Source organism: Sinorhizobium alkalisoli, from assembly GCF_008932245.1.
Classification (GTDB): Bacteria; Pseudomonadota; Alphaproteobacteria; order Rhizobiales; family Rhizobiaceae; genus Sinorhizobium; species Sinorhizobium alkalisoli.
In genome coordinates, this window is record NZ_CP034909.1 from 2,896,534 (window position 1) to 2,954,204 (window position 57,671).

The window sequence follows — 57,671 nt, forward strand, 5'->3', positions numbered from 1 at the left end:
GAGGATGTCGATCGCACCCGTCCGCGCCGCAAACTCGCTGATCGCTTCGCCACTCAACACGTCGAGCCGCGCCACGTCGATACCCTGAGCCGCGACTTCGCCTAGCTTCTCCTCGTTGATGTCCGTCGCGACGACCGACGCACCTTCCCGGCTGAAAGCCTCGGCCGTCGCACGGCCGATACCCTGTGCCGCGGCCGTGATCACCGCACGCTTGCCTGCCAGACTTCCGCTCATTTTCCGCCTCGCCCTATCCGGATGCACGTCGCGCCAGCAGACATCGGCACCTGCCAGCTGTCAAGCGGCTAATTGTATTTTTATAGACAAAAGACATATTCCCTCAGCCGTCATCGTCGCGAAAGAAAATTGCGCAGCCGACTGGCTGTGTATCGGCCCGCCGAACGGTCTGAGCGGTTTGCCGGTACGAATCTGTCTTTCTTCGCGCCGGAGGCGGGCACCTCGTCGAAAGTCCTTCATCTCACCCCGAACTCGTGGCAGTCTGTCATCATAACCCTTTGGGAGAACGAGGGTTGTTGGCGGTTTGGCAGTGCGGGCACGGAGGACCGCCCACAAACCGTTGCCGTCATCCGCGCCGCAAGATCCACGAGAATCGGCTCCAGCGAGTGGCTGACGCGCGATGCGCAATCCGGAAAGGAGGCCGGAACCCGCATGGATGAATTCAGCCGATTGAGCCTGCATGTCCCCGAGCCGGCGGTTCGGCCGGGCGACGAACCCGATTTTTCCACTGTGAGGATACCGAAAGCGGGCACGGTCCCGCGACCCGAGGTCGATGTCGACCCGGAGACGATCCGCGATCTGGCCTTCTCCATCATCCGCGTTCTCAACCGCGAAGGGGAAGCGGTCGGGCCTTGGGCCGGTCTCCTGTCAGACGAGGAACTGCTGACCGGCCTCCGGCACATGATGATGCTGCGAGCCTTCGACGCGCGAATGGTGATGGCGCAGCGCCAGGGCAAAACGTCCTTCTACATGCAGCATCTCGGCGAGGAGGCGGTAAGCTGCGCCTTCCGCAAGGCGCTGCGCAAGGGCGACATGAACTTTCCCACTTATCGACAGGCGGGGCTCCTGATCGCCGACGACTACCCCATGGTCGAGATGATGAACCAGATATTCTCGAACGAGAGCGATCCCTGCCATGGCCGGCAGCTGCCGGTTCTCTACACTTCGAAAGAGCATGGCTTCTTCACCATATCCGGGAACCTTGCCACGCAGTTCGTCCAGGCTGTCGGCTGGGCGATGGCGTCCGCCATCAAGCGCGACACCCGCATCGCGGCGGGCTGGATCGGCGACGGCTCGACGGCCGAATCGGACTTCCATTCCGCTCTTGTGTTCGCCTCGACTTACAAGGCACCCGTCATCCTTAACATCGTCAACAACCAGTGGGCGATCTCGACCTTCCAGGGAATTGCGCGGGGCGGATCCGGCACTTTCGCCGCCCGGGGTCTGGGCTTCGGCATTCCGGCGCTGCGCGTCGACGGCAACGACTATCTTGCCGTCTATGCGGTGGCGCGCTGGGCAGCGGAACGCGCCCGGAGAAATCTCGGGCCGACGCTGATCGAATATGTGACCTACCGCGTCGGCGCCCATTCGACGTCGGATGACCCGAGCGCCTATCGGCCGAAGACCGAGTCGGAAGCCTGGCCCCTTGGCGATCCGGTTCTGCGGTTGAAGAAGCACCTGATCGTTCGCGGAGTCTGGTCGGAAGAGCGACACCTACAGGCGGAAGCCGAGATCATGGACGAAGTGATCCAGGCGCAGAAGCAGGCGGAAAGCCATGGCACGCTCCATGCCGGCGGCAGGCCCTCGGTGCGCGACATCTTCGAAGGCGTCTACGCGGTGATGCCGCCGCACATCCGCCGACAGCGGCAGAAGGCGGGGTACTGACATGGCCAGAATGACGATGATTGAAGCGGTGCGCAGTGCCATGGACGTGTCGATGGGACGCGACGAGGACGTCGTCGTCTTCGGCGAGGATGTCGGTTATTTCGGCGGCGTGTTTCGCTGCACTCAGGGGCTTCAGGCGAAATACGGCAACACTCGCTGTTTCGATGCACCGATCAGCGAATCCGGCATCGTCGGCAGCGCCATCGGCATGGCGGCTTACGGCCTGAAGCCCTGCGTCGAGATCCAGTTCGCCGACTACATGTACCCCGCCTACGATCAACTGACGCAGGAAGCAGCCCGCATCCGCTATCGTTCGAACGGCGACTTCACCTGCCCGATCGTCGTGCGAATGCCGACCGGCGGCGGCATCTTCGGCGGTCAGACGCACAGCCAGAGCCCGGAGGCACTCTTCACCCACGTCTGCGGCCTCAAGGTCATCGTGCCGTCAAATCCTTATGACGCCAAAGGCCTGCTGATCTCGGCCATCGAGGATCCGGATCCGATCATCTTCCTGGAGCCGAAGCGGCTCTATAACGGCCCCTTCGACGGCCATCACGAGCGCCCGGTAACCCCTTGGTCAAAGCACGAACTTGGCGAAGTGCCGGAAGGGCACTACACGATCCCCATCGGCAAGGCGGAAATTCGCCGCAATGGCTCGGCGGTAACCGTGCTCGCCTACGGCACCATGGTGCATGTGGCGCTTGCGGCAGCCGAGGAGACCGGCATCGACGCAGAAGTGATCGACCTGCGCAGTCTGTTGCCGCTCGATCTCGAGACGATCGTCGATTCCGTCACCCGGACTGGGCGCTGCGTCGTCGTGCACGAGGCGACGCTGACCTCGGGCTTCGGCGGCGAGCTGGTCGCCCTCGTCCAGGAGCATTGCTTCTACCAGCTCGAAGCGCCGGTCGTACGGGTGACCGGCTGGGACACCCCTTATCCACATGCCCAGGAATGGGACTATTTCCCCGGGCCGGCGCGCGTCGGCCGTGCGCTTGCTGAAGCGATGGAGGCGTGAGGCTATGGGAGAATTCGTTCTGAAAATGCCGGACGTCGGTGAAGGCGTCGCCGAGGCGGAACTTGTCGAATGGCATGTGAAGCCTGGCGATCCGGTGCGCGAAGACATGGTGCTGGCCGCCGTCATGACCGACAAGGCGACGGTCGAAATCCCCTCACCAGTATCCGGCAAGGTAATTTGGCTCGGAGCTCATGTGGGCGACACGGTTCCGGTCAAGGCGCCGCTCGTCAGGATCGAAACGGCCGGCGAAACCGGCGAGCCCCCGCCGGACAGCATTCCCGAGGCGCTTGCCGAAGCCGTGTTGGAGGAGCCGGTGGCGGCGGCCCCCACGCCGATCAAGGAGAATGCGCGCCCGGAACCGGGCAGGAGCGCGAGCGGGGAAGCGCCAAGGCCGCGCCAGGCGCCGGATGTTTCAGCCAAACCGCTTGCCTCCCCGGCCGTGCGCCTGCGCGCCAAGGAAAGCGGTATCGATCTCAGGCAGGTCGCCGGCACGGGACCTGCCGGCCGGATCACCCACGAGGATCTCGATCTCTTCATCAGCCGCGGGCCGGGCCCGCTGCCAGCGCAGATCGGGCTCGTCCGGAAGACGGCAGTCGAGGAGGTCAAGATCGCCGGTCTGCGGCGGCGGATTGCTGAGAAGATGTCGCTCTCCACCTCACGGATCCCCCACATCACCTATGTGGAAGAGGTGGACATGACGGCACTGGAGGATCTGCGGACGACGATGAACCGCGACCGCAAACCCGACCAGCCGAAGCTGACAATCCTGCCCTTCCTGATGCGGGCGCTGGTCAAGGCAGTGTCCGAGCAGCCCGGCATCAACGCCACTTTCGACGACCATGCCGGCGTCATCCATCGCCACGCGGCCGTCCATATCGGCATTGCCACGCAGACCCCCGCCGGCCTGACGGTGCCGGTCGTGCGCCACGCGGAGGCGCGCGGCATCTGGGACTGCGCGGCGGAACTCAATCGGCTGGCGGAAGCCGCCCGCACCGGCACCGCGACGCGCGATGAACTGACCGGCTCGACGATCACGATTTCCTCGCTCGGCGCGCTTGGCGGCATCGTCTCGACGCCGGTGATCAACCATCCGGAGGCGGCGATCGTCGGCGTCAACAAGATGGCGACCCGCCCGGTCTGGGACGGGGCGCAATTCGTGCCGCGCAAGATGATGAATCTTTCGTCGAGCTTCGACCACCGCGTAATCGATGGATGGGACGCCGCCACCTTCGTCCAGCGACTGAAGACGCTGCTCGAAACCCCGGCGCTGATTTTCGTGGAGGGATGATCTCGCAATGAAGGAAATCTCCTGCAAGCTCCTGGTGCTCGGCGCCGGTCCCGGCGGCTATGTCTGCGCCATCCGCGCCGGGCAGCTCGGCGTCGACACGGTGATTGTCGAAAGGGCGAAGGCGGGCGGCACTTGTCTCAATGTCGGGTGCATTCCGTCGAAGGCGCTGATCCACGCCGCCGAGGAGTATCACAAGCTTCATGCCGCCGCCTCCGGGAGAAGTCCGCTCGGGCTATCCTTGAGCGCACCGGCGATTAACCTCAAGCAAACCGTCGCCTGGAAGGACGGCATCGTCGGGCGCCTGAACAGCGGGGTTACCGGGCTCCTGAAGAAGGCGGGCGTGAAGGCTGTATTTGGAGAAGCACGCTTCGTCGACGGCAAGACGGTCGATGTCGAGACGGAAACGGGCCAGCAGCGCATCCGCGCCGAAGCGGTCGTCATCGCCACCGGCTCGGCGCCGGTGGAGCTTCCGGACCTGCCCTTCGGCGGCAGCGTCATCTCTTCCACCGAGGCTTTGGCTCTGGTTGAATTGCCCGAGACGCTCGCGGTCATCGGCGGCGGCTATATCGGCCTCGAACTCGGGACCGCTTTTGCCAAACTTGGCTCGAAAGTGACCGTGCTCGAAGCGATGGACCGCATCCTGCCGCAGTACGACGCCGAACTTTCAAGGCCGGTAATGAAGCGGCTCGGCGAACTCGGCATGGAGGTTTTCACCCGCACCACCGCGAAGCGCCTCTCGGCCGACAAGCGCGGTCTTCTGGCCGAGGAAAACGGGCGGGCCTTCGAAGTTCCGGCAAAAAAGGTATTGGTCACCGTCGGTCGCGGGCCGGTGACGGAGGGCTGGGGGATCCAGGAGATCGATCTCGACCGCTCCGGCCGCTTCATCCGCATCGACGACCAGTGCCGCACGTCCATGCGCGGCATCTATGCGATCGGCGACGTGACCGGCGAGCCGATGCTCGCGCACCGTGCCATGGCGCAGGGGGAAATGGTTGCCGAGATCGTCGCCGGGCAGAAGCGAAGCTGGGACAAGCGGTGCATCCCCGCCGTCTGCTTCACCGACCCGGAAATCGTCAGCGCCGGTCTCTCACTGGAGGAGGCACGCGCGGCCGGCATCGAGGTCAGGATCGGCCAATTCCCCTTCCAGGCGAACGGCCGCGCCATGACGACCCTCGCCGAGGACGGATTCGTGCGCGTCGTCGCCCGCGCCGACAACCACCTCGTCCTCGGTATCCACGCCGTCGGCCATGCCGTCTCGGAACTCTCCGCTGCCTTCGCGCTGGCAATCGAGATGGGCGCGCGATTGGAAGACGTCGCCGGCACCATCCATGCCCACCCGACCCAATCGGAGGCCTTCCAGGAGGCGGCCTTCAAAGCCTTGGGGCACGCGCTGCATATTTGAGATGTGGTGCAGGTTGTCCCTCATCCCGATGCCCGTCCTCCGCAGCAACTGCGGAGGGTGGACCGCGACCTTTTCCCCCGCAGGCGGGGAGAAGGGGCGATGCCGCGCCCGCACATTTCCCAATACCGCTTCTTCCAAAGCCCCAGTTGCAGGGTCGAGGCACGACGAGCGCTACTGCACCAACTCCAGCCCGACCGCCGTCGCTTCGCCGCCGCCGATGCAGAGGGAGGCGATGCCGCGCTTCACGCCGTTTTTTCGCATTGCATGGAGAAGCGTCACGACGATGCGCGCACCGGAGGCGCCTATCGGGTGGCCGAGGGCGCAGGCGCCGCCATGGATGTTGACGATGTCGTCGGAGAGACCGAGGTCGCGGATCGCCGCCATGGCGACGACGGCAAAGGCTTCGTTGATTTCGTAGAGCCCGACGCTCCCCTTCTCCCAGCCGAGCTGGTCGAAGAGCTTGTCGATGGCGCCGATCGGCGCCGTGGTGAACCAGGCGGGCTCCTGTGCATGGCCCGCATGGCCAGCGACGATCGCAAGCGGCGTCAGCCCGCGCTTCTCCGCCTCGCTCGCACGCATCAGGATCAGCGCAGCCGCACCATCGGAGATCGAGGAGGAATTGGCCGCCGTGACGCTGCCGCGGTCGCGGAAGGCTGGCTTCAGCTTCGGTATCTTCGCCGGATCGGCCTTCACCGGCTGCTCGTCGCGATCGAGATTGGCGCTCTTGCGCTTGCCGCCATCGACGATCGTCACGATTTCGTCGGCAAAGGATTTGTCTTCCGCCGCCTTCAGCGCCCGCTCGAGCGAGCGGAGTGCGAAAGCGTCCTGGTCTGCCCGCGAGAATTGGTAATGCTGGGCCGTATCCTCGGCGTAGGTGCCCATCAGTCGTCCGGAATAGGCGTCCTCCAGCCCGTCCAAAAACATGTGGTCCTTGATCTCGCCGTGGCCAAGCCGAAAACCGCCGCGGGCCTTCGGCAGGAGATAAGGCGCGTTCGTCATCGACTCCATTCCGCCAACGGCAAGGACCGTGGCGCTGCCGGAGACAAGCGCGTCATTGCCGAGCATCAGGGCCTTCATGCCCGAGCCGCAGACCTTGGAAACGGTTGTCGAGGGTGTCTCCTGTCCGAGGCCGGCGCCGAGTGCCGCCTGCCGGGCAGGATTCTGTCCGACGCCGGCGGGCAGGACATTACCCATCAGCACTTCGTCGACCTTATCGAGGCTGGCGCGATCCAGCGCCGCCTTCAACGCTGCCGACCCGAGCTCCGGCGCTGTCAGATCCTTGAGCCCTCCTTGGAACGCGCCCATCGGCGTGCGCGCCGCCGACACGATAACCACCGGATCGCGATTGCTCATCATATCCTCCCATTTCGCCGAATATCGGTCGGCCTTGGCCCCGGAGTGCGACCGTCGAGGCTGCGGAATGAGCGCCCCTCATCCGCCTGCCGCCACCTTCTCCCCGCAGGCGGGGAGAAGGGACATGTGGCACCGGCTCGTCCCCCAGCAGCACGGATCGTCAGGTGAAAACGAAGCGGAGGGCGCCGACTCGTCCCCTCTCCCCGCACGCAGGGAGAGGCTTAGGGTGAGGGGCAAATACCCGCATCTCATCGTCAACACTCTCGACCGACTATAACCGCCGAATGCAGTAAGGCAACGCCATCCGCGCCCTTGTGGGCCGCCGGCGGGATAGCCGCAGATTAGCCCATCCGTTCCGACGCGTAGGAGCCCGGGCTCGGCGGGAAGACGACGACGCGGTTGCCGTTGATGAGGGTGCGGCGATGAATATGGGCGTGTATGGCGCGGGCCAGCACCTGGCTCTCGACGTCGCGGCCGATCGAGACATAGTCCTCGGCCGACTGCGCATGGGTGATGCGGGCGATGTCCTGCTCGATGATCGGGCCCTCGTCGAGATCGGCGGTGACGTAGTGCGCCGTCGCGCCGATCAGCTTGACGCCGCGCTCATAGGCCTGCTTGTAGGGGTTGGCGCCCTTGAACGACGGCAGGAAGGAGTGATGGATGTTGATGATCCTGCCCGACATTTTCTTGCACAGCGCATCCGACAGCACCTGCATGTAGCGGGCGAGCACGATCAGCTCGGCGCCGGTCTGCTCGACGATCTCCATCAGCTGTGCTTCGGCCCTCGGCTTGTTCTCCTTCGTTACCTTGATGCAGTGGAAGGGGATGTCGTGGTTGGCGATGACCTTCTGGTAATCGAAGTGGTTGGAGACGACGCCGACGATGTCGATCGGCAGCGCGCCGATCTTCCAGCGATAGAGCAGGTCGTTCAGGCAATGGCCGAACCGCGAGACCATCAAGAGCACCTTCATCCGCTCTTCCGAATCGCGGATCTCCATTGTCATGCCGAACCGCTCGACCGCCGGAGCGAAGGCTTCGCGCAGCTCTTCGAGCTTAGCGCCAGCCTGGCTGATGAAAGAGACGCGCAGGAAGAAAAGCCCGGTTTCAAGGTCGTTGAATTGTGAGCTGTCGCTGATGTAACAGCCTTTTTCCGCGAGACCGCCGGTAACGGCGGCAACGATGCCGCGGGTAGATTTGCAGGTGACGGTCAGCACGTAGCTTTTCATCGGTGGTCTCTCATTCTGATGCGGTATCCGGCCCCTCGGGCCGTTCATGCGAAACTACCCTGGCGCTTCGAGACCCGCCGATCCATTCGCGACATCGGCTGGACGGAACGGGCCACGCTCTCTCCGGCTCTCAGAAGTGAGACATTCAGGGCTTTTACCCGGTCGGGATGCGTTTTGGCGAAGGCCTCGATCTCTGCGCAACGGGCATCGATGGCGACGATCCGCCGGCAACCGTAGAAAACGACGTCCTACAGCGCCTATAGCTCGCGGACGAGCGCCAGTAGTCGTAGAGACCGGTCTCCTGGATCCGGGTCGCCTCCCGTCTCGCTATCAGCGCTCGTACTTCTCCACCTTCTGCTCGATGGCGCCGAAGATCGAATGGCCGCTCGCGTCTTTCATCTCGATCCTGACGACGTCGCCGAACTTCAGGAAATGCGTCTTCGGTGCGCCGCTCTCGATCGTTTCGATCATGCGCAGCTCCGCGAGGCAGGAATAACCGACGCCCCCCTCCGACACCGGTCTGCCCGGCCCGCCGTCGAGTTTGTTGGACACGGTCCCCGAGCCGATGATCGTGCCGGACGTGAGCGGGCGGGTGCGGGCCGCATGGGCGATCAGTTGCGGGAAATCGAAGGTCATATCGATGCCGGCATTGGCTCGACCGAAGGGCCTGCCGTTGAGATCGACGCGAAGCGGCAAATGCAGCTTGCCGCCGTCCCACGCCTCGCGCAATTCGTCCGGCGTCACGGCGACCGGCGAGAAGGCGGAAGACGGCTTCGATTGGTAGAAGCCGAATCCCTTGGCGAGCTCGGCCGGAATGAGTCCGCGCAGCGAAACGTCGTTGACGAGCATGACAAGACGGATCGCCTCGCGCGCCTCCTCAACCGTCGCGCCCATCGGCACATCGTCGACGATCACCGCGACCTCGCCCTCCATATCGATGCCCCAGGCCTCATCCGCCATGAGGATCGGGTCGCGCGGCCCGAGGAAGCCGTCGGATCCGCCCTGATAGATCAGCGGATCGTTCCAGAAGCTTGCCGGCATCTCCGCGTTGCGCGCCTTCCTGACCAGTTCGACGTGGTTGACATAGGCGGAGCCGTCGGCCCAGTGGAACGCCCGCGGCAAGGGCGAGGCGGCATCGTGCTCGTGGAAACGCATGGTCGGCTGGGAGCCGGTCTCTATACCGTCGGCGACACGCGCCAGCCGCGGCCCAGCATGCGCCCAGTCGTCGAGGGCCGCCTGCAGCGTGCGGGCGATATGCCCGACTTCCGAGCAACGGGTGAGGTCTTTCGAGACCACGACGAGCCTGCCGTCGCGGGTGGAATCTTTCAGCGTCGCGAGTTTCATGGTGTTTCCCGAGATGTTCTGTTGATCCGCTCCGACCGGCGCGAACCATTGCAGCATGTCATGGTTCGTTGCGGAAAGTCACTTGTTTCCGGGTGTGCCGTCGAATTTTCAGGCAACGGCCGTGGGAAAGTCGCCCGCGGCCGGATGAACCTATCCCCGCACGCGCTCCGGGATCGGCAGCCCCTCGAAGCTCTTCAAAGTCTCGAGCACGATCGAGGTCTTGACGTGCTGGACGCTGTCATGCGGCAAGAGCACATCGTTGACGAAGCGCGACAACCCGGCAAGGTCGGGTGTTACGACGCGCAGGTGATAATCCATCTCGCCAGTCAGCGCATAGGCCTCCAGCACCTCCGGCAGCCCGGAAATCAGCTTGGCGAACCGCTTGGCATTGTCGCGATTGTGGGTGGCGAGCGTCACCGAGATCACCACCATCAGGTCGAGCCCCAGCTTCTGCCGGTCGATCTGCGCCTGATAGCCGGTGATATAGCCTTCCGCCTCCAGCCGCGAGCGCCGCCGCGAACATTGCGACGGTGATAGCGCGATCCGCTCGGACAACTCGTTATTGGTCAGATGCCCGTCCCGCTGCAACGCGCTAAGTATCTTGAGATCAAAGCCGTCGAGTTGCTCCATTGCATGCGTCCTCATGCCCATGCACGCACAATTCGTGCACAGTTTCGCCAAAACCCTGCAAGAATACAAGCATCATGCATCGCATCTGCGGCATACTCCGGCAAAAGTTCTCGAGGATTGAGAGGAGACTTTCGATGGGCCCGTTTCCGCATGACGCCCCGCCCGCAACGATCTCGGCGGACAACCCCGCCGGAACGGACGGCTTCGAGTTCGTCGAATTCGCCCATCCGGAGCCGGAAAAACTCGTGGAGCTTTTCGCGCGCATGGGCTACACCCCCGTCGCACGGCACCGGGCGAAGAACATCACCGTGTGGCGGCAGGGCGACATCAATTACATCCTGAATGCCGAGCCCGGTTCGCATGCGATGCGCTTCGTCGACAAGCACGGCCCCTGTGCACCGTCCATGGCGTGGCGCGTCGTCGACGCCAAGCAGGCTTTCGAACATGCGGTGTCGAACGGTGCCGAAGCCTATGAGGGCAGCGACAAGACCCTCGATGTCCCGGCAATCGTCGGCATCGGCGGCTCACTTCTCTATTTCATCGACAGCTATGGCGCGAAAGGCTCGGCCTATGATGCCGAGTTCGAATGGGTCGGTGAACGCGATCCGAGGCCGGAGGGCGTCGGCTTCTACTATCTCGACCACCTGACCCATAACGTCTATCGCGGCAACATGGACAAGTGGTGGGCCTTCTACCGAGAGCTCTTCAACTTCAAGCAGATCCACTTCTTCGACATCGACGGCCGCATTACCGGCTTGCTCAGTCGGGCGATCACTTCACCTTGTGGCAAGATCCGCATTCCGCTGAACGAGTCGAAGGACGAAACCAGCCAGATCGAGGAATACTTGAAGAAATACAAAGGCGAAGGCATCCAGCACATCGCCGTCGGTACCGAGGCGATCTACGACGCAACGGACAAGCTCGCGGCAAACGGCCTCAAATTCATGCCCGGGCCGCCGGACACCTACTATGAGATGTCGCACGAGCGTGTGCACGGCCATGAGGAACCGATCGAGCGGATGAAGAAGCACGGTATCCTGATCGATGGCGAGGGCGTGATCGACGGCGGCATGACGAAGATCCTGCTGCAGATCTTCTCGCGCACGGTCATCGGCCCGATCTTCTTCGAATTTATCCAGCGTAAAGGCGACGAGGGTTTTGGCGAGGGAAACTTCCGGGCGTTGTTTGAATCGATCGAAGCCGATCAGATCCGCCGCGGCGCCCTGCAGCGGCGTGCGTAGACGCGCTACAACCCGCGCGTCATTTCAGGAGCACAAAGATCGGCGTAACTCTTTGAATTTGCTGCATGCCACTCGCTCAATTGCAAAGACGCCGCGTGTCCGACCAGATGCGCGGCGTCCATGCAGCCATCGAGACCGTCAGTTGCGCCAGCGGGGCGGGCCCGCATCGCCGTCATGCCTGAAGTAGCGGGACGCCGCTTCTGTCCGGTTTCGCACGTTCATCTTCTTGTAGATGTTACGGACATGAACCTTGACGGTGTTCTCCGACAGGCCGAGTCGGTCGGCAATGATCTTGTTCTGCGTGCCCATGCAGATCAGATCGAGGATCTGGACCTCCCGGCTTGTCAGCAGACCTCTGCCGACATCGCTCCTCTGTGCCGGGGGCATGGCCTCGGCGCATGCCTCGCGCTGGGCAGGCGTGGCACTGCCTGTCTCCGACCGCGGCGCCAGCCGACGCAGCAGGGCGGCCGGAAAATGCTCGCCGCCCTTCATCAGCAAATCGATGGCGGTCAGGCAGACGTCCAGATGGAGGTTCAAGGGCAGGACGCCATGGATCAGCCCCTCGTCGACAAAGCCGGCGATCGATGAATCGACCTCGTCCGCATTCTCGACGACGAGCCCGATCGAGGCCCGCGGATGGAACTCGTGGATCGTCCTGATGACCGATGGAAACGTGCTCGCCGGTAGGCGGTAGAGCATAATCAGCGCCACATCGTCGAGATTGCCATCGAGCAGGCTGTCGGCCTCCGAAAGGCTCACAACTTCATTCCCCTGGAACCGGGTGCTGATCGCCTGCGTCAGACATTCGGCGAGCAGATCCGCCCTGGCGAGCATTACGATCTTCGCTTTCTTCGCTAAAACCCTGTTGTTGTCCTCAAATTCGCTCAAACTGGAGCCGGTACGATACATTATCCCCTCCTTGGGCATTCCCCCTATCTTCTTAAGGGTATTGGAGCGCCCTGTCTGAAAATGTTTTCGATCAAAAATGCGAAGTCACTAACCACGAAAAAACTTCATGATGGCTAATGTATCGTAAATATGGGGGATAAGAAACAGCCCAAAAGGGTTAGATTCGGCCCCATTCCCGTCCAAATAGTCCCGATTTGCACCAATTCTGGGTGAGTCGAGCTGATGTCAAGTCTGCGCGGCCGTGGGCGTGTCCGTCCTTTTCGCGCCAAGCGGGGACCCGGGCATTCTAGAGGGTATGTCAGGTTGCGCTTATCGCAACCCTGTACCTCGGAATGAGGAGCACAGGCCGCCGTCTCCCCTTCGACCTGAACCACTTTATACTCCAAAGGGGCTAGCGGCGGCGCATCACGGCCTCGGCAGGCATGTATGCTTCCGGTCTTCCGGCGGGCGGATGTCGAGACCCGACGACCCATCATCGAAAAATCCCGCTTAGGTTGAGACTCGACAGGTAATTCCATCTTACGGGCATGCAGCCTCGGATTCACAATGTTAACATCGCCTTAATGGCCGGACAGTCCGAAGGGGTAAGGACGACTCGCTTCGCTGGACAAGACGACCGCTTCCTCGGAAGCAATATCCGGCTGTGCTGCCCCCATCCCGGATGCCCTCATCCGCCAAGTGACGGCTGGGACTAACCATAATTGGTATCTTCCACTTCTCCCCATTCCGGATCACACTGTACCGGTCGCATGGAGTTGTATGCGTCTCCGGACAAGGTTCAGCGTAGGTTTGGAAACTATTTATATTGCGTTCGTATGACAAAGTGTATGACTATCAATTATCAACACCTAATGCATTAGCGGAATATCCCTAACCGTGAAATTTATATTGAACAAAATACAGAGAGTATCGAAACACCCGCAGATGAATATCGATAGTTCATCTGAGTGAGAGCCAGCGCCAAAAAAACCTATGAAGATGAAGGGGTTTCGGTGCTGGCTCCTTCCTCCGTTTCTCCACAGTGTAAGAAAAGCCTCTCCTCAACGGGGAAATGAATATCGCTCGACGATAGCCCAGATTTCCTTGTTGATCCTCATGATCTGCTCGATCGCCTCGTTGATCCTGGCGATCTCCGAATCGTCAATCTGTTCGATCTTGCCGTATTTGATCGTGTCCTTGCTGTCGAAAATGCTCATCAGCTGAGTGCTCGCCTGGTCTCCGGTTTCGTCGAAGGAATAGATGCAGTGGCTGTACTTGTTCCTGAGTTTGCCCTGCCGGCCAAGCTGCTGTGTCACTGCGAGAATCTCCTGCCGCCGAGCAAGCGGCGTCTTTTCCAATTTGGCGAGCCGTTCGACGAGCTCGAGACGGGCGCGCGTCGTATTCAGCGTCAAAAAGATGACGATGGCGGTTTCCTTGTCCACCTTCGCAAGGCCCGCAATCAGGTAGATGAGCAGACTTTCCGTGTTGGTCCACGTGTAGTTCAGCTGTCCGATTAAAAGGAGTATCTCGTGGAATTTCTTCATGAGCAGCATCCCTTTACAGCCACAATAGCGCATTCCGGTCTTCGGATAAATTTACAGCGAACGAAACGCATCGGCCGCAGAATACCTCCGAGGCGGTAGCCTCTGACCCCCGAAAGTCTTTCCGGGATAGGTCGCACACGCAACAACCTCTTACGGGTGATCAATCTTTGCCGCTCATCGCCTAGGGGGGTTAGCCCGAACTGACAGCTTACAATTCCAGCCTGTTAGCAACACACTTTTCACGCACAACAGAGGGCAGGTATGCCCAGGTTTGCGTTGATCCAGTACTGCGTTTAGGGCGGAATGCCCCCTCGAAAGCCTGGCTGCCGTTCCCGACGAGCAAGGGAGGTGAATGCCAGGCAAGTAGCGCCAATCCCGGCCGCGCATTTCCGTGCGCCCGGAGATCCTTTCCACTGAAAAACTTCATTTCAACTTCAGACCGCGCACGGCCAAGATCCGCGTGAGAGATGAAAGCGGTTCGGTCGTAGCGGCCTCAACTTTGAGGACGTAGCTATGAGCAATAACAAAAACTTCTTGTGGCCATGGGATAATCAGTCGCAAAGCCAGGACCAGTTGCAGGGCCAGGCCCAAGCCGAGCTTCAGGCCCAGCTCGAGCTCCAGGAACAGGAGCAAGAACAGGAGCAGGAGCAGGAGCAGGAGCAAGATCAGGACCAAGATCAGGATCAGGACCAGGACCAGTATCAGGGTCAGTACAGTGAATCTTATAACGGCAACCTGAACGGCAACGGCAACGGCAACGGCAACCTCAACCTGAACGGAAACGGCAATGGCAATCTCAACCTGAACGGAAACGGCAATGCCAATGCCAATGCGAACGATAATACGAACAGCAATAGCAACACCAACACCAGCGACACCACGGTCGACGTATCGAGCACGACCGACGTCGACGTCGACATCGATCTTGATCTGAGCGGCTATGAGCCGTCCGACGATGACTTTGTCGACATCGACAATTCGTCGATCCATGGCATGGCGAATGTCAGCTTCAGCAACATCCTCAACGGCTCGCTCAATGGTGCGGGCAATGATGTCGGCAACGTCATCAGCCAGTCCGCCATCATGTCGGACGACGACCACCTGCATGGTGTCTCCAACAGCGGCACCCTGAACCTGAATGGCACGGCCACCGGCGGCACGGCCACCTCCGACGACGGCATCGACGCCGAGGGTGATGGCGGTTCGGGCGGCGATGATGCCGATGCCGATGGCGGAAACGGCGGCGACGGCGGTCTTGCCGTTGGCGGCTTCTCGTTTGGCGGTGATGCCGATGGCGGAAACGCCGATAGCGACGCGGACGGTGGCGACGGATTCGGCGGCATTGCTGCGAGCGTCGGTGTCGGCACCGGCGGCGCTAGTGGGAGCGCAGATGGTGGCGCGGCAACCGGCGGTGCCGGCGGCAACGGCGGCGCAGGCCTCGGCGTCGGTCTCGGGCTCGGTGTCGGTCTCGGCGTCGGCGCTGCGGCCGGCGGCGACGGCGGCGACAACGCAGCCGGCAACGGTGGCGAATCCGGCGACATCGAGAGTGATGACGCCGAAACCGACGACGCCGGGGACGGTGGCGACGCTGCCGACGACGCCGATTTCTCGATCCCGATCCTGAACATCGGTGGCGACGGCGGCGACAATGAAGGCGGCAACAGCGTCGCTTTCGGCGAGACCGGCAACGCCAATGGCGGCAGCGCCGATGATGCCGGCGACGGCGGCAACGCGCTTGGTGCAGGCGTCGGCGTTGGCACGGGTATCGGGCTCGGCGCCGGTAATGGCGGCGGCGGCGGCGGTGGTGGTGGTGCCTCCGCGGATGGCGGAACGACCGGCAATGCCAGTGGCGGTACCGGCACGGGCGGAGCGGCGACCGGCGGCGCGGGTGAAGGCGGCCTTGCGCTCAGCGGCGCATGGGCCGGAGATGCCTCGGCCGACGGTGGCGCGGGCGGAGCGGCGACCGGCGGCGCTGGCGGTGGCGGCGGGGCCGGCGGCACTGCCACGACCGGAGACGGCGGCTTTGGCGATGCCGGAACATGGGGCTCCTACAACGGAGACGATGGCTTCGTTGAAGGGATTTCCTCGGCGACAGCCGATGCCGTGATCGACACCAACGCCTTCAACCAGCAGATCGTGCTCGGCGCCAATCTGCAGGGCAATACTGTCGACATGACGATCGTCGGCGGCGACTACAGCACATCGATCATCGGCGAAGACGACGCCTGATCGCAGTGCAAAGCCGCCGATTCACATGCGGAATCGGGCATTGAACCGGACTGCGCGAGCCCGCCTCGCGCAGTCCAGCAGCACCGCAAGTAAAAAGGGGGGCTGACAATGACCTTGCATTTCGACAAGGCCACCGAGGCCATAGCCCATTTCATCGGACTGTTTGAAATCAAGATCGAGGAGCTTCGGCTGCGCGAGGCCCACGAGGAGTTCACGGCATCCCGGCAAGACGAGCGGGCCCCGCCGGAACTTCCTTTCGTGCCGGTCAATGTAAAGGCGCCGTACGATCTCGGCGAGTTCAACCCGGACGTTCCCTATAAGCCGCTCGCGCCGGAACTGGTGGGGTTGGTGTCCTGGTCGCATGTCGGGCCGCTCCCGCCGACATTCTCCGCACCCGGCGACATGGCAGCCCTCGCCAAACCCGGGCTCCTCCCCCAGCACTGGTCGACCGCCAAGTCGTCGTCGCAGAAATTTGACTTCGACATCGATCCGCCGGGGTCGGTCGCCTTATACACCTCCCAATACATACGGCTTTCGGACAGTGATTTCGTCAGCATCGGCGGCCACGGGTTGAATTTCGAGCTGCGGATCGACAACAGCGCGATGCTGGCCGGGCTTATCGAGACCGCACGGCAAGTTTCCCCCCTCGCGGACGCGGAGGAGCCTGGCTCCCCGGACGCGGCTCTCACCTTCATCGACACCGCATCGCAGCAGCTGGACGCCCATTCCGCAGAGAGCGGCGGCGAGCACGGCCTGTTCGTGGCCAAGTCCGAGACGCTCGAAGGCACCTACGTCAATGGTGAACTCGTCGACGAAGCGCCGCGCCTCGAAGACTACCTTCCTGAACCGGACGAGACGGCCGCCGACACACCGACCCTATCCTCACAGGCCAGCGGATCCTTCGCTGCGAGCGAAGGTCCGGTGGCGGCAGGGGCTTCGGTCGAGCTGGAGGCCGGCGGCAATACCCTGGTCAATTCCGTCGTGCTGACGAACAACTGGCTGCAATCGCATGTCCTGGCCGTTGCCGGCGATCATGTCGAACTCAATGTGATCGTCCAGATCAACGCCTGGTGCGACAGCGATCTCGTAAGCCCTGCCCTCAACGACTGGAAGCTGATTGCGGAGAATCCGACCCAGGCCTTCAACGTCGCGATGTTCAAGCATCTGGATCCCTCGCCCGCGGAAGCGGGGCACGCCGGCAACGGCGACTTTCCCAAGGTCTGGGCGATCACGGAGATCAAGGGCGACCTCCTGATCATGAACTGGCTCGAGCAATTCACCTTCATGACGGATGAGGACGTCGCCATTCTGTCATGCGCTGGCTCGACGACCTCGATCATTGCCGGCGGCAACACCGCGGTCAATAATATCTCGCTCGCCGAACTGGGCTCGTACTACGATCTCATCTTCGTCGGCGGGCATGTCTACGACGCCAACATCATCCAGCAGCTGAATATTCTCTTCGACAACGACCTGGTCGGCGCCGTCGACGGCTTCGGAACGAGCGGGGAAGGATCCGTATCCACGGGCGGCAATCTGCTCTGGAACTATGCGGGTATCGTGGAAGCCGGTGGCGCGATGAGCGTCAAGCCGATGCCGCAGTCCTATCTCGATGCCCTCGACAAGCTGGCGAACGGCAAGAAGTCGCTCTCGAACGATGTCCTCCAGGATGACGTTTTCGCCGGCATGAATGGGCTGAAGGTGCTCTATATTTCGGGCAACCTCGTCAATCTCAACTACGTCAAGCAAACGACCATTCTCGGAGACAGCGACCAGGTCGCCTTGGCGAAAAGTGCTCTGATGACCGGTTCCGACGGGGACTGGTCGATCTCGACCGGCTCGAATGTCCTTGTCAACCATGCGGGAATTCTCGACGTCGATACAGGCGCGACGATCTATGCCGGCGGCGGCGCCTATTCCGACGAAGTTCTCATCCAGGCCGAGTTGATCACCGACGAGCCCTACCTCGGCGGCCAGGATCCCGATGCGCTGGTGAACGAAGCGGTCGCCTTTCTCGGCGACGACATGATGGCTCCCGACCCCGGGCCACAGCCGATGGAGCACGGGCAGTCGGACTTCGGGCGATCTCACAATGACAGGACGGACAAGGGACCGTCCGATCATGCCTCGCCCCATATCGATGCCGATCCCATGCACAGCATGCTTGCCTGACCGGGACGCGGGAGGAGATCATGGCCGACACCCCCGCCCCGTCCCTGCGACTATCCGCAAGCGACGGCGAGAAGATTTTTTCTGCTGAGGCCGTAACGGATCAGCCACAGCGGAAGATCGATGCAGAGGCTGCCGGGCAGCAATTGCTTCGCGAGATCGATAATCGGGAGGATGTATTGAATAGCACCGTGAAGAAGATCGATGGGGTTCTCTATGAGCTTCGTGGCGGAGCCGCTGCGAGCGACCGCCCGGGCACGAATTCCGCAAACCCCACGCCGTCGGCGCCGATCGGAGAGGCCGCAACGGCATCGGGCGCAGCAGCAAGGCCCGAAAGCGCACGACAGGCACGGCCGGCCCCGAAGGCCGTTCCTCCGGTTGAAGCGGAAGTCCGGCCCGAACTGCGTGACCAGGGCAAGCCTCGGCCCACCCGGGAGGCAGATGAACCGGCCCCACGCGGGGAGAAGCCGGCCCCGGAGACCAAGGCCGAGGCGAAGGCCGAGGTGAAGGACAAGACCAGCGTGCCGGGAATGGTCGTGATCGACGGCGACCGCGGCCCGATCAAGACTGAGAACCGGTCGCCCGACAAGGGTGGTTCGGACGGCGGCGGTTCGGACGGCGGCGGCAATGGCGGCGGCGGCAAGGGTGGCGGCGGCGTCTTCCACAAGCGCCTCGGACCGGTCGATTTTTCGGCGAGTCTCAAGGCGGGCCTCAAGGCGATCCGGCAGAACCTGATGATCGTGATGGTCTTCACGATCGCCACCAATGTCCTGGTGCTCGCGATACCGGTCTATCTGTTCCAGATATCGGACCGGGTATTGACCAGTCGCTCGATCGACACGCTGGTCATGCTCACCGTCCTGATCGTCGCCGCGGTGATCCTTCAGGCGGTCTTCGACGGAATTCGCCGCATGATCCTCATGCGAACGGCAGTGGAGGTCGCCGCCCAGCTCGGCGCCCCGATCCTCAGCGCCGCAGCCAGGGCCTCGCTCCATAGCAACGGGCGCGAATACCAGACGCTGGGCGACCTGCAGCAGCTTCGCTCCTTCCTGGTCTCCGGCACGCTGCTTTCCTTCCTCGATGCGCCGATCGCGCCGTTCTTCGTCGCGGCGGTTTTCCTGATTCACCCGCATCTCGGCTCGATCGTCATTGGATCGTCCCTGCTGCTTCTCATCGTCACGGTGCTCAATCAGAAGGCGACGGCCGCGTCCTTCGGCGAGGCTAACAGTTTCCAGACGAGGGCCAATCTCCACCTCGATTCGATGTCGCGCAATTCGCAGATCATCAATGCGCTCGCGATGATCCCCGAAACTGTTCGCCTATGGGGCAAGGACATGGCCGGCTCGCTGAAGTCCCAGGTGCTGGCGCAGGACCGCAACATCGCCTTCGCCTCACTTTCCAAGGCCGTGCGGCTCCTCACCCAGGTTTCCATGCTCGGCTGGGGCGCCAACCTCGCTCTGCAGGGGGAACTCACGGGTGGCATGGTGATCGCAGCCTCGATCATCGCCGGCCGAGCGCTCGGGCCGATCGAGGGCGCGATCGAAGGCTGGAATCAGGTCATCCAGTCCCGCGCCGCCTATGGGCGCATCACCTCGCTGCTGCAGAACTCGCCGCTCAATTTCGAGCGGCTGAAGCTGCCGCAGCCGGAAGGGCGGCTCGACGTGGAACGGCTGCTTTTCGTCCCGCAAGGCACCAAGCGCGTCGTCCTCAACGGCGTGAGCTTCTCGCTGAACCCCGGCGATTCGCTCGCCGTGATCGGCAGTTCCGGCGCGGGCAAGACGACGCTCGGCAAGATGCTCGTCGGCTCCATCCTGCCGACATCCGGCAATGTCCGGCTCGACCTCATGGACCTGAGGAACTGGGACCAGCGACAGTTCGGCGAAAACATCGGCTACCTGCCGCAGGACGTCCAGCTGTTCCCGGGAACGATCAAAGCCAATATCGCGCGTATGCAGGAGGAGGCGAGCGACGCCGACATCTACGCTGCCGCCAAGCTCGCCGACGTGCACGACATGATCGCTTTGCTGCCGCACGGATACGAGACCTTCGTCACGGCCGACGGCTCGCCGCTCTCCGGCGGGCAGAAGCAGCGCGTCGCGCTTGCCCGCGCCTTTTTCGGCAATCCGCGCATGGTGGTGCTCGATGAGCCCAACTCCAATCTCGACAGTGCCGGCGAGGTCGCGCTGACGCGCGCGCTCCAGCATGCCAGGGAGCAGAAGATCACCGTAATCACCATCACCCAGCGGCCCGCCCTCCTCAGCAGCGTCGACAAGGTGCTGCTTCTGGTGAACGGCACGGTGGCCTTGTTCGGCATGCGCCAGGACGTGCTCAACGCGCTCTCCGCGCGCGGCATGAATATCGAGGGCAACCCTCTTGCCCAGAACCAGCTGATGTAGGCGACCATGGCGCACACAGTCAAAATTCACGACCTCGAGTGGTATTCTGAGGTTCCGCGCGCGATCTGGCGGCAGACCCTGATCGGGCTCGTATTGATGGCGGTCACGTTCGGAGGCTTCAGCCTGTGGGCCTTTACCGCGCCGCTGGCTGCGGCCGTCATCGCCCAGGGAAGCTTCGTCGCAACCGGGCAGAACAAGATCATCCAGCATCTTGAAGGCGGGATCATCGAGGAGATCCTGGTGAGCGAGGGCGACCATGTGGTGGCGGACCAGCCGCTTGTGCGCCTGGACGAGACGGCGGCGCTCGCCAATGAACGCCAACTCTTTCTGCGACAGGCGAGGCTCGAGGCGATCGTCGCCCGCCTTACGGCCCAGATCCAGGGCGCCGATTCAATCGTCCTGCCGGACATTCTCTCGCGGCATGTGCAGGATCCGGAGGTTCGGCCGATCGTCGACAGCCAGGAGCTCAACTTCCGGGCCTGGAAGAGCAAGCTCGACAGCGAAATCGAACTGTTCCGGCAGAACATCGAAGGGTTCCGGTTCCGCGCCGAAGGTTACACCCAGCAACTCAGGGCAGTTCGCCGGCAACTCACTCTTCTTCAGGAGGAACATGCCGGCAAGCAGACGCTGCTGGCGAAGAACCTGATCCGCAAGACCGAGATCAAGTCGATCCAGCGGGCGATCGCCGACGCCGAGGGGCAGATCGGCAGACTCATGGCCGAGATTTCGGAAACCGGAGCGCAGATCCTGAAACAGGAACATCAGATGCGGCAGACGGAAGGAAGCTATCGCGAGGCGGCGCTCGAGGAATTGCAGAAGGTGGAGGCCGAGCTGGACACGGTGCGCGAGCAATTGAGAGGCGCCGCGAACGTCCTTCGTCGCGCCACCATCAATGCGCCGGTCACCGGTACGGTGGTGCGGCTCCACTACCATACGCCTGGCGGCGTCATCGAGAGCGGCAAGCCGATCATGGAAATCCTGCCGTCGGACGTCCCGCTCATCATCGAGGCGCAGATCCTGCGCACCGAGATCGACAGCGTGAAGGTCGGCCAGGACGCCACCGTGCGGCTGACGGCGCTCAACCAGCGCACGACGCCGGTGCTGAACGGCGAAGTCTTCTATGTCTCCGCCGACTCCATTCCCGACTCGGCAAACACAAGCCAGTCGCGCGAAGTCTATCTTGCCAGGGTCAACCTTCCGGTCAGCGAGCTCTCGCGGGTGCGCGGCTTTGCACCGACCCCCGGCATGCCGGCAGAGATCCTGATCCAGACGGCCGAGCGCACCTTCTTCGACTACCTGACGAAGCCGATTCGGGACAGCATGGCGCGGGCTTTCATGGAACGCTGACGTCCTTTAAGCGCCATTTCACCACGCCGCTCTTCCCGAATATCGGCTCCGATTTTCAGTCAGATGCGCCGGATGCGCGACGATCATGCCCGCGCCTCGGGCGAGGTGCGGGCTGCGGTCATATTGCGCCCGCGGCGGGAAGGCTCCTTACACCTTCTGCGTTAATCAGAAAGCATGACCTCCCAGTTTCACCGCCCTTTTTCTACCTTAAGTGGATAGGTTCAATAGTCGGGGCCGGCGGCGTATAATTGGATTTTGTTTTTAATATATTTTTTCATCGGGGCTGAGCGATGAGAGTAGATATTATTGAACACGTTGACGGTTTCGAAAAAATTCGCCGGGACTGGGAGCGACTATATCACGAAGATCCCGAGGCTCATGCCGGCCTGTCCTGGGAACGGCTGCGCAAACACTTTTCGCGCGCAGGGCGATGGTCTGTCCTGGCGCTGGGCGACGAGCAATCCGGCGAAGGGTATTGCGCGTTCCTGCCCTTTGAAGTGAAGACTTATCTCGACGAGAGCAGCGGGCTCTTCTGCGACGAGATCCTGATGCTCGGCAATTGCGACACCGGCCGCAGCGGCATGCTCTGCACGCCGGTGCTCGAGGGCGACGCAGTGGACGTCTGCGCCGGTTGCATCGGCATGGAGAACTGGGCGCGCATGAAAATGGAATGGCTCGAGCCTGTCTCCCCCCGGCTCGAACGATTGCTTCGGGCTTTTGCCACCGAGCGCTTCCTCTGCGAAGAAGCTGGCGGCGTCACGTGCCCCGGCCAAGGCGATCGCTATCACTCTCTGCTCATAAGCACGCGAAGCGGCCGCAATCTGCGCGGCTGCCTCAATCGCCGCAGCATCGATTTCGTCTTCGAACGTGCCATGGACCTGCACGCCCGAGGAGAGTTCGACCGGGCGGAGGCGGCTTATCATCAAGTGGCCAGATCGGCGCCCCGGCATATCCACGCCCGCTACGCGCTGGCGCAACTGTGCTGCGACAGGGGTGACTATGCCGAGGCGGAGCAGATCTATCGCGGACTGCTTTCCCTCATGCCGCAGGGCGACCGGATCCTGCATCGGCTCGGCGACGCGCAGATGGGGCAGGCGCTATACCGCGACGCGAGCGAAACTTTCGAGAACCTGCTCGGTCGCCATCCGCACCTTGGCGTGATCCGCTACAAGCTGGCCGTGTGCCTGCTAGCAGCAGGGCAGAGGGAGGCGGCGATTGCCGTCTTCGAAAGTTTTGAAGACGTCGTGTCCGATGATCCGGATCACATGCGGTGCAAGGCGAAATCACGCGAGGCGCTATGGTATCTCGGCACATTGGCGGACTCGCAAAGCCGGCACGCCGATGGCCAGACGCCGGAAGGAGCGGAAGAGGCCCGCCACCCTTCGCCCGCCGTAAGGCGCGCGAATCCGCTCGGCCTCGCCAAGCCGCTTCTCAGGCCTTCACTGCCCCGGGGCGTTTCGACGCATCTGCATGCAAGGGCGTCGCTTTACGGAGGCTTCGGCTCGAGACTGAAGCATTGACAAGCGCATTCCAAAATGGGGGTGGATTCACCGGCGCCGAATGCGGGCGATGATGCCGGCATGCGACGACAGGCAGGCGCCGGCCACCAGCAGGAAAAGCACGACCCAGAGCGCTGGTACCGACAGAGGCAGCAAGGACCAATCGCCGCTGAGAAGCTCAGGAAGGGAGAGGCCGGTAAGCCCGGCCTGTGCGCTCGACGCCCGCACCACGCCGAACATCGACGCGATCAGCGCGACATGCGCGTGAACGAAACGACTTCTCACATAACGGTCCGGCCGGGCGGCAAGGGGGATGCCCAGCGCTGCGGCAGTCAGCAGCGCCGCCACGGCCGCCTCGAGGCCGATACCGTCGAGCAGCAGGAAGGCCGGCTCGCGCACCACCGGAAGGATCGTCATATAGAGCGACCAGGCGATTGCACTCGACGGAAATTGTGCCAAGAGAAGCATGCTCAGGAGAAATGCCGCGGCCAAGGCATAGGCAAAGGACGGTCCGAGTCGAACAAGAGTGAAAACCCAGGAGCGCATAGGACGTGCATCCTTTTCGGTTGAAGGCGGCCTTTTCGGCGCCAGCGCCGCGCCTTTGATCAGACACGCAAATGCTCGCTATAGCGCCTCGAATCGCTGCATCATATGAGCCGGCGCTTAACCGGAGCTTACCACCGTTCATTGCAAAGAACGGCCGAATCACCTTGCTACATTCCAGGCCGACCGATTCGCTCTTAACGCGTCGCCTCCCCGTCAAATTCCGTGGGAGGAGACCAAGGGAGACAAAGAAATGTGTCTCTTTAATGCTACTCGCCAGTCCAATTCTTCATTTGTTAGCTTTTCTTGGCGAAGAATTCTCGTGAGGACCGGCACCCGCTTGGCTAGGATGCACCCGTAAGTTTGGGGGTAGGTATGATCGCATTGCAGGTTGGATCACGAATCGCATGCCTTACGTCGCTGCTGGCCGTCGGAATTTTCCTGGCGGGATGCCAGTCCGCCGCTTTCGACGACGTGGCCGCATTCGGCGATAGCGCCAAGACGCTGGAGGACGACTCGGCGGTCGCATTTTACAAGAACGATGAGCTGATCACGAAGGGCAAGCTACAGTTCAAAGAAAAGAACTACGGCAAGTCCTACGCCATCTACAAGCGCGCGGTGGCGGTATTCCCTCAGGATCCGGCCGCCTGGCTCGGCTTTGCCGCCTCTGCGGACATGATCGCCCGGTTCGACACGGCGGACAGAGCCTATGTGCAGCTCTCGAAGATGATCGGCAATACCCCGGTCTATTACAACAACCTCGGCTACTCCCATCTTCTGCGCGGCGACCTGCCGAAGGCGCGTCGTTATTTCCTCAAGGCCTATGAGCTCGACCCCGCAAACGAGACCACTGCGACCAACCTCGAATTGATGAAGAACAGCGTGAAGTACGCCCAGCGCTGACGGTTGCCGGCCGGCACGGATCGCGACCGGAGGCGGCTTGCTCAACCAGCCGCGGCTAGCGCATCGGCCCGAAAATCGTACCCGATTTTCGGAAAGCTCGATGCGCAGATTCAAAGCGTTACAGCGACCTTTGCGCGTCTGAAAAGACGCGCGGCGCTGTAACTGCGCATTTGATAATATCTGAAAGAAAAAGCGCATCGTCTGGGTTCACTCAGGCGATGCGCGTCATTGCGGGCTGAAGCGCGCTTACAGGGCTGCGCGTCTTGAACCGCGCAGCCCTGTATCACTTTGAACTGCCCCGTCCTCACGGACGCTTTTGCAGAATGCCGTAGATGATGTTGCGGTTTTCACCGAATTCCACGCGCGCATCGAACCTGTTGCGGTCGACGCTCGCATTGATGATCCTCCACATGTCGCTCTCCGAACGCAGCAGCAGTGCCCAGTTCATGAGAGTCTCCATGTAGCCGTCGTCGCTGATCTCGTCGGCGAAATTGGCGAACAGAAACACGCCGTTGGGCTTCAGCATTTCAAGGCACTTCTGCGTCAGCTTCACCGCCACCTTGTCGGCGAGATAGTCGTAGAGACCGGCAGCGTAGATGAAGTCGAACTGGCCGAGGTCGTATCCCCTGGTGAGCAGACCGCGAACCGACCCGTCGATCGCTTCGATGCAGGTTCCGTTGAAGTCGCGCGCGATGGAGCCGACGCTCAAGGGGTCCTGGTCGAGCGCCACCCAGCGTTTGATCCGCCCCTCTTTGAGGGCGACGGAGCGGTCAGCCTCCCGCAGATGACCGGCGGCGATCGTGAGGACTTCCGTTTCGCCGCCCCGCTCGCTCGCCACCGCATCGACATGCCGGGTCAGGAGATCGCGCCTTTCGCGAACGGCAACAGAGGACGGCGCATTGCTGGTGTACTTGTAAAGGGCGCGCCCAAGCGGCGAGGCCTTTTCGATCGCTTCCGAGGTGCTCGGATGACTATAGATGAAATCGATCAATTGCGCGTCGCCGGAATAGCCGCGCGGTTTCTCGAAGGACCAACGGGTGAAGGGATCCTCGTGAAAGAAATCCGCGAGCGGATGGTTCTGCACCAGCGGCACGAGCTCCTGCCAGACGCTCGGATCGAATTTGCCGCGCATGCCGTGAAGCGCGCCGATCAACTGGTGAAGGATGGCGGCCGGGTCCCGCCCCTGCTCGACCTGCTGGCGCGCGATCGACAGCACGAGCGCGAGCTCGGCCTTGCCGGTTTCGAGTTGCTTCTCGTGCTGGGCCGTTTTGGCGGGAGACAGTTCGGTTGTGATGGACTCAGGGGTGATCAGGCTTTCGCCGTCGAAAAGAATCTGAATTTGGGTCACGCGAAACTCATCCGTTAATAGATTGTTAACAATATGCTCAAGTTTGGAAGATGCGCCAGACAAGGATAAAGTTTTCGTAGAATATGGTTAACAAGCTCTCCCATTGATCCATTCTGCTACGCTGACGCAAGAGCTTCTGTTCTTCCCGAATTCAGCAAAACTTAATCGACCTGTACTATTGTGCCGAACAATGTTGCCCGACGTGCAGGGTTTTCCATGATCACGCCAGATTGAACTGTCTGATGCGGTATCAACTTCAGGAAGAAAAGACCCGGAAATGGACAGGCGACGTAACGCGATGGATCGGTGCATGAAGCACACGTTGACCGATATGATTGAAGTCGATCTCGATAATGACCCGCCGAGACCGGCCTCGAGCGAATTGCTGAGCCTCTATCACGAGGAAGGCGAAGGTGCGCGCAAACAGGCGACCAGACAGGGGTTCTGGACGGCCGTCGGCGTCTATCTCCTGTTTTCGGTGACGGATGTGCTGCTGGTGCCGGACGTCGCCGCTTTGACGATCGGGGCCCGTTTCACGATTTCGATCGTTGCGCTCATTATCCTCGAAACACAGTACCGCCTGAACGCCACCGCGAATTCGATCGATTGCACCGCCGCGGCCGCACTGGTCGTCGCCTATGCGGGTTGGCTCTATCCGGCGATGATGACGTCGGACACCGAAAGCATTTCCTACTATATGGTCTTCGGCGCCATCTTCATGATGAGTGTCAACCTGTTCTTCAGCTTCAGGTTTCGACTGTCCCTCTTCGCATCGATAACGATACTTCTGATCTTCTTTGCCGCGGTTCTGTCTTTCCCCCCCGCGGAGGTTTCCTATCGGCTCGCATTCGGCACCTTCAACGTCTCCTGCTTCATCTTCACCTCCTATGTGAACTGGAAGCTCAACCGGGAGCGCTACAAGGTCTTCCTCAATGCCGTCGAGGCGAGAATCCAGCACAAGGAGGCGTCGGAGCGCGGAAAGGCGCTGCTGCGGCTGTCGCACACCGATTCGCTGACCGGTCTCAACAACCGCCGCGCCGTGGACCAGACGCTGCGGGACTATTGGAGCGACTGGCAGAGGCGCGGAAAGAGCTTTGCAGCAATCCTCATCGATGTCGATTTCTTCAAGAAATATAACGACTACTACGGCCACCAGGAAGGGGACCGCTGCCTTGTCCTGGTCGCCAATGCCCTGAAGGGATCGATAGAGGCCTGCAACGGCTCCATCGGCCGCTACGGCGGCGAGGAGTTCATCGTGCTTGCGCATATGCAGACAGGCGAAGAGGCCGCCGAGCTCGCGGAAACCATTCGCCGCAACGTCGAAGGCCTGGCCCTGCCGCATCAGGAGCGGCGCGACGGCATGTCCGTCGTCACCGTCAGCGTCGGCGCCGCCTTCACCCGCAACCAGACGGGTTCGAAGCTCGAGAGGCTTATCCACGAGGCCGACCGCGCGCTCTATAGCGCCAAGGCAAGCGGCCGCAACTGCGCGCGCCTATTCGACCCCAGCGATCCCCTGACCAGCGACGAGAGCGAGAACATCGCGGCACTGCTGAAGATCGCGATCGATCAGGATCTCGTCTCGATGGTCTACCAACCGATCTGCAACGTCGCGTCCGGCAGAATCGACGCCGTCGAGGCGCTGATGCGGCTCAAGATGCTCGACGGTACCGCCGTCCCACCCAGCCTTTTCATCCCGATCGCCGAACGCACCGGCGTCATCCTGGAACTCGGACGCTGGGCGATAAGGACCGTTTGCCGCGAAATCCTCGCGGTCGATCGCGTTCCGGTCGTCAGCGTCAATGTCTCTCCGATCCAGTTGAAATCGCCCGGCTTCGCCGCTTCCGTCGCGGCAATTCTAGGTGAAACCGGAGTCGCCGGAGCCCGGCTGGCGCTCGAAATCACCGAGGGGCTGGAGATGGAAATGCATTCGGACGTCCTGCGCTGCATCAGCGACCTGAAGACCCTGGGCGTCCGCATCTGGCTCGACGATTTCGGCACCGGCTTCGCCGGCCTGTCATGGCTGCGGCTGATCGATTTCGACACGGTGAAGATCGACCGTTCGTTCCTTCACGATTGCGACACCTCGAGGGGCAAGGCGATGCTGAGGGATATTATCGGTCTCGTGCGAAACCGCGGCCACAAGATCCTCGTCGAAGGCGTGGAAACCGAGGACCAGATGGGGCTCATGCGGCAGTTCCGCATAGACCAGGTCCAGGGCTTCCATGTGGGCCGCCCGAAGCTGGCGGAGAATCTCCGGCTGAAGGCCGCCGCAGGCGCCCAACTGACGCGGGCATGAGCTTGCCGCAGCACTGCGTTTATGACGGCGGCATATTTAGGCGTAGCGGGAACGTCGACGATTTTTCCTGCGCCGCCATCCTCGGGCTTGACCCGAGGATCCAATCGCAAGCACCGTCCCCGCATGGTCCTGTCCGGACTGCATATGCTGTCCTTCCAACGTTAGGGGAGGTTTGTGCGTGGATCCTCGGGTCAAGCCCGAGGATGACGGAAGAGGGATGACGGGGCTTGCAATCCGCAGTCATCCTCGGGCTTGACCCGAGGATCCACGCACAAGCCCTACCAAAGCTCGAAATAGAGGTCCCGCCAGCCCGGATTCATCTTCTCGATGAGTTCGATCTTCCATTGCCGGTACCATCGTTTGAGCGATTTCTCGCGCTGGATGGCAGTGCCGATCTGCAGATGTTCCTCATACCAGACGAGCCGGTCGCATCCGTATTTCGACGCGAAGCCGGGCGTCATGCCCTCCCGATGCTCAAAGATGCGGCGCTCGAGATTGGAGGTGACGCCAATATAGAGCGTTCCTCTCTTCTGATTCGTGACGATGTAAACATATCCGGCCATGCGGGGGGATGATGCTTGTGCATGGATCCTCGGGTCAAGCCCGAGGATGACGGCGGAGGAGGTGTCATCGACAATCCCGCGACGCGCTGAGGATGCCGCACCCGTTCCTCGTCGGCTGCGGCGCGGTCATACATCCTTCGGGGACAGCCTTCGGCGCCTCAGGAGCCACGGTACGCTTTGCGTCTTAACCTCTCCTCCCCCGTCATCCTCGGGCTTGACCCGAGGATCCACGTACATCGCGCTCTACCGCACCTTGCGAAGAATGAGCTTGCCCTCGGGCGAGATCGAGCGCTCGTAGCGCGGCAGGTCGGCGATCGACGTGCCGCCGCTTTCAGCAGCCGAAGTATCTTCCGCCACATCCGGGCCACCGGCCGGAGCCCCGAGCGAAGGCGCGAGGCGTTGCGTGACGCCCTTGCCCGGCGCGCTCAGGATGACGGAGCCGCCGGAGGCCGGCGCCGCGAAGCGTACGCCGCCGTCGAATTTCCCGATTTCCTTCCGCAGCCCTTCCAATTGCTGACGGACGATCGCAAGTTCGTCGGCCTTGGCGCCTTGCACGACATGCCGCCCCTGCTTCTCGATCTGCAGTTTCAGCCCGTCGATCGAACGCTTGACCGCAGCGATGGCCTCCCGGCTTTCGCGCACATCCGCGGCATTCTTCGCGGTATAGAGCAGCATGCCGGCATTCAGCGGCAGGAACACCACCGCCAGCGCGATAAAGGGCGCGAAGCGCGACCGGGCGGGCTCCTCGGCAACCCCTTCGCGCCGTACGCCATCGAGTTCCACGTCGACATTCGCCAAGCTGACCATGCCTCTCACTCCGCCGCCAATCGCATGTCGCCCAAAAGTGCGCAGCGGTTTTGGGGCAACGACATGCACAAAAAAACAATCGCAGGCCGAAGCCCTCGAACATATCCCCGGGGGGCCATGCAGGGCGAAGAGGCATCATCCACGCTCAATCCGTCGTGAAGACCCCTTCCCAGGCCCGTTCCAGCAAGTCCAGCGACGCTACCTTCCGCACCCCGTTGAATTCGCAATAGGACCCGATGAAATCCAAGAGATACTTCGGATGGTAGCAGGACGCCAGCGATTCGTCACCGTAACGACGATCATAGAACAATTCCAGGTCGCGCGCCGAGAGCTCCACATCGACGCTCAGCGCATAGGCCTCGAATATCTGGAAATAGTCCGCACGGGAAGGCGTGTTGACGAAGATCTTGTATTTCAGCCGCCGCAGGCCCGCCTCGTCGGAGAGATCCCGCGGCGCGATATTCGTCGAGAACACCACGAGCTCGTCGAACGGCACCTTGAACTTCTTGCCCGTGTGCAGCGTCAGGAAGTCGTAGCCGCGTTCGAGCGGCACGATCCAGCGGTTGATCAGCGCCTGCGGCATCACCTGCTGGCGCCCGAAATCGTCGATGATGAAGATGCCGCCGGAAGCCTTGAGGTGGATCGGCGCCTCGTAGACGTTCGAGCCCTCGCCCAGGGTCAGGTCGAGAAGATCGAGCGTCAGTTCGCCACCGGTCTTGATCACCGGCCGTTTGCACTCGACCCAACGCCGGTCGGCCTTTGGGTAGATTGCCGCGCCAGCCGGTTGGTGCACCGCCTCGTCATAAAAACTGATGACGTAGCCGCCGACCTCGATGGCATAGGGCACGAAGATGGTCTGCCGGAAGAGGCGCGCCGACCTCTCGGCGATGCTCGTCTTGCCGTTGCCGGGTGGACCGTAAAGCAGGATCGATTGACCGGAGTTCATCGCCGGCCCGAGCTTTGCGATCAGCGACGGCGAAAGCACGAGCCCTTCAAGGGCGTCGGTCAGGACCTCCGGCGTCACCCGCTCGTGATGGATCGTCTGCAGCCCGAGCTGGCGGCAGAAGGCGTCGAGCGAGACCGGCGCCGGTCCCACATAGCTCGACTGCCGCAGGGCGGCTTGCGCGTATTCGACGCCCTTCGATGAGAGCGCATAGCGGATATCGGATCTGACGTCCTCTCCTGCCAGCCCGCGCGCCTCGAAATAGGCAAGCTTGGTGAGCTCCTTGATCAGGAGATTGACGACCGCCTTGGAGAGCTTCATGCGCTCCGCCAGATGCGACGGCGTCACCGTGTCCTGTTCGGTCGCGCATTTCGCCGCAAGCCGCAGCAGGAACGACGTTTCGAGCCCGGTTTCCTCGATGCTCATCGGCGCCAGCGGCATCCGGGGATCGAGCGTGGCGGCGAAATCTTCACGAACTTCGTCGAGCGAATGCATGGGGATCTCCTTCCTCTCAGCCACCGGGCGTCAGGCCGACGATCAAGCTGATGACGCGGATGACGATGGGGACGAGCACGATGACGAGGCTGACCGGGAACAGGAAGGCGCCGAGCGGCAGCAGCATCTTGATCGGCAGAGCATTGGCCTTTTCCTCCGCCCGCACGATGCGGAGATCGCGCATCTCCTTGCTGTAGACGCGGAGCGTCTGGGTGACACTCGTGCCGAGTTCCTCCGACTGGCGGAAGAGCACCGCAAGCGCGCGCGCCTCGTCAATCCGGAGCCGCACCGCAAGATTGGCGAGCGCCTCGCGCAGCCTTCGTCCGCCGCGCACCTCGAGCATCATGATCGAAAGATGCAGGCCGAAATCTTGCTTCTTGCTGACGAATTCGCGTGCGACGCGGTTTGCCGCCGCCTCGAGGCTCATGCCCGCATCGAGGCAGACGATCAGCATGTCCATGAAATCGGGAAAGAGGCGGCGATATTCGCGCTCCTTCGCGTCGCCGCGCCGGTCAATGTAAATATTCACCAGGATGAAGGTGGCGCCGGCGGCGAACATCGCGACCAGGAGCGTCATCAGCCGGGAAGTTTCCGGCGCGAACCGGTTCAGGGCCCAGGCGGTTGCGACCAGCGCGCCCATGCAGACGATTGCGCGGATCGTCTGGAATGTCGTGACCGCGTTGGCGCTGAAATAGCCGGCACGGATCAGCCGATTCTGCGTCGAATTGGCATTGGTGTCGCGCCGCGTGATCTCGAAATAGCGGCGGATCAGCCGGTTCTCCGCCTCGCCGAGTTCGTCGATGGCGGCTTCGCCGAGGTGAAACTCATCACCCCGCGCCTTGGCACGCGCCTCGGAGAGGCGGACGCCGACCTCGCGCCGGCGGAAGACGACCTCGGAGGCGGCGGCGGAAAAGATCAGAACCGAGAAAAAGACGACGAGGTAAATGCCGTACTCGTTCCACATGGCGGCACCTCAATATTCAAAGTTGACCATTTTGTAGAGAATGACGTTGCCGATCGCCATCACGACCAGGAGGCCGGTAACGATGATCGAGCCGTAGCCGCTATTCCAGACAGGATCGAAATAGCCTGGCGACAGCGTGCTGATCATGCCGTAGAGCAGGAAGGGATAGACCGACATGAAGATCGCGGTGATGCGCCCCTCCGCCGAGATCGACTTGACCTTCGCCTTCAACATGAAGCGATCGCGCAGGGTCTTGGAAAGGTTTTGCAGGATCTCGACCAGATTGCCACCGGTGCCTGCCTGGACGCTGAGCGAGATCGCCAGCAGGTTGAGATCCTCGACCCCTACCCGACCATTGAGGTTCATCAGCGCATCGTCGAGCGTCACGCCATAGGTCAGCTCGTCCGAAAGGAGGCCGAACTCGCTGCCGATCGGATCCGGCATTTCGCGCGCGACCAGCGAGATCGCGGCGGGCAGCGGATGCCCGGCCGCAAGGCTGCGGGTCGCGACATCGAGCGCCTCGGGCAGTTTTTCGGCGAATTTACGCATGCGCGTCGCCCGGGCCCGCCAGACGACCACCACCGGGATCAGCAGGCAGACGGCAAGAAAGATCGGGGTTCGGACGAGATTGGTCGGCACGAAGTATTGCACGAGGAGCCAGACGGCGAGCGCGCCGGCGACGCCATAAAGCGTGAAGCGTTTGCCGTCGAACTTGATACCGGACTGCACGAAGTATTGGCGCAGCCGCTGCATCAGCGGCAGCGAACGCCATTCGGCGCCGCGTTCCTTCAGCATATCGCGGTAGATCTGGCGATGGTTTTCATTGCCGGCGAGCAGGCTCAGGCGGTGGTTCACCGCCCTTGTGCGTTCGGAGGTTCGGAAGTAGCCGCGCAGCAGCGCTTCGGCGGAAATCAGTACCGCGACGAAGACGGCGCCGTAAAGGAGCAGGAGCGTCATTTCTTGCCTCCCGTCTGCAACGGCTTGCCGGGCTCGAAGATCGACTGCGGCACGATGATGCCGACTTCGGCGAAATCCTCGACGAAGCGCGGTCGGAGGCCAGAGGCGCGGAATTCGCCGAGGATGCGGCCGTTCTCGTCGGTGCCGGTCTTCTTGAAGCGCATGATCTCCTGCATTTGTACGACCTCGCCCTCCATGCCGGTGATCTCGGAGACGGAGACGAGCTTGCGGCTGCCGTCGCTCAAACGCTGCACCTGCACGATCAGCGTGATCGCGGAGGCGATCTGCGAACGGACGCTTTGCGGGGTCATCGGCATGCCGGCCATGCCGACCATCTGCTCGAGGCGGCTTACCGCATCGCGCGGGGTGTTGGCATGGATCGTCGTCATCGAGCCTTCATGGCCGGTGTTCATCGCCTGCAGCATGTCGAAGGCCTCTTCGCCGCGCACTTCGCCGACGATGATCCGGTCCGGCCGCATGCGCAGCGCGTTTTTCAGAAGCTCGCGCTGGCGGATCTCGTTGCGCCCGTCGAGCGTCGGCGGCCGGGTTTCCATGCGGCCCACATGCGGCTGCTGCAATTGCAGTTCCGCCGCGTCCTCGATGGTGATCAGCCGCTCCTTCGGCGAGATCTGCGAGGAGAGCGCATTGAGCAGCGTCGTCTTGCCCGAACCGGTACCGCCGGAAATGACCATCGACACCCGGCCCTTGACCGCGGCGCTCAAAAGAATGCGCATCTCCTCCGCCATGGCGCCGAATTCGACCAGCCGCTCCATGGTCAGCGGCTTGCGGGTGAACTTGCGGATCGAGACCAGCGGGCCGTCAATCGAGATCGGCCGGATCGCGACGTTGACGCGCGAGCCGTCCTTGAGGCGGGCATCGACCATCGGCGTCGACTCGTCGACGCGGCGGCCGACCGCCGAGACGATCTTGTTGATCACCCGGAGCAGGTGGTCCTCGTCCTTGAAGCGCACGGCCGTGCTTTCGAGCACGCCCTTCCGCTCCACATAAACGTTCTTGTGGCCGTTAATGAGAATGTCGGCGACGCTCTCGTCCGCGAGCAACGGCTCGATCGGCCCGAGGCCCAGCATCTCGTCGGTGATGTCGCGAACAAGGTCGTTGATTTCCTTGGCGTTCAGGGCTGAGTTGTTGCGGCGGATATAGTCCTTGACCAGCGGCCGGATTTCCGCGGCGATCTCTTCGGTATCGAGCGAGTCGAGAATGCCGAGATTGATATGGTCGAGCAGGTGCCGATGGAGGTTCACCCTTTCGGAGACCATGTCCAGGCCAAGCGGTGACTGCTCTTCACCTGCCGTGTCAGTGACTGCCGGCACCGGCGCGGCCGCGAGCGCGGCCGTCCCGCTTGAAGGAAATTCCACGACCGGGCTGCCCTCTGCCCTCTCCTGCGGCGGCTGCTTGTAAAAGCGTCCTATGAACCCATTCGCCATCAGCCTTACTCCTTACACACTAGCTTGCTCCGTGGGTGCCGCCCCTCTGGCACCACCACCTCAACCCAAACTGCACACACCTACTTCACCACCACGGTCGCCCCGAGCTTCACCCGGTTGTAGAGATCGATGACGTCGGCGTTGCTCATCCGGAAGCAGCCGGAGGAGGCGAATTCGCCGACGGTCGATTGTTCGTTAGTTCCGTGGATGCGGTAGAGCGTGTCCGCCCCGCCGCGGTAGAGATAGAGCCCCCGCGCGCCCATGGGATTGAACGGGCCTGCCGGTACGAGCTCCGGCAGCTCCGGCGAGCGCGCCTTCATCTCCGCCGGCGGGCGCCAGTCGGGCCATTCCGCCTTGCGGCCGATCCTGACGACGCCCGTCCAGCGGAAACCGTCGCGGCCGACGCCGATGCGGTAGCGGAGCGCACTGTTGCCGGAGAGGACGAGGTCGAGCGTCCGCTCATCGCTCTTGATCACGATCGTGCCGGCCGGGTGGGCCTGGGCGGCGCTCACCATGGTCGCCGTCGTCTGACCGAGATTGCGCGGCACCCGCGCGCTTGCCGCTTCCGCGATCGCAGGGAAGGCAAGCGGGACCAGCACCAGCAAGGCGCCTGCCAATCGGCGCCACGCCTTTCCCGCCTGCCGCTTGCCCATGTCCTGTCCGCCTGCCTTCATTTCACCAATGCTCCGAGCTTTCCGACGGCGCTGCAGAAGCGCGAGCGTTGATTGACCTCGACCGGCAGTACGCCGCGGTCGAGCGCCTCTCGCAACGTCTCCCAGTCATAGTCGACGATATGGGCGTGAATGTCCTTGAACACCTGGTCGATCTGCTTGCGGCTGACGCCGAGGCTGAAGAGCCGGCTGCGATATTTGTTGACGACGAGAAAGATCGAGGCCGGGCTGCCGCGCAGCCGCGTCAGATGCAGGAAGAGGTCGCGCGCCTGGTGCAGCGCGGGGATGGTCATCTCCGTGACGATCGTGACGCTGTTTACCGATCGCAGCACGTCGTCCTTCCATGGCGTACTGTAATAGGGCATGTCGATCACGGTCTCGTCGCTTTCGAAGGCCGCGACGTCGAGCATGCGCAGCACCAGTTCCGCGCCCTTGGGCGACCAGAGAACGGAGGGCTGCTTGAAGGAGAGAAGCGAGAAGCCGCTCGAATGGCGCTTGCGCACGAGGTCGATGAATTCGAGGTCGACGCGCGTGGGATTAGCGATGACCGGCATCAAGTCGTAGTCGTTGACGAGGTTCAGATAATAGCCGAGCGATCCGGAGGAAAAATCCATGTCGAAGAGATCGACCCGAGGGGTGCCGGCTTTCGTCGGCTGCGCCAGCACATGGGCAAGCGAGGAGGCGATAACGCTCGCCCCTGCCCCCCCGACAGCCGAGACGACCGCATGCACGCGGCTGCCGGTCGCGCCCGCCGTCGGCACATGGGTCGAGATCATGTCGATCAGTGCCCGGCGCTCGAGCGGCTTCTTCAGCCAGTCACTGCCATTGAGACGGATGAGCAGCCGCATCCGCTCGTCCGTCAGTTCCTCGGAGACGACGACGAGCGGGATGTTGCGGTGATTGGCGCGGAAGGCGAAGAGCTCCGGTTGCTGCAGCACCTCGCCATTGTCGACATCGAGCACGATCATGTGGAACTCGGTCGGCGCGAGCCGGCCCTTTTCGCCGAGCGCCTTCAGCGCCATGTGGCGGACGTCGTAGCGGGACAGGGACCCGAAGGTGTCGAGCATGAAGCTCGCGGCCGCGGCATCGTCGGAAAGAACGAGGATCTTGGTGGTCCCTACGAAGTTCATATGGGCTGTCATCTCGCTTCCCCACGCATTATCAAAGGTTTAGCAGGTTGAGCACGTTCTCAGGTCTTCGGTCGTGATCGTCACCGGATGGGCGGGCACGGTAATTTCGTCTAGCCCCAGCAGGCCGCCGAGGAGCGGCAGGTCGAAGGTGATGTCGCGAACCTCCAGCCGCATGGTCAGCACCGGCCCCTCGGGACGACCCCAGTAGCCGAGGCCCGAACGCTGATAGGTGACGACTAGGTTCGCCGGCTGTATGCGCCAGTTGATGTCGCAGATGCCGGGCCGCGGATCACCAGCCGTGCCGCAGGCGCCGTCGCTTCCACGCACGATCCGGCTCAGTCCGGCGGCGTCACAGGCGGTATAACCGGGGCCGCAACTCACGGAGATCGTCGCGTCGTTGGGCGTGGCGTTGCCGTTGTTCAAAGGGTTCGCCGCGCCAATTGGAAACGCCGCATCAAAAGCCGCTTGGCTCACCAGCGGATCGGAAACGGCTGCCAATCGCGCGCCATATTGCAGCGCCTTTACCGTTTGGTTCCATTGCGACATCGCGTAGCCGAATTCGATGAAGGCGGCAAAGACCAGGAGCACGATGGGGAACGTGATCAACGCCTCGGAAAGGGCGACGCCGCTCTCGTCTTGGCGGAAGGGCATCATGAATCGGAAAGGCCGCGATGTCCCGGTCCCGGCACGACGACGCCTCGCAGCAAGACGCGCCACAATCCGCAACGCACCGCCCTCATCCCTGTGCTTGTCACAGGGATCCAGCCACGGTGCGTCTGCACCGTGAATGACCCCCTTCGGATCGACGCCGAACGGGACGCGTGCCAGTCGCCGGTATTGATTCTCTCGCGCCTCCGACGCGGCGCTGCCGGATTCCTGTGACGAGCACAGGAATGAGGGAAGTGAGGATGCGCAGGCAGCGCTCTGCTCCATCAGATCGCGCAACGGCTGTGCATGTATCCGTTTGCCTACCATCCCATATACCTCTCTTCATGCGAGACGCTGATGGTGATGGCGCCGATGCCGAGCCAGCCGAAGAGCGGCGAGGCTTCGTAAAGATGCGCGGTTGCGAGCGTGATCGTGCCGTCGGCGCTAACCGGCGTGACGGTGATATCGCCGAGACTGGGCCCCCATCCAGGGACGCGCAGCGCCGCACCCGTCGCCGGCGTTTGCGTTCCATAATAGGCAATGGTTTTCGCAGTCGCCTCGGAACAGGTCGCGGTGTAGGTCGGCGATGTCGGCCGGCAGCGCGAAATATAGCGGCCGGCGTCGCGCAGGCCTGCATCGATTTGCATCCGCTCCCACATAAGATTGCCGAACTCCAGTATGCCGACCGCAAAGAGCGTGACGAAGGGGACCGCCACCAGCGCCTCGGTAAGCACGGCGCCTTCCTCGCCCCGCCAGAAGGCGTACGTTGACCGACACTGACGGAAATATCTGAGCGCTTTCATCGGACCAACTCCGCTTCCTCACGCAGGAATTCGTCGAGCGTGCCGCGCCCGCCCGCGCCGGTGATGTCGATCATTTCCAGCGACAGGTAGCGGGTGCTGCCCGCCGTAAGCGCCGGCTTGGTCGTGAACATGCGAGCAAAGGCTATCGCTCTCGTATCGGTGCTATGCCCGGTGAGGCGGCCGGCATTGTACTCATGCTTGCAGTTGACGACGGCGGCGAAGATTTCCCGGCGATCGCCATAGTCGCCGCTTGTGTAGTTCGAGAGGTCCGGCCCGCTGTAGCACTGCCCGCCAATCAGGGGGGTGCCCTTTTCGCCGTTTGCCGACGTATCGCTCAGCAGCGCTGCGTTGTCGAGTTCGTAGCGATAGACGTCATAGGCCGAGGGCTGCGACGGCGACCCCGTAGGCGACGGATAGCTGGAATGGTTGCTCAGGATATCGCTGGTCGAGGGAATCGGGTTCCCGGGATGCGCGACGTTCCAGTAGCTGTTGTATTGCCAATTGTTACCTGTGCTGATCTTGCCGCCCGCGAGCGAGGTCATGGATGCGCCATAGCCGAGCGGCACGGCCTGGGTGACGTCGCCGACCGCGCTGCCGGTCATGACCGGGTTGTAGTCGCCACAGATTTTGCTGGCGCCGCCCGTCTGCGTCTGCGCCGACCGTACGTTGCGGGCTGGCCGATAGCGACCGTCGTTGCGCGCGTTTCCGAAGGAGCCGCCATACAAACCAAAGCGCGTGTTCAGGCCGGCCTCCACGGGACCGGTATTGGCGCCAGTCTTCGTCTCCAAAGCATCCTGCTTGTAACAGACGCCCGGCGAGCCCGTCGCCAACGCCTCGGCAAGGACATTGGCTCCATTCCCGTAAGTGGATAGAAAGCCGAAATTACCAGGTCCGGGCGAACTGGAGGAGGAATTATGCAACTCGAACTGCACGCCATAGAGGTCGCCGGCGGCAAAATTCGTGTGTAGTTGCTCGGCCGCCTCTTCGTTGTTGCTGCCCGAGGCGTTCTCATACGGATTGCAGATATAGATCGGCGTCACGTTGCAGGCTGCAGCCCGATAGACCGCCACGGCCTCGGCGGCGACGTTGATCGTGTCGCGGTTGAAGCCGACTGGAACGGGGAAGATCGTCGTCATCGCCTGCGGCTTGGCAACCACCCACGCATAGGATGCCTCGTTTGGATCGGTCGTCACCATCGATGAGGAAATCGGGCTGTCGTCACTAGCCGGAATTTGCTTGAGATAGGTGACAGTCACAGTGCTGCCGGCGTCGTTTCCCGCATCATAGGTCACCGTGATATGGGAGCCGAGCGACATGCCGGTGCCGCCGCCACCGAAGGCGGCGTTGTTGGCGAGCGTCTCAATTGCCGCATCGGCCCGGTCGATCGCATCGTCACGGCCGTCGAGCTCGCGGGCGCCGGCGAGCGCCATGGCGTCGACGGCATTCTGCAGGTCGGTGTGGAGATTGCCCGTGCGGCCGACATCGATGACCATCAGCGAAAAGCCGAGCAGAAGCGGCATGGAAATCAGCGTCAAGGCGATGACGTAGCCACGGTTGTCGTCCAGGAAGCGTCTGATTGCCTTACTCAACATGGCATGCTCCTCGGATCGCGGCGGAACGTCCGCCGCGGCTTAGCTGTCGCCAGAAGCGAAGCGCTCCGGACGACCACGTGCTTGAACCAGGGGCGGAAACTTTAAAAATATCAGCGGTTGTCCGCCCGCATTCCGCTTCTGAAAGTATAAAATCTTCTTTCGGATCACCCGATTTCGACCGCTTCGGCCGAGGATCGAGGGAAGCCTAGTATTTCACTTCACTTATCAAGCGGCCCTATTGCCGCTGTTCATGCTTCGGCCGTCCTTTACCGGGTGGCGGAATTCGTTCCATTCGGCGGCGTCGCCATCGGCAGGATCACTGCCGACGGCGGCGGCGCGCTCGTCTGTCCGCCGCCCTGATAGGTGCGCATCGCCCGATTGATGACCTTGCCGTCGCTCGGGATATTCGTGTTCTGCGCCACCCGCGGGAAAGGCTCCTGGATGTGGATGCCCTTGTTCGCCTCCACCGCATTGCCGAGGCCGAAGGTAATCGAGTCGCGATGGTTCAGATAGTCGGCGCAGCCCGAAAGCAGACTGGTTGCCGCCAGAACCAGGAGAAGGCGCTTATTTCTTTGCAACGGCAACTTGGCCTCCCACATCAAGATCGAGACGGTGGCCATAGGGGCCCTTCACGCCTTCGCCAAGGCGAAAGCGGCGCAGCATGTCCTTATCCACTTCCAGAATGCCGAGCGCGAAGAGCTCCGCATCGTTCGACGAACGCGTCTGATCGAGCGGACTGTAAAGATCCTCGCCCGGACGCGACGGCCGCACGATATGGGGGGTCACGACGATGACGAGGTCCGACTCCCGCTTCAGGAAGCTTGTGGAGCGGAACAGCGCGCCGATGACGGGAACCTGCCCCAGCCACGGCAATTGCTGGACATCCTTGGAATTGACCGACTGCAGCAGACCCGCCATGGCAAAGCTCTGGCCGTCGCGGAGCGCCACCGTGGTGTTGGCCGCCCGTGAGATGAAGCCCGGATTTCCGTTGACGCTGATGGACGTATCGAGTTCAGAAACCTCCGGCTGGACTTTCAAGCTGATGAGGCCATCGTCAAGCACCACCGGGGTGAAGCTGAGCCGTACGCCGAAGGGTCGGTAGTCCGTCTCGGTCGCAACCGTCGCACCATTCGCCACCGTCGACAGAATCGGCACTTCGCCGCCGGCATGGAAGCTCGCGGTTTCGCCGCTGAGCGCAATCAGGTTCGGCTGCGCCAGGCGACGCACCAGGCCTTTTTGCTCCAGCGCATTGATGACGATATCGATCTGGCCGCCGGAAATCTCCAGCACCTTGGCGATCAATTGCCCGAAGGGCTGCATGCCCGTTGCGGCACCGGCGGCGTCGCCGAGCGTGCGGACGAGCGAGCCGTCGTCCACCGCGATCCCTTGACTATGGGTCGCCTTGCCGATGCCGTTGCGGCCCTGCCCGGACCAGCCGATGCCGAGATCGCGGCCGGTTTGGCGCGAGGCCTCGATGATTCGTACCTCCAGCATGACCTGCTGCGATTCGGCGACACGGAGCTGGTTCATGACCGGCTGCTCGGAATAGGATTGAGCGATCTCGACGACGCGCTGCAGCTCTACCGCATCGCGCACCGTACCCGCCAACCGAATGCGGTTGTTGGAGTTGAAGACCTGGACTCTGGACGAGGGCGCCGCGGCCCGGACCGCCGACGCCACTTCGCTGAAATCGCTGGCGATGCGGACGTCGATGACGCCGATCAGTTCCTTGTTGTCGTCATAGATGGAGATATTGGTGGCGCCGAGGGCCTTGCCGCGGATGAAGAGCGATTGGTCCGAAAGCGGCACGACGTCGATCAGTTCCGCGCTGCCGATCACCAGGTCGCCAAAGGCCTTGCTCGTGCGGATGGTGACCGTGTCGTTCGGCGGCAAGGTCACCTGCTCGACCGAGCCCGTGAGGTTGATATACTCTTCCTGGGCATCGGCGGGGCCGACGAAGCCGGTTCCCCAGCACCCGAAGGCGATCGCTGCCGCGGCTGTCGCCGCGAGGGCTCTGGCATGCGCCGCCCCCCTGTTCAGTCCCCTCAACATATCCCCGCTTCTGCCTCCGCTCCTCGTTCGGCCGCTAAAGCCCCCGCGGCGAGCCACATCTTCATCTCACTGGATCAAACCGACTCGCACCTCTTCACGCTTCGTCGTGTTCCACACGCCGACCGTCGCCCATTTCGGCTGAATCGGCAAGCCCGGTTCTACTGCACGCTCCACAATTTGTAACTGTTTTTCTTTAACAGGTTGTTTCATTTTGCCTTCGACGGAGTCGATCCGGCTGCCGAGTTCGTCGCTGACCTTCTGCACCAGCTTCTCGATTGTATCGAATTGCCCGTCATTGCTGTTCATGGCAAGCTCGTCCGAAGTTGGACCACCGCCCAAATCGGCCATGGTGAGTCGCCGCGTTTCCTCCACGGAAGCCGAGGCGACATTGCGCAGGGCCAGCGACAGCGTCCCGATGTTGGCACCAAGCGTCAGCCTTTGCGCCTCCTCAGTCGTCACCGCAAAGGTGACCGTCTTGACGACGGAGGGTTCATCCTCGCGCTCGTCCGCCGTCTGGTCCACCGCCAGCACCTTTACGCCTTGCAGCAGCACATCGACGAAGGTCTCGTCGCTGTTCCTCTCCTGGTTGCGCACCACACGTGTCAACAGCACGTCCACCCGATCCGAAGGCCGCACGAAGCCGGCAACACCGAGCACATCATTGACGCGAATGGAAATGGCCTTCATGCCGGGATCGAGCGCCGAAGAAAGCGTCGCCCGCTCGCCGGCGCCTGTGATCTTGGAGGTTAGCACCGGCTCGCCGGGGTCGATCGCCTCCATGGCGTAGCGCGGTTTTGTTTCGTCGTCGATGACCGCCTCGATCGTCTGGAACGACCCCTCAGGCCGCGTATCGGACGGCCAGGAAATGGTTTTGAGATTTTCAGAACGCACCCTGTCGCCGAAGCGCATGGGCTTGGCGGCGACGACCAACGTCCTTTCCTCGGATTTCGGACCATTTGCGGCCGCAAGTCGCGCTTGCTGGTCCGCAAGATAGGTGCGCGTTCCGAAAACCGCCGCGCCAGCAAGTAAAATCGCGATTGATAAGCTAATGATTGTCGAGGAGCGCATCGATAATACTCCGCGCGTAGTTAACAATATTTACACGAAAATTCCTAAAGAATATGAGAGGGGTTAGCTAACCCCTCTCAAGGGATTGGCCAGTTCGGTTACGGAGCCACCGTAGTCGTCCACCACGTTCCCCATTGACCCCAAACAGTGGCCATGTTGGTGCCCGCGTTGGTTACTGCAAGAACCACACCGCCGATTAGCAGGCCGAGCAAGACAAGGTATTCAGTCAGCGCGACGCCATCTTCTTCCCGCGCGAAAGCGCGTACCGTAGACATTACAGCTTTCATCGAGAAACCCTTTCAAAATATATATCGCGTGACCGCAATTTCCCCCGGCCCGCGCCATCGTCGAGACCACCTCGTCGATGGGTACGATTAATAAACCGTTAACTACTACTTCGTCAACCACTAAGATGTAGCCATTTACGGCGTCTCTATCTTATGGTTAAAATGGAGACAGAGTATAATCCATTTTGAAGCGTAATTAGTAGTACGATTATTACAGGATGATTAGCATCTTTAGGCCTTTATAACCCGAACGGGTTAGAAGTTACCGAAAAACGATTTGCAGATAATCTATTTCGACCAATCGAGGGGCTTTGAATAACATGATTGCAGGCATCAACTTTATAACCATCGCCGCCGTCTTCCTTCTCCTCTATGCAGCCTGGAGTGATTTCCGCTTCTGGAAAATCCCGAACGGTGTCGTGCTGGCGTTGATCGTCTTCTACGCGCTCGGTGCCACGCTGCGGCTCCTGGCGGCGAAACAGGCCGGCGGGGCGACGGGACTGCTGATGGAGCAGGATCTCGGCGCCACGCTCTTTTCCTTTGCCGGCATCGGCGGCGACCTCGCCGCCGGCCTCCTGCTCTTTGCGCTCGGCTTCACGCTCTGGTGCTTCCGCCTCTTCGGCGCCGGCGACGCCAAGCTCTTCCTGCCGATCGGCCTCTTCGTCGGCTGGCACGGCATGCTGCCCTTCTCGATCTTCCTGCTGATCGGCGGCGTGCTCACCATGCTGGCCCTGCGCCTGCCGATGCCGCTGCAATTCGCCCACTATGCGGTGGCGATGCGCCTCCAGGAGATCCGCACCACGCGCAAGATCCCCTACGGCGTCATCATGGTCGCCGCCGCGCTCGCGGTGATGGCGTTGCGGCCGGCGTGAGGGTCTTTACGGGCGCAACAAACAATCGGGGGTCGCATGTCAGATCTAATCGACTTCAAAGCGATTCTGATCATCGCCATGATTTTCATTCCGCTCGAGCGGCTTCTCCCGCTACATGCTGATCAGAAGGTGCTGCGTAAACACTGGTTGAATGATTTGATTTATTTGTTCCTCAACGGCGTCCTGGTCAAGCTCGGTTTCGTTGTACTGGTCGGCATTCTGCTGTTGGGCGTGCGTGCCATTGTCCCCGAGAGCCTGACCGCCCTCGTGGAGTCCCAGCCGATATGGCTACAGGCGGTCGAGGTCATCCTCATCGCGGACACCGGTTTTTACCTGGCACACCGCGCCTTCCACGCCGTGCCATTCCTCTGGAAGTTTCACGCTATCCATCACAGCATCGAGGAGATGGATTGGCTGGCTGCCCATCGTGTGCACCCGGTAGACCAAATCGCGACCATGACAGCCTCGCTCCTCCCGGTCTATGCGCTTGGCTTCTCCGGCGAAGCGGTCGCCATCTACGCCCTTGTCTATCAGGGGCAGTCGCTTTTGATCCATTCGAACACACGAGTTCGGTTCGGTCCACTAAAGTGGGTCCTTGCTTCGCCACAATTCCATCACTGGCATCATGCCAACGAGCGGCAAGCCTACGACAAAAACTTCGCAGGGCAGTTGCCCTTCATCGATGCACTGGCAGGCACTCTGTATATGCCTGAACGGATGCCGAACGCATACGGCACCGACGAGCCGGTGCCGCCGCTCTACCATCAGCAATTCGCCTATCCGCTCAAAGGGCTTGCCGGCCGCGTACCGACGGGCGAGCTGTCACCAAAATCAGGAGACTCGCACTCATGATCAGCAGGCTCGAAGATATTACCGGCAAGGTTTTCCTCGTACTTGTCTTCTTTTTCCTAGCGTTGCAGCAGATCGTCTCAATCGTTACGATCATTCGGCTGCGCGGGAACCTGGAATTATGGCCGCTCGATCTCTCTTCGCGGTTGCTGGGCTTGATTTTCTTGTGTCTGGTCGTCGGCCTGACTGTGCTCCGCCTGCCGCCACGACAGAGCGCGGAGGGGGTGGAACCCCGACTTACCGCGCTCGCGGGGACGTTCGGGCTGATGGTGCTCGTCGTGCTGCCGCGGGGAACCACCAGACCGGAAATGATGATCGCGTCAACCATCGTGATCCTCATCGGTACGGCACTGTCGATCCACTGCTTGTTCTGGCTAGGGCGCTCGTTCTCGGTAATGGCGACGGCCCGCAAACTCGTCACGAGCGGGCCCTATGCCATCGTCCGCCACCCCCTCTACGCTGCGGAGGCGATAAGCGCCATTGGATTTCTGATGGCAAATTGGTCGCTGGCTGCGTTGCTGATCAGTGCCGCCCATTTCGCCTTTCAATTCCGGCGGATGTTCAACGAGGAGCGCGTCCTGCGAAGCACTTTCCCGGAATACGCCAGCTACGCCGGCAGCGTTCCCATGCTCATTCCGAGGCCGTTGATTATGGCGGGGGTCAAAAGAGGATAACGTGCTGCGTGAGGGACTGTGAGTCTATCTCCCCCGCCCCGCGCCGCAGCGAGATACACCCAATCGGCTACCCTCCCCAAACGGCCGTAGCCGAATTGCAGGCTCTCATTTTTCCGCGAGCGGCCACAAGATGGCGGGTGCGCATGACCGGGCATTGCGTGGAGATACGACGATGGCAGACTCTCGTCCCCTGTCGGATGACGCACCGAACACGAACACCGATCAAAGCAGCGTTGCCGCCGGGCATCTTGCGCTCGTTCCGACCTGGCTTCCCCTCGATTTTGCCGGCGAATCCGGCCAGAACGCCGCCGGAAACGGCGGCGACGGCACGAGCGTCGGGATTGTCGGCAGCAACACGCTCGCCATGTTCGTACCCTCCAACATGGCAATCGCCGGGCCGCAGTCGAATGCCAGCGCTGAACAGGGCAACAACGCGCTCATCTATCAGCACGCGACCGAAATGGCCGGCCTCGGCGGCGACGGCGGCAGCGGCAATCATGCGATCGGCAGCGTCGGCAATGCCAATCTCGCCGGCAATGGCGGCAACGGCACGTTTTTCGGCAGCCTGCTCAGCACCGATGTCGCGGTGTTCGCGCCGGTGAACACCGCCGTCGCCGCCGGACCGGGCGCGACGGCAACGGCCGAGCAGACCAACAACGCGGCGATCCTGCAGGGCGCGACCCAGATCGGCGGCGTCGGGGGCGCGGGCGGCGACCACAATAGTGCGGGCGGCGCGCCAGCCGCTTCCGCCGGCGCGACCTTCACCTTCACCGGCGACAATTATGCCGGCCATGGCGGCGACGGCACGTTCATCGGCAGCATGGTGGACGTGAATGTCGCCGTGTTCTCGCCTATCAACATCGCCGTCGGAGCCGCCGGCGGCAATGCCCAGGCGACGCAGACGAACAACGTGATCTTCGACCAGGGCGGCGTGCAGATCGCCGGCATCGGCGGCAATGGCGGCGGGTTCAATTTCGCTTCCGACACGATCTTCACCGGCAATGCCGTCGGCGACGGCGGTGGCGGCGGCACCGGCACGTCGACCGGCAGCATGGTCGACGTCAATATCGGCTATTTCCACCCGATCAACATCGCCGTTCCCGCCGGCGGCACGGCCGAGGCCGATCAGCTCAATCACGTGCTCTACGACCAGCACACGCTGCAGCTCGGCGGCGTCGGCGGAGCCGGCGGCGAGGGCAACATTGCCGATGCCAATTCGGCGCTCGTCGACGACGTTCTCGCGCTGGTGAACGTCTGAGGCAGGCATTCGACAGAGGCCGTGCCGCGTTACCCCCCTCTGCCCTACCCGTCCTCCGCAGCAGCTGCGCTGCAGCTGCGGAGGGTGGACCGGGCATCTCCCAGAAGCACCCCCAACCTGACATCAAGGCCGCTGATGCCGAAGCGCTTGCTTCAGGCAAAAGGCTGAAAATGGTGGAGCGGTGAGATCGCCACTTGCGTGTCTCCCCCCGTGTGGGGGAGGTGGCCGGTCCACCCTTCGCAGCTGGGCGCCCCGCTCGTTGCCCAAGTGTCGCCCGGCGCGCGGGCATACAGCAGCACACAGCCCCGCCGATACGCACCCTAGCCAAACGAACGTCCCCGAATGTCCGGCTGGCCGCTCTTCTCCGTCACGCGCACCATAGCCTTGTCGTGTCCCGCCCGCGGGCGGTGTCCCTTGGCATCGAACCGCTCATGACAACGGGGCAACCAAGCAGAGGAGCGACGTCATGCCTATTGCGCAAGTTTCGACAGACACGATCAACCTGACCAATCCCATCGCCGGCGACGCCAATGCCGGCAATGGCGGCGATGGCACCAATAATGGTGATATCTTCTACAACCCGGTCGCCAATGTCTCCAACGTGCAGACCGTCGTGGGCTCCGCCCCAACAGTCTTCAACGGCGATATCGTCGGCCAGACCGCCGGGTGGACCGCGGGGAACGCCGATGGTGGCGACGTCGTCCAGATACCGATTGCCGTGCTGGCAGCCCTCACCAATACCGGGACGGGCGGTGCCGGCGGCAGTGCCGACTCGAACGGCGACCAGAGCAATACGAGCGGCGGCAACGTCGCGGCCGTGTCCGCCGACACAACCGCCACGCAGAACACCACGCTCGTCGCCGATCAGAGCGCGACGATCCTTGCGGGCGTAGGCGGCGCGGGCGGCTCCGGCAATGCGGCCGTCGGCGGCGATATTTCCGCGGCCCTGGTTCACTCGAGCCCGATCGCGGAAACCACGACCACGACGAATACCACGACAGTCTCGGCTCTTCTCGACGATATCGCCAACATAGGCGGGATCATCGACATCGGCGTCTGATACTCGACGACGACCGCCGGCCGCGGCCGGCGGTCGTCCTCTTCGCGGGCGCCGCGCGGTCTGCAGGCGGGCAAGCTCCGTTTCTGCCCTTGAACCGCCCGATGGGTTCGGGTCGGTTCCGGCAAGAGGAACTACGCAGCGGCGAAGCCGGCCGTTCGGTATCGATCACGCCGAGGCCTGAAAATGACGACAACTCCGAAAAGGGCTGAACAGCCTCCGACCCACCTGGCCACCGCCATCAGGGCCTCAGCCGGAGCCTTCTGCCTGGTCTTCCTCTATAGCTGCGGCTACAACCTGTTCCTGCTCGCCCCCTCCATCTACCTCCTGCAGATCTACGATCGCGTCCTGTCGAGCCGCAGCCTCGACACGCTGATCATGCTGACGCTGATCATCGCGGCGGCGGTGGTGGTGGGTTCGCTCCTGGACATCGTGCGGCGCGCCGCGCTTTCGCGCATCGGCAGCTGGCTGGATCACCGGTTGCGGCCGGTCGTGCTCACCGCATGTTTCGAATACGGCGCCCGCACCGATGCGGGCCTGGCGAACGAAGGCTACCGGGACCTGTCGACCCTGCGCCAGTTCCTCGATTCCCCGGCCGCCTCGCTGCTCTTCGACATTCCCTGGGCGCCGGTGTTCCTGCTTCTCCTGTTTCTGGTCGACCCGGTGCTCGGCACCATCGGGCTCGTGAGCGCCATCGCCCTCTTACTGCTGGCGATCCTCACCGAGTTCTCGACGCGGCAGCCGCTGGCGCAGGCGAACGCCACGCTCGCCCGCAGCCAGATGCGTTTCGCCAATGCGCTGCGCTATATCCAGGTCATCCGCGCCATGAACATGCAGAACGGTGCGGCCCAGCTCGTTTATCGCGACGCGGAGACGGCGCGGCATGCGCAGGACGACGCGATGCACCGGAGCGAGATCGTCCTCGGCCTGTCCAAGTCCGTCCGCATGCTGGCGCAGATCCTGATGATGGGCGCGGCGACCTGGTTGGTCCTCGAGGAAAGTGGAAACCCGGGAATCATCTTCGTGTCGAGCCTGCTTCTCGGGCGGGGGCTCGCGCCGGTCGAAGGCGCGATCGGCGCGTGGCGCGCCGTCGCCTTTGCCTGCACCGCCTTCAATCGCCTGAACCGCCTGCTGATCGCCGTCGCCTCGCAGGCCAATCGGCGCACGGTGCCGATGCACGAGGCGAGCGGGCTCTTGCTCGACGGCGTCGGCTATGTGCTGGCGTCCGACAATCGCCAGATCCTGGGCGGCGTCAGCATGCGGCTCGTTCCCGGCGACTGCGTTGCACTGATCGGCCCGTCGGGGTCCGGAAAATCGACACTTGGCCGCATCATCGCGGGCGTCCAGCCGGCGACGTCGGGCTGCGCGCTCCTCGGCGGCGTCGATATCTCGGCCCTGCCGTTCTTCGGCGGCACGCGCCATGTCGGCTACCTGCCGCAGGACATCGAGCTCATCGGCGGCGCGATCAAGGACGTCATCGGCCGGCTCGACGGGACCGACTTCGGCAAGGTCGTCCAGGCGGCCAAGCTCGTCGGTTTGCATGAAAGCATCATCAGGCTGCCGCGGGGTTACGACACGGATGTCGGCGATGGCGGCGCCTTGCTGCTGCGCGCCGAACGCCAGCAGCTGGGCCTGGCGCGGGCGGTCTACGGCAACCCCGCGCTCGTCGTGCTGGACGACCCGAATTCGAGCCTCGATTACGAGGGCGAGCGGCGATTGTTCACGGCGATCGCCCGCATGCGCTCGCTGCGGATGATGGTCGTCGTCATCACCCACCGCATGGGCATCCTGCCGATAACGAACAAGATCGCGATCATGCGCAACGGCACGATCGAGGCCTTCGGCGACAGCGACCATATCTTCGATACCTATCTTCAACCACCCGCCCGGACGGGCAGCTAGGAAGGAGGCCGGCCCCATGCGACTTGCCAGGATCGAACCCTCCTTCGACCGGCCCTCTTCTTTCGACCGGACCCCTTCTTTCGACCGAGTTCAGGGACCGGAGATCGAGGGCCATGTCTGCCCGCCCGACGGGTCCGCCCGCCCGGCGCCCGCCTCGCCTCCCGCCGCCCGTGCCGCCTTGACGCTGGCGGACGCATCGCCGCGGTCGAGGCTTCGCCGGGTTACCTTGGCGGGAAACCTGCTGATCGCCGTCTTCGTCATCGGCCTGGGGGCGTGGTCCGCCTTTGCGCCGCTCAGCAGCGCGGCGATCGCCTCGGGCGTCGTCGAAACGGAAAACAACCGCAAGACCATCCAACACCTCGAGGGCGGCATCGTCAGGCGGATCCTCGTCCAGAACGGCGACGCCGTCGTCGCGGGCCAGGTCCTGATCGAGCTCGACGACACGAAAGCGCGCGCCGAGCGCGACAGCCTGCGCTGGCAATTATGGGATGCGCGGGCGCGGCGCGCCCGGCTGATCGCCGAGCAGCACGGCACGGACAGCATCGCCTATCCGCCCGAATTCCCGGAACTCGCGGTCAAGTACCGTGCGATCGACGAGATTCTCGCCGGGCAGCAGCGCATCTTCGAGGCGCGCCGGCAGGTCATGCGCTCGGAGAGCGCGATCACGCAGCAGAAGATCAAGCAGGTGCTGGAGGAGGTGGCGGGGCTGAGCGCCCAGAAGGCTGCCTTGATCGAGAGGATCGACATCTCCCGCCGTGAGTTCAAGACCGCCTCGGCACTCTCCGCTCAGGGCCTTGAAAGAATAAGCCGGGTTCTCATGCTGGAACGCGAAAAGGCGGATATCGGCGGGCAGCTGGGCGATGTCGCAGCGCGTATTTCGCGCGCCCATCAGGTCATCAGCGAGGCACAGGCCTATCTCGTCAAGCTGCGCAGCGACCGCTTGAACGAAGTCGCGCTCAGCCTCCGCGACACTGAGAACCAGCTCCTGCAGACGCGCGAGCGATTGCGCGCGATCGACGACCAGCTGGCGAGAACCGAGATCCGCGCCCCCGAAGACGGCGTGATCATGGACCTGCGCATCCACACGGCCGGCGGCGTGATCGGCGCCGGCGAACCGCTCGCGGAGCTCGTGCCGCGTGCGGCCCGGCTGGTCGTCGCGGCGCGGATAAAGCCGGAAGATATAAACCAGGTGCATCCGGGACTCGAGGCACAGGTGCATCTGATCCCCTACGACCAGCGGCGGGTTCCCCGCCTGAAGGGACAGGTCGAATACGTCTCTGCAGATCATCTGATCGACCGGCTGAGCGGGCATTCCTATTACGCAGCGACCATCCGTGTGACGGATGAAAGACTGGCGCATATGCCCGATGTGAAGATGGTTCCCGGCATGCCGGTGCAGGCAATGATAATAACGGGCAAGAGCAGCGTCGCCTTGTATGCATTGCAGCCGCTCCTGGACAGCTTCAACAGGGCGTTTCGTGAGAATTGATGTATGCCCTGATCGGCCCGGCGCCGCGCGTTTTATCGAACGCGCAAAGGCCGCCGTAGCACTTTGAAATGCTGCATGTCTTTGTCCTTGAATCGAGGTCGAAGGACGACCGCAAATGGGCAAGCGAAAATTCAACGACGAAGAAGTCAGGGAAATCCTGGAGGAGCATCAGGCCGGCGCGACCGTATCGGAAGTGTGCCACCGGCATGGCATCAGCCAACCGACCTTCTACCGCTGGCAGTCGTCGCAATTGAAAGGCTCGGAGTTCGACGCCAGGCGCATGAAGGCGCTCGAGCAGGAGAATCAAAAGCTCAAGAAATTGCTCGCCGAGGCCATGCTGACCGCGGCGACCCTCAGCGAGATGCTCGAAAAGACGTCGCGCTGACAGCTCTCCTTGCGGCCGGGATCCGGCCATTGCCGCTGCCGTTTCGCCCGCCCAGGAGCGCCACCACCTCCGTCCGGTTCTGAACCTGCAGCTTTCGCATGATGTGCTGCAAATGCATCTTCACGGTGTGATCGGAGAGGTTAAGCTTGCCCGCAATGACCTTGTTCGACGAGCCGCATCTGAGTTCGGCCAGAACGTCGGCCTCGCGCGGCGTGAAATCGGCCAATCCATCGCATTGGCCGCCCGCTTGCGGCTCTCCGCCAATCTCGTCGCTCGCAGCGGCGCCATCCTTGATCGCCCCCAGCGGATCCGGACAGAAGATGCCACCGGCGAGCACCAGCCGCAAACCGGCAAGCGCGAGCTCGATCCTGAGCGACGGGGTGAAAAAACCGCGAACACCCAGTTTCAGGACCTGGGCGGCCGTCGTCAGGTCGTCCGTGTCCGCCAGCACGGCAATCGGTGCATCGGCAAAGCGTTCGCGGATGTCGGCAAGCTCGCCGCGCAAGCTGAGGCTGCCGACCCCTCTTCCGGCGAGATCCAGCGTGACCAGGCGGACGTCCAGCCCGGTGGCCTGGTCAAGACTCGCGGTCGAGATCATGTCGACGAAGTGCCAGCCGGCGAGTTCACGCTCGAGAAGCCTCACGATGACGGTGCGCGTAAGTGTATCATGCTGGATGACGATTCCGGTCGGTGCACTGCGGCCGTGGCGACGCGCCGTTCCTGAACTGATAGACACGAGTCAACCCCCCAGGATTCTCTGCAACCAGATTAGCGCTGCATAGCCTATGCGTGTTCTTACATCCTGTCATGAAACAATCAGGATTAATCCCGTCGAAGTAAGGCTATAATAAAGCAATGCAAAACAGTAATATAGCTGAGACTCGGCCTCACCGCGATCAGATCCTGTAACATATATTGAGCGAGAGTTTTCACTGTTTATTGCAAAATCGGAGGAAGCGCGGCCGAGGCGCAGAACGCAACCGCTCACCGGCGGCATTGAGCCCTCAAGCGCCTTTCGCGCCGCAATGTCCTCGGAGCCACTTTCGTATTCATGAGCCGCATCCGAGGGCGCCATCTCCGACGTCCAGGCTCGTGAACAGTTGAAATACGAACGAGAGGGGTCCGCACCGTAGGCCCCTCCCCCTTGTGGGGAGGGGTTAGGGAGGGGTACGACTGGGAGGGGAGCGCCCGGTCTGGTCGTGCAGCAGGATGATAATGTCGTAGACAGGCTCAAATGGCGTCGCTGCACACTCTAATATCCCGCCAAACACCAACTAGGGTCGCATTCCATGGCAGAGTTTCCTGAAAAGGCGAAGGTCGTAATCGTAGGTCTGGGTGGCATCGTCGGCGCGTCGATCGCCCATCACCTGATCGAGCGTGGATGGGACGATATCGTCGGCATCGACAAGTCCGGTATTCCCACCGATATCGGCTCGACGGCGCATGCCTCGGACTTCTGCTACACGACGAGCCACGACTTTCTTTCGGTTTGGACGACCCAGTATTCGATCGACTTCTTCGAGAAGATGGGCCACTACGCCCGCATCGGCGGTCTGGAAGTCGCACGCACCGGCGACGAGACCTGGATGGAGGAGATCAAGCGCAAGCTTTCCTCCGCCAAGGCCTTCGGCACCCGCGCGCACTATGTCTCGCCGGCAGAAATCAAGAAGATGTTCCCGCTGATCGAGGAAGATCAGGTGATGGGCGGCATGTTCGATCCGGATGCCGGCCTCGTCGTCCCGCGCTCGCAGACGGTTGCCGGCAAGCTGGTCGATGCGGCGGAAAAGTCCGGCAAGCTCAAGGTCTTCGGCAATACGCCGGCAACCTCGCTCCTGGTCGAGAACGGCCGCATCAAGGGCGTCGTCACGCATCGCGGCACGATCATGGCTGACCATGTCGTCGTCTGCGCCGGCATCTGGGGCCGCCTGATCGCCGAAATGGTCGGCGAAGACCTGCCGGTCATGCCGGTCGACCATCCGCTCACCTTCTTCGGCCCGTACAACGAATTCGAAGGCACCGGCAAGGAAATCGGCTTCCCGCTGCTGCGCGACCAGGGCAACTCGGCCTATATGCGCGACACCGGCGACCCGAAGACCACCGAAGGCGGCCAGATCGAATGGGGCTATTACGAGGCCAACAATCCGCGCCTCTGCCATCCGCGCGACATTCTCGAAAAGCACGAGGCGCGCCTGTCGCCCTCGCAGCGCGACCTCGAGATGGAGCAGATCATCGAGCCGCTCGAGCGCGCCATGGAACTGACGCCGATCCTCGGCGAGCTTGGCTATAACGAGGGCCACTCCTTCAACGGCCTCTTGCAGGTATCGGCCGCCGGCGGCCCCTCCTGCGGCGAGAGCCAGAAGGTGCGGGGCTTGTGGTACTGCGTCGCCATCTGGGTGAAGGACGGCCCCGGCTACGGCAAGCTGATCGCCGACTGGATGACGGACGGGCGCACCGAGATCGACCATGCCTCGATCGACTACGCCCGCTTCTACCCGCACCAGCTCGAAGAAAAGTACATCGAGGAGCGCTGCTTCGAGTCGGCGCAGAAGATCTACTTCCCGGCGGTGCATCCGCGCGAGCCCTATGCGGGCGGCCGCAACGTCAAGCGCTCGCCCTTCTACGAGCGCGAGAAGGAGCTCGGCGGCCACTTCATGGAACTCGGCGGCTGGGAGCGCGCGCACGGCTATGCCGCCAACGAGCACCTCCTGGAGAAATACGGCGACAGGGTGCCGGTGCGCGAGAACGAATGGGACAGCCGCCATTTCTGGCGCGTTTCCAACGCCGAACATCTGGCGATGAGCGAGGATTGCGGCATCGTCAACCTCTCGCACTTCCACATGGTCGACATCGAAGGTCCGGACCATGTCGAGCTTCTCGAATGGCTTTGCGCCGCCAAGATCGGCGGAGACGGCAATATCGGCAAGGGCATCTACACCCACTTCCTCGACGACGAGGGCATGGTGCGGGCCGACTTCACCGTCTTCCGCATGGCCGACCGCTGCCGTCTCGTCAACGGCGCCGATGCCGGCCCGCGCGACTTCCACTACATGCGCCGGGTCGCCGAAGACCGCGGCCTCGACGTCACCATCACCGATGTTTCGGAGAAGTTCATCACCATCGGCATCTGGGGCCCGAATGCCCGCGAGACGCTGAAGAAGGTGGTCGCCGATCCGGCCGGCCTCGACGCCCAGAACTTCCCCTTCGCAGCGATCAAGCAGATCGAGATCGCCGGCAAGCCGGTCTCCGCCTTCCGCATCTCCTACGTCGGGGAACAGGGCTGGGAACTGCACATGAAATACGAGGATGGCCTTGCCGTCTGGGACGCGCTGCGCGCCACGGGGGTCATGGCCTTCGGGGTCGAGACCTATGCCAACTCGCGCCGCATGGAAAAGAGCCTGCGCCTGCAGAACGCGGATCTTCTCACCCAGTACAACCTCATCGAGGCCGATCTTGCCCGTCCGAAGGTCAAGGAAGCGGACTTCCGCGGCAAGGCGAAGCACCTGGAGTACAAGGCGCGCGAGCACCAGCCCGCCATGCTCTGCACGCTCGTCATGTTGGAGAACACCGACAGGAACGGCGTGAAACGCTACCCGGTCGGCAACCTGCCGGTCATGGACCCGGAAACCGGTGAGGTGCTGGTCGACGAACTCGGCCGCCGCTCCTACACGACCTCCATCGCCTTCGGCCCGACGATCGGCAAGAACATCGCGCTGGCCTACCTGCCCTGGGCCTATTGCCAGGAGGGCCGCAAGCTGAACGTCGAGTATTTCGCCGAAACCTACCCGGTCGAAGTCGCCGGCGTCGGTTACAAGCCGCTCTACGACCCTGAAAACCTGAAGCCGCGCAGCTGACCGTCTGTTCGGTTCCTTACGTCACCGCGCCGCGCGTCTTTTCAGACGCGCGGCGTTGTCGTTAGGACCGCAAATTATCCCGTGGAAATCCGTGGCGAAGAGTTGCGGCTCCGGCTGCCAGACCGTCAATTCTCGACATGTCTACAGCCCCGAATCATGCATCGGCCCCTCTTGCGCCTCTCGCGTCGGTGCTGGACTTCGCCCGCACCCAGCGCCTGTCCCTGACGGACCTGCTCCAGCATGCGGAAGCGCGCAGCGGCGCCGGGAACCCGGTCGAGGCAGCCGAGATCTACAAGGTCTGGATCGCGTACAACGACACACACCCTTTCCTGCACCTCGTCTATTTCAACTATTCCGTCACGCTTCGTCAGCTCGGCGACATAGCGGGGTCGATCCACGCGCTCAGGGCCTGCTTGAAACTCGATCCGCGCTTCGCCCAGGCCCATATCAACCTCGGCCGCGCCTTCGAAGACAGCGGGCTCGCCACGCAAGCCATTCAGCAATGGCGCAGCCTCGTCGAGTTAACGGCGGAGAGCACGGCCGAACGGGTGGCGCATCGCCTGATGGCGCTTCAGCACATCGGCCGCGTCATGGAGAATGCCGGCCTGCTGGAAGAGGCGGAGACCGCCCTGTGGCAGGCAATCGAATTGCGGCCGGACAAGACCGAGGCCGGCCAGCATTGGAGCGCTCTCAGGCAGCGCCAATGCAAATGGCCGGTCCTGGTGCCGTCGGAGCATGCTTCCATGCGGCAGCTTCTCGACGCCATGTCGCCGCTGGCGCTTGCCTGCTATTCCGACGATCCGCTGTTCCAGCTCGCCAAGGCCTGCCGCTACAACAAGTCCTTCGTCGGACGTCCCGACTTGAGCGGCTTCTCCCGCAGGATGCCGAAGCGGAAGACGGGAACCGGCGAGCGCCTTCGCGTCGGCTATGTTTCCTCGGATCTGCGCGACCATGCGGTCGGCTTCGCGCTCAGGGAAGTGCTGGAACTGCACGACAAGAAGAGCGTCGAGATCTATGCCTATTATTGCGGCGATCCGGTTTCGAACGACGCAACGCAGACGCGGATGAAGAATGCCGTCGACTGCTGGCGCGACATCGCTCAGCTCAGCGACGCGGACGCGGCGAGGCAGATCACCGCCGACGACGTCGATATTCTCGTCGACGTCAACGGCTACACCAAGCACGCGAGAACGAAGATCTTCGCCTATCGTCCGGCGCCGGTCATCGTCAATTTCTGCGGCTATCCGGGGTCTATGGGCAGCCCCTTCCATCAGTATATGATCGCGGACGAGCGCATCGTCCCGCCCGAAAACGAGATCTACTACTCCGAGAAAGTGCTGCGCATTCCATGCAGCCAGCCCGTCGACCGCAAACGGGTGATCGCAGACGAGCCGTCACGGGCGGAAGCGGGGCTGCCGGAGGACGTCTTCGTCTTCGCCTGCTTCAACGGCATGCAGAAGATCACCGAACCCACCTTCGCCCATTGGATGACGATCCTGAAGGCGGCGCCCGCCAGCGTGCTCTGGCTGCTCACCGGAGGCGACGCCGTGGATCAGCGCCTGCGTCAGACGGCGGAGAAGGCCGGTGTCGCGCCCGACAGGCTCATTTTCGCGCCCAAGGCGCCGAATGCAAGGCATCTCGCCCGGATCGCACTCGCCGATCTCTTCCTCGACACCTTCCCCTACGGCGCCCACTCGACGGCGGCCGATGCGCTGACCATGGGACTACCCGTCCTGACATTCCCCGGCAAGAGCTTCGCGGCACGCTTCTGCCATAGCATCGTTGCCGCCGCCGGCATTCCGGAACTGATTTGCAGCGGTCCGGAACACTATGTGGAAAAGGCGATTGCCCTTGCGAAAGCGCCCGCGGAGCTCGCAACGATCCGCGAGGCGCTGCAGGCCGGACGCGAGACGAGCGTGCTCCGCGACATTCCTGCTCTTGCCCGCAGGCTCGAAGAGCTGTTCTGGCAGATGCAGGCTGAATGCGAGCGCGGCGAGACACCGGTGCCGGACCTCAGCAATCTCGACCTCTATTACGAGATCGGGGCCGAATGCGTGGAGGGCAACATCGCATTCTCGGACGATCGGACCTATCGCCAGCGCTATCTGGAGAAGCTGACAGCCTTGAACGCCTACGCTCCGATTCCCGCCGACAACCGCCTCTGGACGGCAGAGACCGTTTCCGCGACATGATAAAGCTAAAGAGCGGGAAAATTGCAGTGGTCGGCGCCGGACTTTCGGGTGCGGTGATCGGGCGCGAACTCGCCGAAGCGGGGCACCAGGTCGAAGTCTTCGATACGCGCGACCACATCGCCGGCAATTGCCACACCGAACGCGACAAGGAAACGGG

48 protein-coding genes (2 of these 48 only partly in view) are annotated in these 57,671 nt (G+C 62.5%); 23 read left to right on the forward strand and 25 right to left on the reverse strand.

Annotation, left to right across the window (positions count from 1 at the left end; all coding sequences use genetic code 11):
- A protein-coding gene (locus tag EKH55_RS14020; protein ID WP_069459030.1) for an SDR family oxidoreductase crosses the window boundary here: on the reverse strand, positions 1-234 show its 5' portion. It extends 504 nt beyond the left edge of the window; 234 of the gene's 738 nt are visible here — the first part of the coding sequence; the start codon lies at positions 232-234; its stop codon lies off the left edge, out of view.
- Positions 235-666: 432 nt separating this feature from the next.
- Between EKH55_RS14020 and EKH55_RS14025 the strand changes: the two genes are divergently transcribed.
- Genes EKH55_RS14025 through lpdA form a run of 4 tightly spaced genes read left to right on the forward strand, consistent with a single transcriptional unit; the run spans position 667 to position 5,604 of the window.
- Positions 667-1,899: a 3-methyl-2-oxobutanoate dehydrogenase (2-methylpropanoyl-transferring) subunit alpha gene (locus EKH55_RS14025; RefSeq protein WP_069459297.1), complete on the forward strand. Its 1,233-nt coding sequence runs from the start codon at positions 667-669 to the stop codon at positions 1,897-1,899.
- A gap of 1 nt (position 1,900) precedes the next feature.
- Positions 1,901-2,914, forward strand: coding sequence for an alpha-ketoacid dehydrogenase subunit beta (locus EKH55_RS14030; protein ID WP_151611626.1), 1,014 nt, complete (start codon positions 1,901-1,903; stop codon positions 2,912-2,914).
- A 4-nt stretch (positions 2,915-2,918) separates the two neighbouring features.
- Positions 2,919-4,202 carry a dihydrolipoamide acetyltransferase family protein gene (locus tag EKH55_RS14035; RefSeq protein ID WP_151611627.1) on the forward strand — a complete coding sequence of 428 codons (1,284 nt, stop codon included), beginning with the start codon at positions 2,919-2,921 and terminating at the stop codon, positions 4,200-4,202.
- A gap of 7 nt (positions 4,203-4,209) precedes the next feature.
- On the forward strand, positions 4,210-5,604 hold the full coding sequence (gene lpdA, locus EKH55_RS14040) for a dihydrolipoyl dehydrogenase (RefSeq protein ID WP_151611628.1): 1,395 nt from the start codon (positions 4,210-4,212) through the stop codon (positions 5,602-5,604).
- Between the two features lie 171 nt (positions 5,605-5,775).
- On the opposite strand, the gene EKH55_RS14045 is transcribed toward lpdA, so the two are convergent.
- The 4 genes from EKH55_RS14045 to EKH55_RS14065 form a co-directional block, all read right to left on the reverse strand.
- Complete coding sequence (locus EKH55_RS14045; protein ID WP_069459296.1) at positions 5,776-6,957, reverse strand: acetyl-CoA C-acyltransferase; 1,182 nt, start codon at positions 6,955-6,957, stop codon at positions 5,776-5,778.
- Between the two features lie 341 nt (positions 6,958-7,298).
- Positions 7,299-8,183, reverse strand: coding sequence for a formyltetrahydrofolate deformylase (gene purU / locus EKH55_RS14050; protein WP_069459026.1), 885 nt, complete (start codon positions 8,181-8,183; stop codon positions 7,299-7,301).
- A gap of 330 nt (positions 8,184-8,513) precedes the next feature.
- Complete coding sequence (locus tag EKH55_RS14060) at positions 8,514-9,527, reverse strand: fumarylacetoacetate hydrolase family protein (RefSeq protein WP_069459295.1); 1,014 nt, start codon at positions 9,525-9,527, stop codon at positions 8,514-8,516.
- Between the two features lie 150 nt (positions 9,528-9,677).
- Complete coding sequence (locus EKH55_RS14065; protein ID WP_069459025.1) at positions 9,678-10,157, reverse strand: Lrp/AsnC family transcriptional regulator; 480 nt, start codon at positions 10,155-10,157, stop codon at positions 9,678-9,680.
- Positions 10,158-10,291: 134 nt separating this feature from the next.
- Here EKH55_RS14065 and hppD point away from each other — a divergent pair, with 134 nt between their 5' ends.
- Complete coding sequence (gene hppD, locus EKH55_RS14070; RefSeq protein WP_069459024.1) at positions 10,292-11,398, forward strand: 4-hydroxyphenylpyruvate dioxygenase; 1,107 nt, start codon at positions 10,292-10,294, stop codon at positions 11,396-11,398.
- A gap of 138 nt (positions 11,399-11,536) precedes the next feature.
- Here hppD and EKH55_RS14075 read toward each other — a convergent pair whose 3' ends face one another.
- Together EKH55_RS14075 and EKH55_RS14080 are read right to left on the reverse strand one after the other, a co-directional pair.
- Complete coding sequence (locus EKH55_RS14075; protein ID WP_069459023.1) at positions 11,537-12,307, reverse strand: helix-turn-helix transcriptional regulator; 771 nt, start codon at positions 12,305-12,307, stop codon at positions 11,537-11,539.
- A gap of 1,040 nt (positions 12,308-13,347) precedes the next feature.
- The gene (locus EKH55_RS14080; protein ID WP_192803718.1) at positions 13,348-13,830 is read right to left on the reverse strand and encodes a hypothetical protein; all 483 of its coding nucleotides are present in this window, start codon (positions 13,828-13,830) and stop codon (positions 13,348-13,350) included.
- A gap of 513 nt (positions 13,831-14,343) precedes the next feature.
- On the opposite strand from EKH55_RS14080, the gene EKH55_RS14085 reads away from it, so the two are divergent.
- The 5 genes from EKH55_RS14085 (at position 14,344) to EKH55_RS14105 (ending at position 23,491) form a co-directional block, all read left to right on the forward strand.
- The gene (locus EKH55_RS14085; protein WP_151611630.1) at positions 14,344-16,059 is read left to right on the forward strand and encodes a hypothetical protein; all 1,716 of its coding nucleotides are present in this window, start codon (positions 14,344-14,346) and stop codon (positions 16,057-16,059) included.
- A gap of 108 nt (positions 16,060-16,167) precedes the next feature.
- Positions 16,168-18,231 (forward strand): type I secretion protein, encoded by a 2,064-nt coding sequence (locus EKH55_RS14090; protein WP_151611631.1) that lies wholly within the window; start codon positions 16,168-16,170, stop codon positions 18,229-18,231.
- Positions 18,232-18,251: 20 nt separating this feature from the next.
- Positions 18,252-20,624 carry a type I secretion system permease/ATPase gene (locus EKH55_RS14095; protein ID WP_151611632.1) on the forward strand — a complete coding sequence of 791 codons (2,373 nt, stop codon included), beginning with the start codon at positions 18,252-18,254 and terminating at the stop codon, positions 20,622-20,624.
- Positions 20,625-20,630: 6 nt separating this feature from the next.
- Positions 20,631-21,971 carry an HlyD family type I secretion periplasmic adaptor subunit gene (locus EKH55_RS14100; protein ID WP_069459019.1) on the forward strand — a complete coding sequence of 447 codons (1,341 nt, stop codon included), beginning with the start codon at positions 20,631-20,633 and terminating at the stop codon, positions 21,969-21,971.
- A 290-nt stretch (positions 21,972-22,261) separates the two neighbouring features.
- Positions 22,262-23,491, forward strand: coding sequence for a tetratricopeptide repeat protein (locus EKH55_RS14105; protein WP_069459018.1), 1,230 nt, complete (start codon positions 22,262-22,264; stop codon positions 23,489-23,491).
- Between the two features lie 27 nt (positions 23,492-23,518).
- Here the strand turns inward: EKH55_RS14105 and EKH55_RS14110 are convergent, their stop codons facing one another.
- On the reverse strand, positions 23,519-24,016 hold the full coding sequence (locus EKH55_RS14110) for a hypothetical protein (protein WP_151611633.1): 498 nt from the start codon (positions 24,014-24,016) through the stop codon (positions 23,519-23,521).
- A gap of 372 nt (positions 24,017-24,388) precedes the next feature.
- On the opposite strand from EKH55_RS14110, the gene EKH55_RS14115 reads away from it, so the two are divergent.
- Positions 24,389-24,916 (forward strand): tetratricopeptide repeat protein, encoded by a 528-nt coding sequence (locus EKH55_RS14115; RefSeq protein WP_069459016.1) that lies wholly within the window; start codon positions 24,389-24,391, stop codon positions 24,914-24,916.
- A 304-nt stretch (positions 24,917-25,220) separates the two neighbouring features.
- On the opposite strand, the gene EKH55_RS14120 is transcribed toward EKH55_RS14115, so the two are convergent.
- Complete coding sequence (locus tag EKH55_RS14120) at positions 25,221-26,264, reverse strand: class I SAM-dependent methyltransferase (RefSeq protein WP_151611634.1); 1,044 nt, start codon at positions 26,262-26,264, stop codon at positions 25,221-25,223.
- Positions 26,265-26,574: 310 nt separating this feature from the next.
- Between EKH55_RS14120 and EKH55_RS14125 the strand changes: the two genes are divergently transcribed.
- A complete protein-coding gene (locus EKH55_RS14125; RefSeq protein ID WP_192803719.1) occupies positions 26,575-28,560 on the forward strand; it encodes a putative bifunctional diguanylate cyclase/phosphodiesterase in 1,986 nt (661 codons plus the stop codon).
- 278 nt (positions 28,561-28,838) lie between these two features.
- Here EKH55_RS14125 and EKH55_RS14130 read toward each other — a convergent pair whose 3' ends face one another.
- The 15 genes from EKH55_RS14130 to EKH55_RS29755 form a co-directional block, all read right to left on the reverse strand.
- Positions 28,839-29,123, reverse strand: a complete 285-nt coding sequence (locus EKH55_RS14130) for a GIY-YIG nuclease family protein (protein ID WP_069459013.1) — start codon at positions 29,121-29,123, stop codon at positions 28,839-28,841.
- Between the two features lie 243 nt (positions 29,124-29,366).
- Positions 29,367-29,930 carry a hypothetical protein gene (locus tag EKH55_RS14135; protein ID WP_192803720.1) on the reverse strand — a complete coding sequence of 188 codons (564 nt, stop codon included), beginning with the start codon at positions 29,928-29,930 and terminating at the stop codon, positions 29,367-29,369.
- 145 nt (positions 29,931-30,075) lie between these two features.
- A complete protein-coding gene (locus EKH55_RS14140) occupies positions 30,076-31,368 on the reverse strand; it encodes a P-loop NTPase family protein (protein WP_151611635.1) in 1,293 nt (430 codons plus the stop codon).
- Between the two features lie 16 nt (positions 31,369-31,384).
- Entirely contained in the window at positions 31,385-32,332 is a 948-nt protein-coding gene (locus EKH55_RS14145; RefSeq protein WP_151611636.1) for a type II secretion system F family protein, read from the reverse strand.
- Positions 32,333-32,341: 9 nt separating this feature from the next.
- On the reverse strand, positions 32,342-33,289 hold the full coding sequence (locus EKH55_RS14150) for a type II secretion system F family protein (RefSeq protein WP_151611637.1): 948 nt from the start codon (positions 33,287-33,289) through the stop codon (positions 32,342-32,344).
- On the reverse strand, positions 33,286-34,734 hold the full coding sequence (locus EKH55_RS14155; RefSeq protein ID WP_151611638.1) for a TadA family conjugal transfer-associated ATPase: 1,449 nt from the start codon (positions 34,732-34,734) through the stop codon (positions 33,286-33,288). The genes EKH55_RS14150 and EKH55_RS14155 overlap by 4 nt, the downstream gene beginning before the upstream one ends.
- A gap of 80 nt (positions 34,735-34,814) precedes the next feature.
- Complete coding sequence (locus tag EKH55_RS14160; RefSeq protein ID WP_192803781.1) at positions 34,815-35,387, reverse strand: L,D-transpeptidase; 573 nt, start codon at positions 35,385-35,387, stop codon at positions 34,815-34,817.
- Between the two features lie 17 nt (positions 35,388-35,404).
- Entirely contained in the window at positions 35,405-36,547 is a 1,143-nt protein-coding gene (locus EKH55_RS14165; protein WP_151611640.1) for a pilus assembly protein, read from the reverse strand.
- 27 nt (positions 36,548-36,574) lie between these two features.
- Positions 36,575-37,189, reverse strand: coding sequence for a TadE/TadG family type IV pilus assembly protein (locus EKH55_RS14170; RefSeq protein ID WP_151611641.1), 615 nt, complete (start codon positions 37,187-37,189; stop codon positions 36,575-36,577).
- 314 nt (positions 37,190-37,503) lie between these two features.
- On the reverse strand, positions 37,504-37,986 hold the full coding sequence (locus EKH55_RS14175) for a TadE/TadG family type IV pilus assembly protein (RefSeq protein ID WP_151611642.1): 483 nt from the start codon (positions 37,984-37,986) through the stop codon (positions 37,504-37,506).
- Positions 37,983-39,578: a TadE/TadG family type IV pilus assembly protein gene (locus EKH55_RS14180; protein WP_151611643.1), complete on the reverse strand. Its 1,596-nt coding sequence runs from the start codon at positions 39,576-39,578 to the stop codon at positions 37,983-37,985. The genes EKH55_RS14175 and EKH55_RS14180 overlap by 4 nt, the downstream gene beginning before the upstream one ends.
- Positions 39,579-39,844: 266 nt before the next feature.
- Positions 39,845-40,177 (reverse strand): pilus assembly protein, encoded by a 333-nt coding sequence (locus tag EKH55_RS14185; RefSeq protein WP_192803782.1) that lies wholly within the window; start codon positions 40,175-40,177, stop codon positions 39,845-39,847.
- Positions 40,143-41,630 carry a type II and III secretion system protein family protein gene (locus EKH55_RS14190; protein ID WP_151611645.1) on the reverse strand — a complete coding sequence of 496 codons (1,488 nt, stop codon included), beginning with the start codon at positions 41,628-41,630 and terminating at the stop codon, positions 40,143-40,145. The genes EKH55_RS14185 and EKH55_RS14190 overlap by 35 nt, the downstream gene beginning before the upstream one ends.
- Before the next feature lie 66 nt (positions 41,631-41,696).
- On the reverse strand, positions 41,697-42,698 hold the full coding sequence (gene cpaB / locus EKH55_RS14195; RefSeq protein WP_151611646.1) for a Flp pilus assembly protein CpaB: 1,002 nt from the start codon (positions 42,696-42,698) through the stop codon (positions 41,697-41,699).
- Positions 42,699-42,796: 98 nt separating this feature from the next.
- A complete protein-coding gene (locus tag EKH55_RS29755; RefSeq protein ID WP_151611647.1) occupies positions 42,797-42,985 on the reverse strand; it encodes a hypothetical protein in 189 nt (62 codons plus the stop codon).
- 320 nt (positions 42,986-43,305) lie between these two features.
- On the opposite strand from EKH55_RS29755, the gene EKH55_RS14205 reads away from it, so the two are divergent.
- The 8 genes from EKH55_RS14205 to EKH55_RS14240 all read left to right on the forward strand — a co-directional run bounded on the left by EKH55_RS14205 (position 43,306) and on the right by EKH55_RS14240 (position 51,471).
- Complete coding sequence (locus tag EKH55_RS14205; RefSeq protein ID WP_151611648.1) at positions 43,306-43,857, forward strand: prepilin peptidase; 552 nt, start codon at positions 43,306-43,308, stop codon at positions 43,855-43,857.
- 36 nt (positions 43,858-43,893) lie between these two features.
- On the forward strand, positions 43,894-44,709 hold the full coding sequence (locus EKH55_RS14210; protein WP_151611649.1) for a sterol desaturase family protein: 816 nt from the start codon (positions 43,894-43,896) through the stop codon (positions 44,707-44,709).
- Complete coding sequence (locus EKH55_RS14215) at positions 44,706-45,380, forward strand: methyltransferase family protein (RefSeq protein ID WP_151611650.1); 675 nt, start codon at positions 44,706-44,708, stop codon at positions 45,378-45,380. Before EKH55_RS14210 ends, EKH55_RS14215 begins: the two co-directional genes overlap by 4 nt.
- Before the next feature lie 172 nt (positions 45,381-45,552).
- Positions 45,553-46,638 carry a hypothetical protein gene (locus EKH55_RS14220; protein WP_151611651.1) on the forward strand — a complete coding sequence of 362 codons (1,086 nt, stop codon included), beginning with the start codon at positions 45,553-45,555 and terminating at the stop codon, positions 46,636-46,638.
- Between the two features lie 466 nt (positions 46,639-47,104).
- Positions 47,105-47,698, forward strand: coding sequence for a PE-PGRS family protein (locus EKH55_RS14225; RefSeq protein ID WP_151611652.1), 594 nt, complete (start codon positions 47,105-47,107; stop codon positions 47,696-47,698).
- 183 nt (positions 47,699-47,881) lie between these two features.
- Positions 47,882-49,597 carry a type I secretion system permease/ATPase gene (locus EKH55_RS14230; protein ID WP_151611653.1) on the forward strand — a complete coding sequence of 572 codons (1,716 nt, stop codon included), beginning with the start codon at positions 47,882-47,884 and terminating at the stop codon, positions 49,595-49,597.
- Between the two features lie 16 nt (positions 49,598-49,613).
- Complete coding sequence (locus tag EKH55_RS14235) at positions 49,614-51,086, forward strand: HlyD family type I secretion periplasmic adaptor subunit (RefSeq protein ID WP_151611654.1); 1,473 nt, start codon at positions 49,614-49,616, stop codon at positions 51,084-51,086.
- A 115-nt stretch (positions 51,087-51,201) separates the two neighbouring features.
- The gene (locus tag EKH55_RS14240) at positions 51,202-51,471 is read left to right on the forward strand and encodes a transposase (RefSeq protein ID WP_069458991.1); all 270 of its coding nucleotides are present in this window, start codon (positions 51,202-51,204) and stop codon (positions 51,469-51,471) included.
- Here the strand turns inward: EKH55_RS14240 and EKH55_RS14245 are convergent.
- Positions 51,440-52,207 carry a LuxR C-terminal-related transcriptional regulator gene (locus tag EKH55_RS14245; protein WP_151611655.1) on the reverse strand — a complete coding sequence of 256 codons (768 nt, stop codon included), beginning with the start codon at positions 52,205-52,207 and terminating at the stop codon, positions 51,440-51,442. The genes EKH55_RS14240 and EKH55_RS14245 overlap by 32 nt on opposite strands.
- 553 nt (positions 52,208-52,760) lie before the next feature.
- Between EKH55_RS14245 and EKH55_RS14250 the strand changes: the two genes are divergently transcribed.
- The 3 genes from EKH55_RS14250 to glf form a co-directional block, all read left to right on the forward strand.
- Positions 52,761-55,322 (forward strand): GcvT family protein, encoded by a 2,562-nt coding sequence (locus EKH55_RS14250; RefSeq protein ID WP_069458989.1) that lies wholly within the window; start codon positions 52,761-52,763, stop codon positions 55,320-55,322.
- Between the two features lie 137 nt (positions 55,323-55,459).
- The gene (locus EKH55_RS14255; protein WP_069458988.1) at positions 55,460-57,514 is read left to right on the forward strand and encodes an O-linked N-acetylglucosamine transferase, SPINDLY family protein; all 2,055 of its coding nucleotides are present in this window, start codon (positions 55,460-55,462) and stop codon (positions 57,512-57,514) included.
- Positions 57,511-57,671, forward strand: partial view of a UDP-galactopyranose mutase gene (glf, locus tag EKH55_RS14260; RefSeq protein ID WP_069458987.1) — the 5' end (the start) only. Its footprint extends 1,018 nt past the window's final position; 161 of the gene's 1,179 nt are visible here — the first part of the coding sequence; its start codon is at positions 57,511-57,513; its stop codon lies off the right edge, out of view. The genes EKH55_RS14255 and glf overlap by 4 nt, the downstream gene beginning before the upstream one ends.

Bases quoted from the DNA above. Each gene is read 5' to 3' on its own strand.
- EKH55_RS14025 (WP_069459297.1), top strand. From the start codon at position 667: ATGGATGAATTCAGCCGATTGAGCCTGCATGTCCCCGAGCCGGCGGTT.
- EKH55_RS14030 (WP_151611626.1), top strand. From the start codon at position 1,901: ATGGCCAGAATGACGATGATTGAAGCGGTGCGCAGTGCCATGGACGTG.
- EKH55_RS14035 (WP_151611627.1), top strand. From the start codon at position 2,919: ATGGGAGAATTCGTTCTGAAAATGCCGGACGTCGGTGAAGGCGTCGCC.
- lpdA (WP_151611628.1), top strand. From the start codon at position 4,210: ATGAAGGAAATCTCCTGCAAGCTCCTGGTGCTCGGCGCCGGTCCCGGC.
- EKH55_RS14045 (WP_069459296.1), bottom strand. From the start codon at position 6,957: ATGAGCAATCGCGATCCGGTGGTTATCGTGTCGGCGGCGCGCACGCCG.
- purU (WP_069459026.1), bottom strand. From the start codon at position 8,183: ATGAAAAGCTACGTGCTGACCGTCACCTGCAAATCTACCCGCGGCATC.
- EKH55_RS14060 (WP_069459295.1), bottom strand. From the start codon at position 9,527: ATGAAACTCGCGACGCTGAAAGATTCCACCCGCGACGGCAGGCTCGTC.
- EKH55_RS14065 (WP_069459025.1), bottom strand. From the start codon at position 10,157: ATGGAGCAACTCGACGGCTTTGATCTCAAGATACTTAGCGCGTTGCAG.
- hppD (WP_069459024.1), top strand. From the start codon at position 10,292: ATGGGCCCGTTTCCGCATGACGCCCCGCCCGCAACGATCTCGGCGGAC.
- EKH55_RS14075 (WP_069459023.1), bottom strand. From the start codon at position 12,307: ATGTATCGTACCGGCTCCAGTTTGAGCGAATTTGAGGACAACAACAGG.
- EKH55_RS14080 (WP_192803718.1), bottom strand. From the start codon at position 13,830: ATGAAGAAATTCCACGAGATACTCCTTTTAATCGGACAGCTGAACTAC.
- EKH55_RS14085 (WP_151611630.1), top strand. From the start codon at position 14,344: ATGAGCAATAACAAAAACTTCTTGTGGCCATGGGATAATCAGTCGCAA.
- EKH55_RS14090 (WP_151611631.1), top strand. From the start codon at position 16,168: ATGACCTTGCATTTCGACAAGGCCACCGAGGCCATAGCCCATTTCATC.
- EKH55_RS14095 (WP_151611632.1), top strand. From the start codon at position 18,252: ATGGCCGACACCCCCGCCCCGTCCCTGCGACTATCCGCAAGCGACGGC.
- EKH55_RS14100 (WP_069459019.1), top strand. From the start codon at position 20,631: ATGGCGCACACAGTCAAAATTCACGACCTCGAGTGGTATTCTGAGGTT.
- EKH55_RS14105 (WP_069459018.1), top strand. From the start codon at position 22,262: ATGAGAGTAGATATTATTGAACACGTTGACGGTTTCGAAAAAATTCGC.
- EKH55_RS14110 (WP_151611633.1), bottom strand. From the start codon at position 24,016: ATGCGCTCCTGGGTTTTCACTCTTGTTCGACTCGGACCGTCCTTTGCC.
- EKH55_RS14115 (WP_069459016.1), top strand. From the start codon at position 24,389: ATGATCGCATTGCAGGTTGGATCACGAATCGCATGCCTTACGTCGCTG.
- EKH55_RS14125 (WP_192803719.1), top strand. From the start codon at position 26,575: ATGAAGCACACGTTGACCGATATGATTGAAGTCGATCTCGATAATGAC.
- EKH55_RS14130 (WP_069459013.1), bottom strand. From the start codon at position 29,123: ATGGCCGGATATGTTTACATCGTCACGAATCAGAAGAGAGGAACGCTC.
- EKH55_RS14135 (WP_192803720.1), bottom strand. From the start codon at position 29,930: ATGGTCAGCTTGGCGAATGTCGACGTGGAACTCGATGGCGTACGGCGC.
- EKH55_RS14140 (WP_151611635.1), bottom strand. From the start codon at position 31,368: ATGCATTCGCTCGACGAAGTTCGTGAAGATTTCGCCGCCACGCTCGAT.
- EKH55_RS14145 (WP_151611636.1), bottom strand. From the start codon at position 32,332: ATGTGGAACGAGTACGGCATTTACCTCGTCGTCTTTTTCTCGGTTCTG.
- EKH55_RS14150 (WP_151611637.1), bottom strand. From the start codon at position 33,289: ATGACGCTCCTGCTCCTTTACGGCGCCGTCTTCGTCGCGGTACTGATT.
- EKH55_RS14155 (WP_151611638.1), bottom strand. From the start codon at position 34,734: ATGGCGAATGGGTTCATAGGACGCTTTTACAAGCAGCCGCCGCAGGAG.
- EKH55_RS14160 (WP_192803781.1), bottom strand. From the start codon at position 35,387: ATGGGCAAGCGGCAGGCGGGAAAGGCGTGGCGCCGATTGGCAGGCGCC.
- EKH55_RS14165 (WP_151611640.1), bottom strand. From the start codon at position 36,547: ATGACAGCCCATATGAACTTCGTAGGGACCACCAAGATCCTCGTTCTT.
- EKH55_RS14170 (WP_151611641.1), bottom strand. From the start codon at position 37,189: ATGATGCCCTTCCGCCAAGACGAGAGCGGCGTCGCCCTTTCCGAGGCG.
- EKH55_RS14175 (WP_151611642.1), bottom strand. From the start codon at position 37,986: ATGAAAGCGCTCAGATATTTCCGTCAGTGTCGGTCAACGTACGCCTTC.
- EKH55_RS14180 (WP_151611643.1), bottom strand. From the start codon at position 39,578: ATGTTGAGTAAGGCAATCAGACGCTTCCTGGACGACAACCGTGGCTAC.
- EKH55_RS14185 (WP_192803782.1), bottom strand. From the start codon at position 40,177: ATGTGGGAGGCCAAGTTGCCGTTGCAAAGAAATAAGCGCCTTCTCCTG.
- EKH55_RS14190 (WP_151611645.1), bottom strand. From the start codon at position 41,630: ATGTTGAGGGGACTGAACAGGGGGGCGGCGCATGCCAGAGCCCTCGCG.
- cpaB (WP_151611646.1), bottom strand. From the start codon at position 42,698: ATGCGCTCCTCGACAATCATTAGCTTATCAATCGCGATTTTACTTGCT.
- EKH55_RS29755 (WP_151611647.1), bottom strand. From the start codon at position 42,985: ATGAAAGCTGTAATGTCTACGGTACGCGCTTTCGCGCGGGAAGAAGAT.
- EKH55_RS14205 (WP_151611648.1), top strand. From the start codon at position 43,306: ATGATTGCAGGCATCAACTTTATAACCATCGCCGCCGTCTTCCTTCTC.
- EKH55_RS14210 (WP_151611649.1), top strand. From the start codon at position 43,894: ATGTCAGATCTAATCGACTTCAAAGCGATTCTGATCATCGCCATGATT.
- EKH55_RS14215 (WP_151611650.1), top strand. From the start codon at position 44,706: ATGATCAGCAGGCTCGAAGATATTACCGGCAAGGTTTTCCTCGTACTT.
- EKH55_RS14220 (WP_151611651.1), top strand. From the start codon at position 45,553: ATGGCAGACTCTCGTCCCCTGTCGGATGACGCACCGAACACGAACACC.
- EKH55_RS14225 (WP_151611652.1), top strand. From the start codon at position 47,105: ATGCCTATTGCGCAAGTTTCGACAGACACGATCAACCTGACCAATCCC.
- EKH55_RS14230 (WP_151611653.1), top strand. From the start codon at position 47,882: ATGACGACAACTCCGAAAAGGGCTGAACAGCCTCCGACCCACCTGGCC.
- EKH55_RS14235 (WP_151611654.1), top strand. From the start codon at position 49,614: ATGCGACTTGCCAGGATCGAACCCTCCTTCGACCGGCCCTCTTCTTTC.
- EKH55_RS14240 (WP_069458991.1), top strand. From the start codon at position 51,202: ATGGGCAAGCGAAAATTCAACGACGAAGAAGTCAGGGAAATCCTGGAG.
- EKH55_RS14250 (WP_069458989.1), top strand. From the start codon at position 52,761: ATGGCAGAGTTTCCTGAAAAGGCGAAGGTCGTAATCGTAGGTCTGGGT.
- EKH55_RS14255 (WP_069458988.1), top strand. From the start codon at position 55,460: ATGTCTACAGCCCCGAATCATGCATCGGCCCCTCTTGCGCCTCTCGCG.